Origin of the sequence: Streptomyces tendae (assembly GCF_014650435.1) — a bacterium.
GTDB classification, from domain to species: domain Bacteria; phylum Actinomycetota; class Actinomycetes; order Streptomycetales; family Streptomycetaceae; genus Streptomyces; species Streptomyces tendae.
In genome coordinates this window covers 56,110-110,604 of sequence record NZ_BMUY01000020.1, presented here as the reverse complement: position 1 = coordinate 110,604, position 54,495 = coordinate 56,110, and the positions used below count along the sequence as shown (strand labels likewise).

Annotated in this window: 57 protein-coding genes (2 of these 57 cut by a window edge); 32 read left to right on the top strand and 25 right to left on the bottom strand. The window is 73.5% G+C overall.

Going from position 1 to position 54,495, the window contains the following annotated elements; translation table 11 throughout:
• The 5 genes from IE258_RS36765 to IE258_RS36745 all read left to right on the top strand — a co-directional run.
• On the top strand, positions 1-96 hold the 3' end of the coding sequence (locus IE258_RS36765; protein WP_189750162.1) for an anti-sigma regulatory factor. 345 nt of this gene lie to the left of the window's left edge; only the last 96 of its 441 coding nucleotides appear in the window; its start codon lies off the left edge, out of view; the stop codon is at positions 94-96.
• Positions 96-1,157: an ATP-binding SpoIIE family protein phosphatase gene (locus IE258_RS36760; protein WP_189750161.1), complete on the top strand. Its 1,062-nt coding sequence runs from the start codon at positions 96-98 to the stop codon at positions 1,155-1,157. Before IE258_RS36765 ends, IE258_RS36760 begins: the two co-directional genes overlap by 1 nt.
• A complete protein-coding gene (locus IE258_RS36755) occupies positions 1,154-2,887 on the top strand; it encodes a PP2C family protein-serine/threonine phosphatase (protein ID WP_189750160.1) in 1,734 nt (577 codons plus the stop codon). The genes IE258_RS36760 and IE258_RS36755 overlap by 4 nt, the downstream gene beginning before the upstream one ends.
• Before the next feature lie 202 nt (positions 2,888-3,089).
• On the top strand, positions 3,090-4,466 hold the full coding sequence (locus tag IE258_RS36750) for an NAD(P)/FAD-dependent oxidoreductase (RefSeq protein WP_189750159.1): 1,377 nt from the start codon (positions 3,090-3,092) through the stop codon (positions 4,464-4,466).
• Positions 4,467-4,609: 143 nt separating this feature from the next.
• Complete coding sequence (locus IE258_RS36745; protein ID WP_189750158.1) at positions 4,610-6,859, top strand: FUSC family protein; 2,250 nt, start codon at positions 4,610-4,612, stop codon at positions 6,857-6,859.
• 22 nt (positions 6,860-6,881) lie between these two features.
• Here IE258_RS36745 and IE258_RS36740 read toward each other — a convergent pair whose 3' ends face one another.
• From IE258_RS36740 to IE258_RS36720, 5 genes are all read right to left on the bottom strand, one after another.
• A complete protein-coding gene (locus IE258_RS36740; protein ID WP_189750157.1) occupies positions 6,882-7,316 on the bottom strand; it encodes a hypothetical protein in 435 nt (144 codons plus the stop codon).
• A gap of 28 nt (positions 7,317-7,344) precedes the next feature.
• Positions 7,345-8,178, bottom strand: a complete 834-nt coding sequence (locus IE258_RS36735; RefSeq protein WP_189750156.1) for a DUF1206 domain-containing protein — start codon at positions 8,176-8,178, stop codon at positions 7,345-7,347.
• 135 nt (positions 8,179-8,313) lie between these two features.
• Entirely contained in the window at positions 8,314-8,571 is a 258-nt protein-coding gene (locus IE258_RS36730) for a DUF5133 domain-containing protein (protein ID WP_164460997.1), read from the bottom strand.
• Between the two features lie 65 nt (positions 8,572-8,636).
• On the bottom strand, positions 8,637-9,509 hold the full coding sequence (locus IE258_RS36725; RefSeq protein WP_189750155.1) for a SigB/SigF/SigG family RNA polymerase sigma factor: 873 nt from the start codon (positions 9,507-9,509) through the stop codon (positions 8,637-8,639).
• Between the two features lie 184 nt (positions 9,510-9,693).
• On the bottom strand, positions 9,694-10,152 hold the full coding sequence (locus IE258_RS36720; protein ID WP_189750154.1) for an ATP-binding protein: 459 nt from the start codon (positions 10,150-10,152) through the stop codon (positions 9,694-9,696).
• Between the two features lie 155 nt (positions 10,153-10,307).
• Between IE258_RS36720 and IE258_RS36715 the strand changes: the two genes are divergently transcribed.
• The 3 genes from IE258_RS36715 to IE258_RS36705 all read left to right on the top strand — a co-directional run bounded on the left by IE258_RS36715 (position 10,308) and on the right by IE258_RS36705 (position 12,800).
• Entirely contained in the window at positions 10,308-10,523 is a 216-nt protein-coding gene (locus IE258_RS36715; RefSeq protein WP_159326416.1) for a hypothetical protein, read from the top strand.
• A 48-nt stretch (positions 10,524-10,571) separates the two neighbouring features.
• Positions 10,572-12,050, top strand: a complete 1,479-nt coding sequence (locus IE258_RS36710) for an aminotransferase class I/II-fold pyridoxal phosphate-dependent enzyme (RefSeq protein WP_189750153.1) — start codon at positions 10,572-10,574, stop codon at positions 12,048-12,050.
• A gap of 294 nt (positions 12,051-12,344) precedes the next feature.
• Positions 12,345-12,800, top strand: a complete 456-nt coding sequence (locus tag IE258_RS36705) for a cyclic nucleotide-binding domain-containing protein (RefSeq protein WP_189750152.1) — start codon at positions 12,345-12,347, stop codon at positions 12,798-12,800.
• Between the two features lie 7 nt (positions 12,801-12,807).
• On the opposite strand, the gene IE258_RS36700 is transcribed toward IE258_RS36705, so the two are convergent.
• A complete protein-coding gene (locus tag IE258_RS36700; protein ID WP_229892656.1) occupies positions 12,808-14,118 on the bottom strand; it encodes an MFS transporter in 1,311 nt (436 codons plus the stop codon).
• A gap of 94 nt (positions 14,119-14,212) precedes the next feature.
• Positions 14,213-14,827, bottom strand: coding sequence for a LysE/ArgO family amino acid transporter (locus IE258_RS36695; protein ID WP_161378070.1), 615 nt, complete (start codon positions 14,825-14,827; stop codon positions 14,213-14,215).
• A 79-nt stretch (positions 14,828-14,906) separates the two neighbouring features.
• Between IE258_RS36695 and IE258_RS36690 the strand changes: the two genes are divergently transcribed.
• Together IE258_RS36690 and IE258_RS36685 are read left to right on the top strand one after the other, a co-directional pair.
• Entirely contained in the window at positions 14,907-15,809 is a 903-nt protein-coding gene (locus tag IE258_RS36690) for a LysR family transcriptional regulator ArgP (RefSeq protein ID WP_189750150.1), read from the top strand.
• Between the two features lie 122 nt (positions 15,810-15,931).
• Complete coding sequence (locus IE258_RS36685) at positions 15,932-16,183, top strand: WhiB family transcriptional regulator (RefSeq protein ID WP_159326411.1); 252 nt, start codon at positions 15,932-15,934, stop codon at positions 16,181-16,183.
• A gap of 85 nt (positions 16,184-16,268) precedes the next feature.
• Here the strand turns inward: IE258_RS36685 and IE258_RS36680 are convergent, their stop codons facing one another.
• On the bottom strand, positions 16,269-17,942 hold the full coding sequence (locus tag IE258_RS36680; protein ID WP_189750149.1) for an FAD-binding dehydrogenase: 1,674 nt from the start codon (positions 17,940-17,942) through the stop codon (positions 16,269-16,271).
• 38 nt (positions 17,943-17,980) lie between these two features.
• Positions 17,981-18,604 (bottom strand): TetR/AcrR family transcriptional regulator, encoded by a 624-nt coding sequence (locus IE258_RS36675; protein WP_189750148.1) that lies wholly within the window; start codon positions 18,602-18,604, stop codon positions 17,981-17,983.
• Between the two features lie 176 nt (positions 18,605-18,780).
• Between IE258_RS36675 and IE258_RS36670 the strand changes: the two genes are divergently transcribed.
• From IE258_RS36670 to IE258_RS36660, 3 genes are all read left to right on the top strand, one after another.
• Complete coding sequence (locus IE258_RS36670) at positions 18,781-19,410, top strand: alpha-ketoglutarate-dependent dioxygenase AlkB (RefSeq protein WP_159326409.1); 630 nt, start codon at positions 18,781-18,783, stop codon at positions 19,408-19,410.
• 79 nt (positions 19,411-19,489) lie between these two features.
• Positions 19,490-20,236 carry an MBL fold metallo-hydrolase gene (locus IE258_RS36665; RefSeq protein ID WP_189750147.1) on the top strand — a complete coding sequence of 249 codons (747 nt, stop codon included), beginning with the start codon at positions 19,490-19,492 and terminating at the stop codon, positions 20,234-20,236.
• 9 nt (positions 20,237-20,245) lie between these two features.
• Positions 20,246-21,478, top strand: a complete 1,233-nt coding sequence (locus IE258_RS36660) for a DUF4032 domain-containing protein (protein ID WP_189750146.1) — start codon at positions 20,246-20,248, stop codon at positions 21,476-21,478.
• Between the two features lie 16 nt (positions 21,479-21,494).
• On the opposite strand, the gene IE258_RS36655 is transcribed toward IE258_RS36660, so the two are convergent.
• Complete coding sequence (locus IE258_RS36655; protein ID WP_189750145.1) at positions 21,495-22,367, bottom strand: universal stress protein; 873 nt, start codon at positions 22,365-22,367, stop codon at positions 21,495-21,497.
• A gap of 211 nt (positions 22,368-22,578) precedes the next feature.
• Between IE258_RS36655 and IE258_RS36650 the strand changes: the two genes are divergently transcribed.
• From IE258_RS36650 to IE258_RS36605, 10 genes are all read left to right on the top strand, one after another.
• Positions 22,579-24,255, top strand: coding sequence for an NAD(P)/FAD-dependent oxidoreductase (locus IE258_RS36650; RefSeq protein ID WP_189750144.1), 1,677 nt, complete (start codon positions 22,579-22,581; stop codon positions 24,253-24,255).
• An 11-nt stretch (positions 24,256-24,266) separates the two neighbouring features.
• Positions 24,267-25,742 carry an ATP-binding protein gene (locus tag IE258_RS36645; RefSeq protein WP_373309976.1) on the top strand — a complete coding sequence of 492 codons (1,476 nt, stop codon included), beginning with the start codon at positions 24,267-24,269 and terminating at the stop codon, positions 25,740-25,742.
• Positions 25,739-26,092, top strand: a complete 354-nt coding sequence (locus IE258_RS36640; protein WP_087811155.1) for a UBP-type zinc finger domain-containing protein — start codon at positions 25,739-25,741, stop codon at positions 26,090-26,092. Before IE258_RS36645 ends, IE258_RS36640 begins: the two co-directional genes overlap by 4 nt.
• A 66-nt stretch (positions 26,093-26,158) precedes the next feature.
• The gene (locus IE258_RS36635; RefSeq protein ID WP_189750142.1) at positions 26,159-29,128 is read left to right on the top strand and encodes an ATP-binding protein; all 2,970 of its coding nucleotides are present in this window, start codon (positions 26,159-26,161) and stop codon (positions 29,126-29,128) included.
• An 85-nt stretch (positions 29,129-29,213) separates the two neighbouring features.
• A complete protein-coding gene (locus IE258_RS36630) occupies positions 29,214-30,518 on the top strand; it encodes a CAP domain-containing protein (RefSeq protein ID WP_189750141.1) in 1,305 nt (434 codons plus the stop codon).
• An 11-nt stretch (positions 30,519-30,529) separates the two neighbouring features.
• On the top strand, positions 30,530-31,207 hold the full coding sequence (locus IE258_RS36625; protein ID WP_159326400.1) for an AIM24 family protein: 678 nt from the start codon (positions 30,530-30,532) through the stop codon (positions 31,205-31,207).
• A 115-nt stretch (positions 31,208-31,322) separates the two neighbouring features.
• On the top strand, positions 31,323-32,282 hold the full coding sequence (locus tag IE258_RS36620) for a threonine/serine dehydratase family protein (RefSeq protein ID WP_189750140.1): 960 nt from the start codon (positions 31,323-31,325) through the stop codon (positions 32,280-32,282).
• 176 nt (positions 32,283-32,458) lie between these two features.
• Positions 32,459-34,066: a serine/threonine protein kinase gene (locus IE258_RS36615; RefSeq protein WP_189750139.1), complete on the top strand. Its 1,608-nt coding sequence runs from the start codon at positions 32,459-32,461 to the stop codon at positions 34,064-34,066.
• 68 nt (positions 34,067-34,134) lie between these two features.
• Positions 34,135-35,112 (top strand): LLM class F420-dependent oxidoreductase, encoded by a 978-nt coding sequence (locus IE258_RS36610; RefSeq protein WP_189750138.1) that lies wholly within the window; start codon positions 34,135-34,137, stop codon positions 35,110-35,112.
• Positions 35,113-35,206: 94 nt separating this feature from the next.
• Complete coding sequence (locus IE258_RS36605; RefSeq protein WP_161380717.1) at positions 35,207-35,635, top strand: SsgA family sporulation/cell division regulator; 429 nt, start codon at positions 35,207-35,209, stop codon at positions 35,633-35,635.
• A gap of 66 nt (positions 35,636-35,701) precedes the next feature.
• Here the strand turns inward: IE258_RS36605 and IE258_RS36600 are convergent, their stop codons facing one another.
• On the bottom strand, positions 35,702-36,127 hold the full coding sequence (locus tag IE258_RS36600; protein WP_167308744.1) for a DUF6328 family protein: 426 nt from the start codon (positions 36,125-36,127) through the stop codon (positions 35,702-35,704).
• A gap of 232 nt (positions 36,128-36,359) precedes the next feature.
• Here IE258_RS36600 and IE258_RS36595 point away from each other — a divergent pair, with 232 nt between their 5' ends.
• Positions 36,360-36,710 (top strand): hypothetical protein, encoded by a 351-nt coding sequence (locus IE258_RS36595; RefSeq protein ID WP_189750137.1) that lies wholly within the window; start codon positions 36,360-36,362, stop codon positions 36,708-36,710.
• Positions 36,711-36,737: 27 nt separating this feature from the next.
• Here IE258_RS36595 and IE258_RS36590 read toward each other — a convergent pair whose 3' ends face one another.
• The 5 genes from IE258_RS36590 to IE258_RS36570 form a co-directional block, all read right to left on the bottom strand.
• Positions 36,738-37,721, bottom strand: coding sequence for an aldo/keto reductase (locus IE258_RS36590; protein WP_189750136.1), 984 nt, complete (start codon positions 37,719-37,721; stop codon positions 36,738-36,740).
• A 12-nt stretch (positions 37,722-37,733) separates the two neighbouring features.
• Entirely contained in the window at positions 37,734-38,993 is a 1,260-nt protein-coding gene (locus tag IE258_RS36585) for an FAD-dependent monooxygenase (RefSeq protein ID WP_189750135.1), read from the bottom strand.
• A 115-nt stretch (positions 38,994-39,108) separates the two neighbouring features.
• Positions 39,109-39,810 (bottom strand): ribonuclease H family protein, encoded by a 702-nt coding sequence (locus IE258_RS36580; RefSeq protein WP_142198061.1) that lies wholly within the window; start codon positions 39,808-39,810, stop codon positions 39,109-39,111.
• 31 nt (positions 39,811-39,841) lie between these two features.
• Positions 39,842-40,639, bottom strand: coding sequence for a VOC family protein (locus tag IE258_RS36575; RefSeq protein ID WP_189750134.1), 798 nt, complete (start codon positions 40,637-40,639; stop codon positions 39,842-39,844).
• Between the two features lie 124 nt (positions 40,640-40,763).
• Positions 40,764-41,246 carry a VOC family protein gene (locus tag IE258_RS36570; RefSeq protein WP_159326390.1) on the bottom strand — a complete coding sequence of 161 codons (483 nt, stop codon included), beginning with the start codon at positions 41,244-41,246 and terminating at the stop codon, positions 40,764-40,766.
• Between the two features lie 200 nt (positions 41,247-41,446).
• Here IE258_RS36570 and IE258_RS36565 point away from each other — a divergent pair, with 200 nt between their 5' ends.
• Both IE258_RS36565 and IE258_RS36560 read left to right on the top strand, forming a co-directional pair.
• Positions 41,447-42,100 (top strand): ATP-dependent Clp protease proteolytic subunit, encoded by a 654-nt coding sequence (locus IE258_RS36565; RefSeq protein WP_159326389.1) that lies wholly within the window; start codon positions 41,447-41,449, stop codon positions 42,098-42,100.
• Position 42,101: 1 nt separating this feature from the next.
• Entirely contained in the window at positions 42,102-42,704 is a 603-nt protein-coding gene (locus IE258_RS36560; RefSeq protein ID WP_159326388.1) for a ClpP family protease, read from the top strand.
• A gap of 51 nt (positions 42,705-42,755) precedes the next feature.
• On the opposite strand, the gene IE258_RS36555 is transcribed toward IE258_RS36560, so the two are convergent.
• Positions 42,756-43,199, bottom strand: a complete 444-nt coding sequence (locus IE258_RS36555) for a helix-turn-helix domain-containing protein (RefSeq protein WP_189750133.1) — start codon at positions 43,197-43,199, stop codon at positions 42,756-42,758.
• A 255-nt stretch (positions 43,200-43,454) separates the two neighbouring features.
• On the opposite strand from IE258_RS36555, the gene IE258_RS36550 reads away from it, so the two are divergent.
• Positions 43,455-44,309, top strand: coding sequence for an RNA polymerase sigma factor SigF (locus IE258_RS36550; RefSeq protein ID WP_189750181.1), 855 nt, complete (start codon positions 43,455-43,457; stop codon positions 44,307-44,309).
• A gap of 55 nt (positions 44,310-44,364) precedes the next feature.
• Here IE258_RS36550 and IE258_RS36545 read toward each other — a convergent pair whose 3' ends face one another.
• A complete protein-coding gene (locus tag IE258_RS36545; RefSeq protein ID WP_127896618.1) occupies positions 44,365-44,820 on the bottom strand; it encodes an ATP-binding protein in 456 nt (151 codons plus the stop codon).
• A gap of 167 nt (positions 44,821-44,987) precedes the next feature.
• On the opposite strand from IE258_RS36545, the gene IE258_RS36540 reads away from it, so the two are divergent.
• From IE258_RS36540 to IE258_RS36530, 3 genes are all read left to right on the top strand, one after another.
• Entirely contained in the window at positions 44,988-45,572 is a 585-nt protein-coding gene (locus tag IE258_RS36540; RefSeq protein ID WP_189750132.1) for a PRC-barrel domain-containing protein, read from the top strand.
• Positions 45,569-45,985, top strand: coding sequence for a hypothetical protein (locus tag IE258_RS36535; RefSeq protein ID WP_189750131.1), 417 nt, complete (start codon positions 45,569-45,571; stop codon positions 45,983-45,985). Before IE258_RS36540 ends, IE258_RS36535 begins: the two co-directional genes overlap by 4 nt.
• A gap of 134 nt (positions 45,986-46,119) precedes the next feature.
• Positions 46,120-47,397 (top strand): streptophobe family protein, encoded by a 1,278-nt coding sequence (locus tag IE258_RS36530; RefSeq protein WP_189750130.1) that lies wholly within the window; start codon positions 46,120-46,122, stop codon positions 47,395-47,397.
• A 42-nt stretch (positions 47,398-47,439) separates the two neighbouring features.
• On the opposite strand, the gene IE258_RS36525 is transcribed toward IE258_RS36530, so the two are convergent.
• Together IE258_RS36525 and mgrA are read right to left on the bottom strand one after the other, a co-directional pair.
• Positions 47,440-47,850: a hypothetical protein gene (locus IE258_RS36525; protein WP_076973003.1), complete on the bottom strand. Its 411-nt coding sequence runs from the start codon at positions 47,848-47,850 to the stop codon at positions 47,440-47,442.
• A gap of 318 nt (positions 47,851-48,168) precedes the next feature.
• Positions 48,169-49,161, bottom strand: a complete 993-nt coding sequence (gene mgrA / locus IE258_RS36520; RefSeq protein ID WP_189750129.1) for an L-glyceraldehyde 3-phosphate reductase — start codon at positions 49,159-49,161, stop codon at positions 48,169-48,171.
• Between the two features lie 128 nt (positions 49,162-49,289).
• Between mgrA and IE258_RS36515 the strand changes: the two genes are divergently transcribed.
• Positions 49,290-50,174 (top strand): LysR family transcriptional regulator, encoded by an 885-nt coding sequence (locus tag IE258_RS36515; RefSeq protein WP_189750128.1) that lies wholly within the window; start codon positions 49,290-49,292, stop codon positions 50,172-50,174.
• 56 nt (positions 50,175-50,230) lie between these two features.
• Positions 50,231-50,746: a mycothiol transferase gene (locus tag IE258_RS36510; protein WP_189750127.1), complete on the top strand. Its 516-nt coding sequence runs from the start codon at positions 50,231-50,233 to the stop codon at positions 50,744-50,746.
• On the opposite strand, the gene IE258_RS36505 is transcribed toward IE258_RS36510, so the two are convergent.
• The 5 genes from IE258_RS36505 to ssuE all read right to left on the bottom strand — a co-directional run.
• A complete protein-coding gene (locus IE258_RS36505; RefSeq protein WP_189750126.1) occupies positions 50,728-51,807 on the bottom strand; it encodes an adenosine deaminase in 1,080 nt (359 codons plus the stop codon). The two genes, IE258_RS36510 and IE258_RS36505, sit on opposite strands and share 19 nt — an antisense overlap.
• A gap of 47 nt (positions 51,808-51,854) precedes the next feature.
• The gene (locus IE258_RS36500) at positions 51,855-52,250 is read right to left on the bottom strand and encodes a VOC family protein (RefSeq protein WP_189750125.1); all 396 of its coding nucleotides are present in this window, start codon (positions 52,248-52,250) and stop codon (positions 51,855-51,857) included.
• Positions 52,251-52,349: 99 nt separating this feature from the next.
• Positions 52,350-53,249, bottom strand: coding sequence for an aldo/keto reductase (locus IE258_RS36495; RefSeq protein ID WP_189750124.1), 900 nt, complete (start codon positions 53,247-53,249; stop codon positions 52,350-52,352).
• Positions 53,250-53,277: 28 nt separating this feature from the next.
• Positions 53,278-54,168 (bottom strand): glycoside hydrolase family 19 protein, encoded by an 891-nt coding sequence (locus IE258_RS36490; RefSeq protein ID WP_189750123.1) that lies wholly within the window; start codon positions 54,166-54,168, stop codon positions 53,278-53,280.
• Positions 54,169-54,387: 219 nt separating this feature from the next.
• On the bottom strand, positions 54,388-54,495 hold the end of the coding sequence (gene ssuE, locus IE258_RS36485; RefSeq protein ID WP_189750122.1) for an NADPH-dependent FMN reductase. It continues 468 nt past the right edge of the window; the window shows 108 of its 576 coding nt (coding positions 469-576); its start codon lies beyond the right edge, outside the window; its stop codon occupies positions 54,388-54,390.

Genomic DNA, 54,495 nt, shown 5'->3' with positions numbered 1-54,495 from the left:
CACGAGTTCGGGATCGAGAGTGCCCCGGGCTCCGGGACGACCGTGCGGGTGACGTCCTGGGTGGGCCGGCCGCCGCGGCCGCGGGAGGAGTCCTGATGCCCCGCGTGTGGGACGTCCCGGTGCACGACTCCACCCGGGTGCGCGACGCCAGGGTGGCCGCGGAGCACGCGGCGGCCCTCGCCGGTCTCGACGAGCAGCGGACCTCGACGGCGGCGCTGGTGGCGACCGAGCTGGCCACCAACCTGCTCAAGCACGCCGGAGGTGGCCGGGTCGTCGTCGACGTGGTCGCCCCGCCCGTCCTGACGGGCGGGGCGCAGGGGTCTCCTCGGGTGCAGATCGTCACGGTCGACCACGGGCCCGGTATCGCCGACGTGTCCGCCGCGCTGCGCGACGGCTTCACCACCACGGGCTCGCTCGGTGCGGGTCTGGGCACCTGTGCGCGCCTCGCCGAGGACTTCGACCTGCACAGCGTCCCCGGCCGGGGCACGGTGGTGGTCGCCCGGGTCGGCCTGCCAGGGGCCCGTGCCACCGACACCGGTCCGGCGGGCCGGTTGCGGGCCGGTGCGGTGAACGTCCCGTTCGGCGGTGCGGAGTACTCGGGTGACGCCTGGGCCTGGGTCCGGGACGGCGACCTGGTCACGCTGATGCTGGCCGACGGTCTCGGCCACGGGCCCGAGGCCGCCCGTGCCTCGGGCGCCGCCGTGGAGGCGTTGCGCGCGGCCGCCCACCTGCCGCCGGCCGAGGCGGTACGGCGGCTCGACCGTGCGCTGTCCGGCACCCGCGGCGCGGCCGTGGCGGTGGCCCAGGTCGACACGCGGGCCGCGGTGCTCCGCTTCACCGGCGTCGGCAACATCGGGGCGCGGCTGTGCGCGGACGGCACCTGGCGGCACCTGGTGTCGCGGCCCGGCATCGTCGGCACCCACCGGCCCACCACGCTGCGCGAGGAGCAGGCGCCGTGGGCGGACGACCGGGTGCTGGTCCTGCACAGCGACGGCCTGCCGAGCAGGTGGTCGCCGACGTCCGACACGTGCCGCACCGCGGCCGACCCGGCGGTGACCGCCGCCGTCACGATCCGCGACGCCAGCAGCCCGGCCCGTCCCGTACGGGACGACACCGCCGTCGCCGTGCTGGCCCCGATCCCGCCGGACGGCCCATGACCCGAACCTGGCAGATCACCGATGTCACCGACGCGGCGCGGGCGCGCATCGGCACCGCGCGCCTGGCGGCGGCGTTCGGTGTGCCGCCGGTGGAGCGCGCGCGGCTGACGGCCTCCCTGGGCGCGCAGTTGCGGCTGTGCCTGGCCAAGGGCGGCACCTGGCGGCTCACCCTGGAGACGGGCACGGTCTCGCGCACCGTGCCGGGAGCCCGGGAGAGCGTGCTGCACGCCGTGGTGACGCCGTCGCCCCGGGCCGCTGCCGCCGGGCAGCCGCCGTGGCGGGTCACGGTGCCGTGCCCCGAGGCGGCGGCGGACGTGGACGTCGGCGCCGTGGCCGACGACCCGGTGCTGCTGGCCGAGGCATTGCTGGGCACCGACGAGGACACCGCGCTGGTGCTGGAGCGGCTCACCGAGCAGGAGGGTCTGGTCGAGTTCCACCGGGAGGAGCTCCAGCAGACGAACCAGGGCGTGGTGGCGCTGCACGCCGAACTGGACGCCGCCGGACGGGCCCAGCGCGAGGCGTTCGCGGCCGAGCGCAAGGCGCGTACGGAGGCGGAGAACGCCCGGCGCAGGCTGACGTTCCTGGCGGACGCGAGCGCGGTGCTGACCGCGTCGCTGGACCACCACGAGATCGTGCGCCGACTGCCGGAGCTGCTGGTGCCCGAGTACGCGGCGAGCGTCGACATCTGGCTGTTCGACCAGGACGGCGACCGGCCGGGGCCCGCCCACGCGGCCGCCGCGGTGGTCGCCGCCCGCACCGGACGCCCGCAGTACGCGGCCGCGCACCCGGGGGGCCTGCCCGGCGTCGACGACCAGCCGCCCTCGGCGCTGGCACCCGACCGGCCCCTGCTGTGCATCCCGCTGCCGACCCGGCAGGCGCCCCTGGGGGTGGTGACCCTGTCCCCGCCCGGGGAACGCTGGGACGCGGACGACGCCGTGATGCTGGTCGAGCTGACCCGGCGAGCCAGCATCGCGATCGACCACGCCCAGCGCTACCAGCACAACCGGGACATCGCCGAGACCCTCCAGCGTGCCCTGCTGACGGAGTTGCCGGCGCCGCCCGGGCTGGCCCTGGCCGCGCGCTACCTCCCGGCCACCCATGGACTGAACATCGGCGGCGACTGGTACGACGCGTTCCGGCAGCCCGACGGCGGTGTCATCGCCGTGGTCGGGGACGTCACCGGGCACGGGCTGCGCGCGGCGGTGATGATGAGTCAGCTGCGCACCGCCCTGCGCGCCTACGCGGTCGACGGCGGCAGCCCCGGGCAGTTGCTGACCCGGCTGCACATCTTCCTGCACCACCTGCAGCCCGACCTGTTCGCCACCGCGGTCATCGCGCGCTTCCACCCCGACGACCCGACGGTGACGTGGGCGGCCGCCGGTCACCCGCCGCCGGTGCTGCGTACCCCGGACGGGCGGGTGCGCACGCTGGACGCCAAACCCGGTGCCATGCTCGGCATCCCGCTGCGGCAGGAGATCGCGGACCACACGGTGCCCATGGCGCCCGGTTCGACGCTCGCCCTGTACACGGACGGTCTGGTGGAGCGCCGCGCCCGCGGCATAGACCCGGGTATCGAGCGGCTGGCGGACGCGCTCGGGTCGTTCGGTCCGGCGGAGCTGGACGCGGACCTGGAGGGTTCGGCGGACGGGATCCTGCGTCCGATGCTCAGCGACTCCGAACGCGACGACGACGTGTGCCTGCTGCTGTGCCACCTGCGCGGCACGGACTGACCCGGCGGTTTCACGCGGTTCGCTCCCGCCCGGTGCGTTCCGGGCCCGGGCGGGGCATGGTGGTGATCCCAGGCGTCGCCTGCCTGCCGCACCCGGCTGGCCGGGTGGGATCGGGCGCGGTGGGATGGGCGAGGTGCGAAGCGGCGATCCTCGGGCAGGCGAATGGCGTTCGCGGCAGTCCGCCCGGGAGCCGCAGAAAGGGATGAACACCGTGACACGACCCAGGATCCTGGTGGTCGGCGCAGGTTTCGCCGGCGTGGAGTGCGTCCGTCGTCTGGAGCGGAGGCTCTCCCCCGACGAGGCCGACGTCACCCTGGTGACGCCGTTCTCCTACCAGCTCTATCTGCCGTTGCTCCCGCACGTCGCCGCGGGGGTGCTCACCCCCCAGTCGATCGCCCTCTCCCTGCGTCGCAGCAGCCGCTACCGGACCCGGATCATCCCGGGCGGCGCCATCGGGGTGGACCTCGAGGCGAAGGTCTGCGTGGTGCGCACCATCACCGACCGGATCGTCAACGAGCCCTACGACTACATCGTGCTGGCACCGGGCAGCATCACCCGCACCTTCGACATCCCGGGGCTCACCGACAACGCGTTCGGCATGAAGACGTTGGCGGAGGCCGCGTACATCCGCGACCACGTCATCTCCCAGCTGGACCTGGCCGACGCCAGCCAGGACCCCGTGGAGCGGGCCTCCCGGCTGCAGTTCGTGGTGGTGGGCGGCGGCTACGCCGGCACCGAGACCGCGGCCTGCCTGCAGCGGCTGACCCATGCCGCCGTCAAGCGCTACACCCGGCTGGACCCGGCCCTGATCAAGTGGCATCTGATCGACATCGCGCCGAAGCTGATGCCGGAGCTGGGCGAGAAGCTCGGCCGCGACGCGCAGCAGATCCTGACGCGCCGCGGCATCGACATCTCGCTGGGCGTCTCCATCGCCAAGGCCGCGCCGGAGGAGGTCACCTTCACGGACGGCCGGGTGGTGCCCACCCGGACGCTGATCTGGACGGCGGGCGTGGTCGCCAGCCCCCTGATCGCCACGTTGGGGGCGGAGACGGTCAAGGGCCGTCTCGCGGTCACCGCGGAGATGTGCCTGCCGGACCACGACGGGGTGTTCGCGCTCGGCGACTCCGCGGCCGTGCCCGACCTCGCCAAGGGCCAGGAGGGCGCCGTCTGCCCGCCGACCGCCCAGCACGCGATGCGGCAGGGCCGGCACGTCGCCGAGAACCTCATCGCCACCCTGCGCAACCAGCCGATGCGGCCGTACGTCCACAAGGACCTGGGGCTCGTCGTCGACCTCGGCGGCACCGACGCGGTCTCCAAGCCGCTCGGGGTGGAACTGACGGGCCTGCCCGCGCAGGCGGTGGCCCGCGGCTACCACTGGTCGGCGCTGCGCACGGGCGTGGCCAAGGCCCGGGTGGCGGCGAACTGGGCGCTCAACGCGGTCGCCGGCGACGATTTCGTCCGCACCGGTTTCCAGGCCCGCAAGCCCGCCAAGCTGAAGGACTTCGAGTACACCGACGCCTATCTGACGCCGGAGCAGGTGCGGGAGCGGGTCGCGGAGGCGGACCGGGCGAAGCCCTGATCGCCCTGATCTCCGTCCGCCCCCACGTCCCGTGACGGACCGGGGCATGACATGCTGAGAAGTGGATCTCGGCGTGAACCGGCCGGGACATGGCTGGAACCGGCCGTGAGGGCCGGCTGTGAATCGGGAGAGTGTACGGCGGCGTGAAGGCAGCGGGACGCTCGGCGCGGACACGGCTGCGGGACCGCGTCGCCGCGTCCGATCCGGGGCTGTTGCGGCTGACGGCGGGTTTGCGGACGGTGGGCGCCATCGCGCTGACGCTGGGCGTGCTCGCCCTGTTCGGCGTGGACGTCAAGCATCTGGTGGCGGGCGCCATGGCGGCGATGGTGGCGACCTTCGCCATCCGGGAGAAGGAACCCGGCCCGCAGGCGGTCACGCTGGCGCTGGGGCTGCCCGTCGCCCTGGCCTCGGTCTCGCTGAGCACGCTGCTCGCTTCGTGGGTCGTCGTCGGCGACGCCTTCTTCGTCGTCCTGATCTTCTCGGCGGTCTTCGTCCGCCGGTTCGGCGACCGGGGCACCGCGCTCGGGCTGATCGGCTTCCAGGTCTACTTCGTGTCGCTGTTCGTCGGCGGCAAGGTGTCCGGGCTGCCCGGGCTGTGGGCCGCCGTCGCCGTGGCGTTCGCGTCCAGCGCGGTGGTCCGCTTCGGGGTGGTCCCGGCGACGCCCGCGCGCATCCTCGGTCTGCTGCGGCAGGCCTTCCGGGCCCGGCTGGCCCAGCTGATCGCCACGCAGCTCGATCTGCTGGACGCCGGTCCCGACGACATCGACAAGACGCTGGAGCGCCTGCGGGACGGCACCGCGCGCCTGCACGAGACCGCCCTGATGATCCAGTCCCGGCTGGACGAGGGCACGCCCGACGCGTCCACGGCGCGCCTGGTGCAGCGGCGCATCGCGGACGCCGAGATCGCCGCCGAGCGCCTGGGTCTGCTGCTGCTGACCGCGCGCAGCGCCGAACGGGCCGACACCCTGACGCTGCACCTGCCGGGCGCTCCGGCCCCCGCGGTGGGCCACTCCCCCGCACCCGGCGAGGCCACGGAGATACTGCGCCGCGATCTCACGGCGCTGCGCACCCTGGTGCTGCGCCCGCCCGCGGAGGCGCGCGGGACGGCCCTGTCCCACCTGCGCAACCGGCTGCTGGGCTACCGCGACGAGGAGAACCTGCCCGAGGCGACCGCGGCCGTCCAGGACGTGTTCCGCGGCATCGGTGAGACGGCGCGCGCGGTCATGGGCCTCAGGATCGCGCTGGACGGGCCGCAGGACGAGTCCGACGACTCACCGGCCACCGCCCGCTCCCGGGAGGAGCTGGACGCCGAGGACGCGGCCATCGACGCCGGTGAGGAGGCGGCCGAGGAGGAGGAGCAGACCGGGCTGCGGCGGCCCACCACGCGCGCCGCGGTGCAGGTGGCCGTGGGGTCCTCGCTGGCGATCGTGGGCGGGGAGTTCCTGTCCTCGCAGCGCTGGTACTGGGCGGTGCTCACCTGCTGGATCGTCTTCATCAACACCGCCTCCACCGGCGAGATCCTGGTCAAGGGCTACCGCAGGCTGCTCGGTACGGTGCTGGGAGTGGTGGCGGGCATCGTGCTGGCCGGGCTGGTGGGCAACCACACCTGGACGGCGTTCGGGCTGGTCCTGGTGCTGATCTTCGCCATGTTCTACACGGCGCCGCTCTCCTACACGCTGATGTCGTTCTTCGTCACCGCGATGCTCGGACTGCTGTACACGCTGCTGCACACGTACAGCATGTCGGTGCTGCTGCTGCGGGTGGAGGAGACGGCGCTCGGCGCGGCCTGCGGGATCGTGGCGGCGGCGCTGGTGCTGCCCATACGCACCGACCGGCGTACGAACGAACTCCTCGGCACGGTCCTCGAGCGGCTCACCGATGTGACGGAGGGCGCCGTCGACCAGCTCAGCGGCGGGCCGGAGGCCGACCTGCTGGACACCGCGCGGGAGCTGGACCAGGCGCTGGGCGATCTGCGCGCCGCCACCCAGCCGCTCACCCATCCGATCACGCCGTTGCGGGCCCGGCGCGACACGGCCCAGTACGTGGTGGCGCTGCTGGAGACCTGTGCCTATCACGCGCGGTCGCTGGCGGCGACGGCCGAGCTGCTGCCCACCCATCCGTCGATCGCGGCCGACCCGCGGCTGCGCGGCGCGGTGCGGCGCACGGTGCGCAACATCGAGGCGATCGCCGCCCACGTCGCGGACGACAGCGCCGCGACGCAGGTGGAGACAGGGCCGAGCATCGCCTCGCTGCTTGAGCCGGACACCGCGGCGGGCATTCCCCGGTACGGCCGCATCACGGGCCGGGTGCTGCGGCATCTGGAGCGGCTGGACGAGGCGGTGGTCGGCCTCGCCCGGCCGCTGGGCGTGTCCGTCGGGGCGCCGCAGCGCTGACGGGGCCACCGGGTGGTGGGGATCAGAAGTCGCTGGGCAGGCCGCTCGCCTCGGCGATGCCGCGCAGTTCCTCGTTCTGGATGTGGCGTTCCTTGAGGTAGTCGGCTATCTCGCCGAGGCGCTCGGGGTCGGAGGCGGTGGCCGCGTCGGTGACGACCCGGACCGGGCCGGTCTCGTCGGTGCTGATCTCGACGACCTCGTTGTCGAGACGTCCGGTGACGGCGGTGGCGATGACGAGGGCTGCCTCGTCCCTGATCTCCTGGGGCAGTGCCTCGGTGCTGTCCCCGTCCAGCGAGAAGTCGATGGTCGGCATCTGCTGCTCGTCGATCGCCTGGAGGACCGGTTCCACCACGCTGAGCAGCAGCTGGTAGTCGTCGCTGGCCATGCGTACGCGCAGGAGGTCGAGGTAGACGTCCACGGGACGTCCGTCCGGCGGAGGAATCTCGTGTTCGTTCATTCGCCCCGTGTTCCCCGTGCCGGATGTCTCAGACCCTCCGCCAGCGTGCGAGGGCGAAGGAGAAGACGCCGAACAGCACCAGGCCCGCGGCGACACCGGCCAGCAGCCAGGGGCCGAGGGAGGTGTCGGCGAAGGAGCGGAGGGTGTCGTCCAGCCCCTTCGCCCGGTCGGGCGCGTAGTCGACGGCGGCCCGTACGGCGAAGGCCCCCGCCGCGGCGAACACGATGCCGCGGGCCGTGCCGCCGCCGACGCCGGTGACGTCGACCAGCAGCCGGGCCCGGTGGTCCATCCCGCCGAGCTTCATCTTCTTGCGATAGGTGCGGCGCAGCGCCTGGACGCCCATCACCACGCCGGCGACGACGATCGCTGCCCCGGCCGCGCCCACGAGCCACCGGCCGGCGGGCATCTCCATCGCCCGGGCCGTGACGTCCCGGGACTGCCGGTCGCTGGAGCCGCTGCCGCCCGCTCCGGCGGCGAAGGCCAGTACGGAGTAGGCGACGAACGCGTAGAAGACGCAGCGGGCGGCGGCGGGCAGGCGCTTCCTCGCCGTACGGCCGTCCTTGCCGGTGACTCCGAAGAGCGCCTCGGACAGCCGCCACAGGGCCATTCCGGCGAGTCCGGCGCCCAGCGCCCACAGCAGTACCGCGCCGAAGGGCCGGTCCGACAGCTCGGCCAGGGCGCCGCCCCGGTCCGCCTGCCGGTCCCCGCTGCCGAAGGCGATCCGCAGGGCCAGGATGCCGACCAGCAGGTAGATGACGCCGCGCGCGGTGAGCCCCGCCCGGGCGGCCCCCTCGGCCGCCGATCCGTTCGCGGCCCGCCGGGCGCGGCCCCGTCCGGCGCGTGCCAGGACACGTGTGTTCATGTGTTCTCCCCTCCCGGACTCCGGATGCCCCGGCTTCGTCGGCGCACACCGCGGTGGCCGTGGACGGACGACCGCCCGTACACCGACGGGTGGTGTACGGGCGGTCGTCCGTCGTGCCCCTGGCCGTCCCCGGCGTCAGTCCGCCACGCCCGCGGGCGCGCCGGCGGCCACGGGCGCCGGTGGCGTCGCCGGTGCCGGCGCGTCCGCGAGGTGGCGCCGGGCGGTCTCCAGGGCCCGGCGCACGTCACGGGTACCGGTGGACACGCACAGCGTGTACGCCAGGTCCCGGGTCCGCGGGCCCGGTCGGCCCGTCGCATCGACGGGCTCGTCGGCCGCGGCCGCCTCGTACTCCGCCAGGAGTCCGCGCAGCACCGCGGGGTGTGGCATCAGCATCCGTTCCGTCCCTCCCTGTGTGTCCGGTGTCGCCGTTGTGTCAGGCTCGTCGCCCCCTCGGCCCATCAGGTCCGCGCCGGGTGTCCGGGGCGGGCCGTGTGCCGGCCCAGCGCCTCGTCGCGCACGCGGGCGCAGCTGCGGCTGATGAGCCGCGAGACGTGCATCTGCGAGATGCCCAGGGAGTCGGCGATCCGGCTCTGTGTCATGTCCTCGAAGAAGCGCATGTAGAGAATGGCGCGCTCCCGTTCGGGCAGCCTGCGCAGGCCCTCCTTGGCGGACTCGCGGTCGATCACGGTGTCGTACGAGGCGTCGGCCGCGCCGAGGGTGTCCGCGAGGCTGTAGCCGTCGTCGCCGGCCGACAGCTCGGCGTCCAGCGACAGGGTGCTGAAGCTCTCCAGCGCCTCCATCCCGGCGCCGACCTCGTCCTCGGTCAGTCCGGTGTGGGCGGCGAGGGCGGCCACCGAGGGTTCGGGACTGCCCGGGCTCTGGGCGAGTTCCCGGCGGGCCACGCGCACCTTGTTGCGCAGTTCCTGGACCCGGCGGGGCACCCGCAGGGCCCACATCCGGTCGCGGAAGTGGCGCTTGACCTCGCCGGTGATGGTGGGCACGGCGTAACTTTCGAAGGCCCCGCGCTCCGGGTCGAAGCGGTCGATGGCCTTGACCAGGCCGAGCGCCGCGACCTGGCGGAGGTCCTCGATGGATTCCCCGCGGTCCCGGAACCGACCGGCGATCCGGTGGGCCATGGGCAGCCAGGCCGTGACCAGTTCGTCGCGGACGGCGTCGCGTTCGGGTCCGTCCGCGAGCCCCGCCAGGCGGCCGAAGAGGGCCATGGTGTCGGGAGCGTCGTCGTGCCGGCGGCGGGCCGGGGCGTTCGAGGGGTCGGCGGGCCGGGTGGTCTCGGGGGTACCGGGAGGGACGGTGGGCGTTTCTATGAGCATGCGGATCCGCTCCTGAACGGTGGTCTCAGGGGACTTTCCGCGGGAACGGCGCTGTCCGGGGCGCCCGGGCACACCCGGGGCACCGAAGCAGCCGTACCGCTCCCGCTGCTGCGCCTCCGGTCCGAAGCACGAATCTGCGACTGCCCCTGCGCCGGTGGAACAAACTCCGCTTTTCGAAAAGTCATCAGGACAGCGGAACGACCACGGTGATGCACTTGCCTCCGGAGGGAAGATCTGCCACCCGTACTTCGCGCGCCAGCCGGCAGACGATCGGCCAGCCCCGGCCACCGAGGCGCCGGCGGCCCCGGTCGTCCGTGGCGGGCACGGCCACCGGCAGGTCGTGGCTGCGGTCGCACACCGACAGCCGCACTCCCGGTCGCGCCCCGGGGTCCACCACGTCGACCCGGAAGTCGGTGATGCCGCCGCCGTGCAGGATGGCGTTGGTGGTCAGTTCGGAGGCGACGAGCACGGCGTCCGACAGGGCGCCCGGGTCGCACGGCGCGCGGCCGGGGGCGCCGCGGCCTTCGGTGACGGCGCGTTCGACCGCCCTGCGGGCGTCGGCGGGCCTGCACGGCGGGCACCGGCGGCAGGCGTCCGTGCCGCGTTGTTCGACGACGGGTTGAGTCGTGTCCCTGTCACGCATCCGTCAGCTCCCTGTTCGTGGGACGGTCCGGTTCGGCCGTGTGCGCGCCGTGCGGCCTCGTCACTGTCGGCTGACCTCTGCGGGTACGGGCAAACCTCCGGTCCTCCGTGCGGCCCAAGGGCCATCCGGGCGCCCAGCGGGGGTACGCGGGATGCATGACGGATGTTGTGGACTCGGACGAACTGCTGCGCCGGATGCACCGCGCGAGGAGCCGCGCGCTGGAGGAGGGGCGGCACTGGCGGGCGCGCAGCGAGGAGCTGCGTTCGACCGACCCGGAGGCATCCCGGGAGGCGGCCGTGCGGACGGTGGCGTACGAGGCCGTCCTGCGGGTGCTCGACGAGGTGCTGACCCCGGGGCGGAACGCGCGGTGAGGCGCGGCGGGACGGATTGACGCGGCGCCGGGCGGGAAACCGGTCGGCATGAGCGCCGATCACAGCCGAGCACCGGTCCTGGAAGCCCTGGTCGAGTACCGCCGCGAGGGACGGCTGTCGTTCACGCCGCCCGGACACAAGCAGGCGCGCGGGGCGGACCCGGCGGTGCGCGAGGTGCTCGGTGACGCGGTGTTCCACGGCGACGTGCTGGCGACGGCCGGACTCGACGACCGGCTCACCCGGGGCCGGGTGCTGCAACGCGCCCAGGAGCTGATGGCGGACGCCGTGCACGCCGATCACGCGTTCTTCTCGACGTGCGGGAGTTCCCTGTCGGTGAAGGCGGCGATGCTGGCGGTGGCGGGGCCGCACGAGAAGCTGCTGATCGGCCGGGATGCCCACAAGTCCGTGGTCTCGGGGCTGATCCTGTCCGGCATCGAGCCGGTGTGGGTGGAACCGCGCTGGGACGCGGAGCGGCATCTGGCCCATCCGCCCGCCGCCGAGGCGTTCGAGGATGCCTTCGCCGCCCATCCCGACGCCAAGGGTGCCCTGGTCACCAGCCCGACGCCGTACGGCGTGAGCGCCGATCTGCGGGCCGTCGCCCAGGTCTGCCACCGGCGTTCGGTGCCGCTGATCGTCGACGAGGCGTGGGGCGCGCACCTGCCCTTCCACCCCGATCTGCCCTCCTGGGCGATGGACGCGGGCGCCGACATCTGCGTGACCAGCATCCACAAGATGGGCAGCGGTCTGGAGCAGGGCTCGGTGTTCCATCTGCGCGGCGACCTGGTGCAGCCCAAGCTCCTCGGCATGCGCGCCGACCTGCTGAGCACCACCAGCCCGTCGGTACTGATCTTCGCCGGTCTGGACGGCTGGCGGCGGCAGATGGCGCTTCGCGGGCACGAGCTGATGGGCGGCGCCCTGGAGCTGGCGGCTGGCGTCCGGGCGGCCGTCGAGCAGATCGACGGCATGCACGTCAACGACCGGGACGACTTCTGCGGACCCGGTGCGGGCCACGGCTTCGATCCGCTGCCGGTCGTCATCGACCTCGACGGGCTCGGCATCTCGGGCTTCAGGGCGGCGGACTGGCTGCGGGAGCACCGCGGCGTGATCGCCCACATCACCGACCACCGCCGCATCGGCGCGCAGATCACCCACGGCGACGACCGGGAGACCGCGGACGAGCTGCTCACCGCGCTCAAGGACCTCGCCCGTGCCGCTCCCGGCCTGCGCCCCGCACCGCGCGTCGAGGTGCCCTCGCCGGCCGAGCTGCGGATGCCGCAGGTGTGCCTGCCCCGGGACGCGTTCTTCGGCGCCACCGAGGACGTGCCCCTGGACCGGGCCGCCGGCCGGGTGGCGGCGGAGATGATCACGCCGTACCCGCCCGGCATCCCGGCCGTGCTGCCCGGTGAGCGGCTGGCCGAGCCGGTCCTGCGCTATCTGCGCAGCGGCCTGGAGGCGGGGATGTACCTGCCCGACCCGACCGATCCGGCGCTGGAGACGATCAGGGTCGTCGCGGCGCGGGGCGAGTGAAACGGATCACCTGTCGGGGTGTCGGTTTCGCCGAACGCCCAGAGATGGTTTAGCGTTCATCCATACGTGGCGACGGAGTCGACCGAAATGTCCTCCGCGGTCACCGCTTACGGCCCTGGCCGGCCTCCCCCGTCCGGCCAGGGCTTTTTCATGCCCTCGCGCCGCCGCCCCCGGTTCGGGCACGGAATCCGTACGGAATCCCGCCGTCCGCCGAGGTGCCCGGATGGGCGACAGCGACTGAAATGGGCATAGGGAAAGCCCCGGAACCGAATCGCCGGCGAGGAGCCCCGTGCCATGACCAAAGCGATCAAACTCCTGACCGCCCTCCCCCTCCCCCAGCGCGCGCGGCTGATGGAACTGGCCCAGGAGGTCTCCTTCCCGGAGGACGACCGGATCTTCGAGGCGGGGGGCAGGGCGGACCGCTTCTGGGTCGTGCGCTCCGGCGCGGTCTCCCTGACCCAGCAGGTGACGTCGGTGCAGCGGGTCACGGTCGCCAGTCTCGGCGTGGGCGACCTGCTCGGCTGGTCCTGGCTGTTCCCGCCCTACGAGTGGGACTTCGGCGCCGAGGCGTTCAGCCCGGTGCGCGCCTACGAGTTCGACGCGGCCTCGGTGCTCGACCTGTGCGAGCGCGACCCGCAGCTGGGCATCGTGCTGGTGCGGTCGGTCGCGGAGATCCTCGCCCACCGGCTGGAGTCCACCCGGGGCCGGCTCATGGAGCACTACGCGCTGCACGGACGCGGCTCGCTGTGAGCCGCCGTCAGACCCGGTAGCGGCGCAGCGCCGGCATCGCGACGGCCAGGGCCAGCATCACCGCCACGACGAGCAGCCCGCCGCCTGCCACGGCCTCCCGCGCGCCGAAGGCGGACCCGGCGCCGCCGTGCAGGACGTCGGCCAGCCGCGGGCCGCCCGCCACCACGACGGTGAACACGCCCTGCATGCGCCCGCGCATCTCGTCGGTGGCCGCGGACAGCAGGATCGCCCCGCGGAACACCATGGAGACCATGTCGGCCACACCGGCCACGGCCAGGAACGCCACCGCGAGCCACAGGCTGCCGCTCAGCCCGAACCCGGCGATGGCGGCGCCCCAGACGACGACCGCGCCGATCACCATCCAGCCGTGCCGGCGGGCCCGCGAGAAGGTGCCGGAGAACAGGCCGCCGGCCACCGCACCTATGGGAATCGCGGCGAACAGCAGGCCGAGCGCGAGCCCCTCGCCGTAGGGGGCGTACGTCTCGGCGGCGAGTTGCGGGAACAGGGCTCGGGGCATGCCGAGGACCATGGCGACGATGTCGGCCAGGAAGGACAGCAGCAGCACCTTGTGCCCGGCGATGTAGCGGAAGCCGGCCACGACCTCGCGCATGCCCGCACGCCGGACCCCGGTGCCCGCCAGCGGCGGCAGCGCGGGCAGCCGGTAGACCGCCCACACGGTGACGCACAGGGCCAGGGCGTCGATCAGGTACAGCTCCGGCAGTCCGATCAGCGGGATCAGCGCACCGGCCAGCAGCGGGCCGACCACCTGCCCGGTCTGCATGACGGTCGACCCGAGCGCGTTGGCTGCGGGCAGCTCGCCCTCGGGCACCAGACGGGCGATGGAGGCGTTGCGTGCCGGGGCGTTCAGGCCCCAGAAGGCCTGTTGCAGCGCGAGCAGCAGCATCAGCGCGGCCACCGACTCCATGCCGGTGACCGCCTGTATCCAGAAGAGCAGCGAGGTCACCGCGATGCCGGTGTTGGTGATCAGGAGCAGCTTGCGGCGGTCCATCGTGTCGGCCACCGCGCCGCCCCACAGCGCGAACACGATGAGCGGCAGAAGACCGGCGAGGCTCGCGGCGCCGACCCAGGCCGAGGAGCCGGTGATGTCGTAGATCTGCTTGGGCACGGCGACCGCGGTGAGCTGGCTGCCGACGGCCGTGACGATGGTCGAGGACCACAGTCTGCGGTAGGCCGGGCGGCGCAGGGGGCGGGTGTCCATGGCCCAGCGGCGCCACCCCCGCTGCCGCTCCCCGTCCGGCGCCGGGGCCTTCGCCCCGGTTTCGGTGCCGCTCTCGCCACTGCTCTCGCTGGTGTCCACGCGCTTCCTACATGCTCGGTACATCTTTCGTCTGCGGGGATCACTATCGCAGGTCCGTTCGAGCCCGCCGGGCCGCGCGTGGCCGGATCCGGGCTCAGGCTCCGGCTACGAGGGAGAGACCCAGGACGATCATGGTGGCGGCCACCAGACCGTCGAGGACCCGCCAGGCCGCGGGCCGGGCCAGGAAACGGCCGAGGTAGCGGGCGCCGAAACCGAGCGCGGCGAACCAGACCAGGCTGGCGACCGCGGCCCCGAGACCGAAGGTCCAGCGCAGCGGCCCCCGGTCGGCGGCGACGGACCCCAGCAGGAAGACGGTGTCGAGGTAGACGTGCGGGTTGAGCCAGGTCAGGGCCAGGCAGGTGAGCACGGCCCGGCGGCGCGAGCCCGCGGCGTCGCCGTCCGCCCGCAGCGCACCGGAGGGACGGAACACCCGCCGGGCGGCCAGGGCGCCGTAGCAGAGCAGGAACGCACCGCCGATCCAGCCGACGGCGGTCAGCGCACCCGGCCAGGCCACCACGACGGCGCCGACCCCGCCGACGCCCAGGGCGATGAGCACGGCGTCGGACAGCGCGCAGATCCCGACCACGGCGAGGACCGCGTCGCGGCGGACCCCCTGACGCAGGACGAAGGCGTTCTGGGCGCCGATGGCGACGATGAGCGAGAGGCCGGTGCCGAAACCGGCGGCGGCTGCCGTAAGGGCGTTGTTCATGCACTCGACGCTAAGCGGGCGATCACCGCACGTACAGCTAAAGATTCTTACGTATCCTTAGCAGGTATCATCATCCGGCATGACGACGACCTTCGCGGATCTGCCGCTGGACCAGGTGCGCACCCTGCTGGCCGTGGTGGACGAGGGCACGTTCGACGCGGCTGCCGCCGCCCTGCACGTGACCCCGTCCGCGGTCAGTCAGCGGGTGAAGGCGCTGGAGCAGCGCACCGGCCGGGTGCTGCTGCTGCGCACCAAGCCGGTGCGGGCGACCGAGTCCGGTGCCGTGCTGGTACGGCTGGCCCGCCAGGTGGCGCGGCTGGAGCGGGACGCCTCGGCCGAGCTGGGCCTGAGGGGGGAGGGCGAGCCGACCCGGGTGTCGGTGGCGGTGAACGCGGACTCGCTGGCGACCTGGTTCCTGCCCGCCCTGACCCGCCTCCCGAAGGAGCCCGCCCTCTGCTTCGAACTGCGCCGCGAGGACGAGGGCCACACGGCGACGCTGCTGCGGGAGGGCGTGGTGATGGCGGCGGTGACGTCCTCGCCCGAACCGGTGCCGGGCTGCACCGTCCGGGCCCTGGGCCGGATGCGCTATCTCCCGTGCGCCACCGCGGACTTCGCCGCGCACCGTCTGGCGGGCCCGCCGCACGAGGTCGTCGCCGGGGCTCCGGTGGTGGTCTTCGACCGGCGGGACGACTTCCAGGACGCCTTCGCGCGGCGGCTCGGTCACGACGGCGCGAGCGCCGCACGGCACTACGTGCCGACCTCGGAGGGTTTCGTCGAGGCCGTCGCCGCCGGTCTCGGCTGGGGCATGGTGCCCCAGCCGCAGGCGGACCCCCTGCTGCGCACCGGCAGGCTCGTCTGCTTCGCCCCGGACCTGGCGGTGGACATCACGCTGTACTGGCAGCAGTGGAAGCTCGACTCCCCGGCGCTGGCCGCGGTGGCGGACGCGGTGGTGGTGGCGGCCGCCCGGGCGCTGCGCCGCTAGGCGCCCGGCACCGTGGGCGGCACAACGGGCGTCCGCCCGGTTTCGCACCGCTGTCGACAGGTCACCCGCATCGGAGTAAGCCATGCACGAGGGCGCAACGATACCGATCGCAGGTGACTTTGATGGACGACTGGCGAGAGCACGCCGCATGCCGGACGGAGGACCCCGACCTCTTCTTCCCGATCGGCACCACCGGCCCGGCCGCATTGCAGACCGAGCAGGCGAAGGCGGTCTGCCGGACCTGCCCGGTCCAGGAGCAGTGTCTGCGCTGGGCACTCGACACCGGGCAGACCCTCGGCGTCTGGGGCGGCACCAGCGAACTGGAACGCCGGGCGCTCAAGCGGCGCGAGGCCGCGCGCCGCAGGTCCGGCTGACCGCGTGGCCGGGGCCGGACCTGAGGCCGTCGCGGTCCCTGGGCCGCTCCCCGCGGCCAAGTCCCCCGCGGGAGCCGCGCGTCGATCAGGCGGTCTCCCGTGCCGCGGCCCGGCCCGCCGCCCGTCCGGAGAACAGGCAGCCGCCGAGGAAGGTGCCCTCCAGCGCGTTGTACCCGTGCACCCCTCCCCCGCCGAAGCCGGCCACCTCGCCGGCCGCGTACAGGCCCTCGACCGGGGTGCCGTCGGCCCCCAGGGCGCGGGAGTCGAGGTCGGTCTGGATGCCGCCGAGGGTCTTGCGGGTGAGGATGTGCAGCTTGACGCCGATCAGCGGGCCGGCCGCCGGGTCTAGGATGCGGTGCGGGGTGGCGACCCGGCCGAGGCGGTCGCCGATGTAGCGGCGGGCGTTGCGGATGCCCTGCACCTGGGCGTCCTTGGCGTACGGGTTGGCCAGTTGCAGGTCGCGGGCCTCGATCTGACGCCGGAGTGCGGTGGCGTCCAGGAGCGGCTCGTCGGTCAACCGGTTCATCTTCTCCACCAGTTGCTCCAGGTTCGGCGCGGTCACGAAGTCCGCGCCGTGGCGCAGGAACGCGTCCACCGGGCCCGGTGCTCCCTTGCCCAGCACGCGTTCGCGCAGGAAGCCGGCGCGGTCCTTGGCCGTGATGTCGGGGTTCTGCTCGGAGCCGGAGAGCGCGAACTCCTTCTCGACGATCTTCTGAGTGAGGACGAACCAGGAGTGGTCGTGTTCCGCGAGGCCCTCGGCCGTGCGCAGGTGGCGCAGGGTGCCGAGGGTGTCGTAGCCGGGCAGGTACGGCTCGGGCAGCCGGCGGCCGAGCGCGTCGAACCACATCGAGGACGGTCCGGGCAGGATGCGGATGCCGTGGCCGGGCCAGATCGGGTCCCAGTTGCGCACGCCCTCGGTGTAGTGCCACATCCGGTCCCGGTTGACCAGGCGGGCGCCCGCCTCGGCGCTGATGTCGAGCATCCGGCCGTCGACGTAGGCGGGAACGCCGGTGACCATCCGGGCGGGCGGGGTGCCCAGGCGCTCGGGCCAGTGGCGGCGGACGATGTCGTGGTCGGCGCCGATGCCGCCGGAGGTGACGATCACGGCTCGGGCGGTGAGTTCGAACTCCCCGGCCGCCTCGCGGTTGGAGGCGACTCCGCGCGGTGAGTCGTCCGGGGCGAGGGCCGTGCCGCGCACCCCGCGCGCGCTGCCGCCCTCGACGACCAGGTGGTCGACGCGGTGGCGGTGGTGGAAGGTGAGCAGCCCGTCGCGCGCGGCCTGCTTCGCGTACCGCACGAAGGGCTCGACGACCCCCGTGCCGGTGCCCCAGGCGATGTGGAAGCGGGGCACGGAGTTGCCGTGCCCGCCCGCCCTCAGGTCGCCGCGCTCGGCCCAGCCGACGGTGGGCAGGAAGGTGATGCCGTGCCCGGCCAGCCAGGACCGCTTCTCCCCCGCCGCCCACTCGACGTAGGCCCGCGCCCAGCGCACGGCCCAGGAGTCCTGGTCCTCGGTGCGGTCGAATCCGGCGCTGCCCTGCCAGTCGTTCCAGGCCAGGTCGAGGGAGTCCTTGACGCCGAGCCGCCGCTGTTCCGGGGAGCCGACGAGGAAGAGGCCGCCGAAGGACCAGAATGCCTGCCCGCCGAGGTTGGCCGCGTTCTCCTGGTCGACCAGGGCGACCCTCCGGCCCCGGCTGGTCAGCTCGTGGGCCGCGACCAGGCCCGCCAGACCCGCTCCGACCACGATGACGTCGGCATCCATGGCGACCGTCCCTTCCTGTTGTGTCGGTGACCCCGTGGTCAGTGACGCGTGCTGCCGTCGGTGAGCAGCGCGGTGAGCAGTTGCCCCAGCCAGACCCGGGCGCGGACGACGTCCCGGTCCAGGAGCAGTTGGGTGGTGACCCCGTCGTACGCGGCGACCACGGCGTGCGCGGCTTCCTCGGCGTCGCCGAGCACCGCGGGCAGTGCGGTGTGTCCGCGGGCCCGGGCGAGCCGGTCGGCGATCGCCCGCCTGAGCCGGGCGCGGTGCTCCAGCAGGGTCCGGGCGACCTCCGGGTCGCGGGCGGCGTGCACCAGGAAGTCCGTCTTGACCAGGAGCCAGTCCCGGTCCAGGAGCAGCACCTCGCTGACGCGCTCCACGGCGGCGGGCACGTCCAGATCGGGGCCGTCGGCCGCGAGGGCGGCGGACACCTGCTCGGCGATCAGGTCGGCCCGTTGCTCGTAGAGGGCGAAGAACAGTTCGTCGAGACTGTCGAAGTTGGAGTAGAAGGCGCCCCGGCTGTACCCGGCCGCCTCGCAGACCTCCTCGATCGACACCCGGCCGAAGCCCTTGGCGGCGAACACCGCGAACGCGGCGTCCAGGAGGTTCGCACGGGTGCGCACGCGCCGCCTGGTCACCCGCCCGGTGACCGCCTTCGGGACCATGCCCGGCTCCTTCGCTCGATTCGATGCGCGAATGTATCGGATACACCGACGTATCGAAAGAGGCCGGCCACGGAAAGGCCCGCCACGGAAAGGGGGACGAAGAGGCGGCGACGGGTGACGACGGGTGATGACCACGCTCTTAGAACGTATTTTCGAATCTGGAGTACGCTGGTCCCATGACCAGGCATCTCCAGGGCTCGCTCTTCGACCAGACCGACGAGGTCGGGCTGGGTCCGCTCGACGGACTGCGCCGCACCCACCTCGGCTCCGGGGCCTGGATCGACCTGCTCCCCGGGTGGCTGAGCGGCGCCGACGCGCTGTTCGAGCGGCTGGCCGCCGAGGTCCCCTGGCGCGCCGAGCGGCGTGAGATGTACGAACGCGTCGTCGACGTGCCCCGGCTGCTGGCCTTCTACGGCGCGGGCGACCCGCTGCCGGATCCCCTGCTGACGGAGGCACGCGACGCCCTGTCCGCGCACTACGCCGAGGAACTGGGCGAGCCGTTCACCACCGCGGGGCTGTGCCACTACCGCGACGGCCGGGACAGCGTCGCCTGGCACGGCGACCGGATCGGACGCGGCGCGCGCCAGGACACGATGGTCGCCATCCTCTCGGTGGGCGCACCCCGGGACCTGCTGCTCCGCCCCGCGGGCGGGGGCGGGCGGACCGTGCGCCGCCCGCTGGGCCACGGCGACCTGATCGTGATGGGCGGCTCCTGCCAGCGCACCTGGGAGCACTGCATCCCCAAGAGCACCCGCGCCGCCGGTCCCCGCATCAGCGTCCAGTTCCGCCCGCAGGGCGTGCGCTGAGGGCCGGTCAACCGCCCGCGCCCGGTTTCTGGTTGGCTGTCCCGCGCGGGGGCACCACCGACCTGGAACGCGGGAGACCATGAGCGCGGACGTACGGCAAGTGGCCGACGGCACCTACCTGGTGCACGGCGGCCACACCAACTGGGTCATCCTCACCGACGGCGACGCGGCGACCCTCGTCGACACCGGATACCCCGGCGACCGCCGGGCGCTGCTCGACTCCCTGGCCGCCGTCGGGAGTTCGCCCGAGGCGGTGGCGGCCGTGCTGGTCACCCACGCCCACAACGACCACCTGGGCTCGGCCGAGTACCTGCGCGCCGCCCACGGCACCCCGGTCCTGCTGCACGAGGCCGAGGTGCCGCACGCCCGGCGCGACTTCCTCCAGCAGGTGTCGGTCGGCACGGTGCTGCGCAACGCCTGGCGCCCCGGCGTACTGCCCTGGATGGTGCACGTGCTGCGCACCGGCGGCACCGAGCAGCACCCGGTGACCGCTCCCGCGCCCTTCCCGACGGACGGTGCCCTCGACCTGCCCGGCCGGCCGGTGCCGGTGCACACCCCGGGGCACACCGACGGCCACTGCGTCTACCACCTCCCCGACGCCGGGGTGGTGATCTCCGGCGACGCGCTGGTGAGCGGGCACGCCCTCTCCCGGACCGAGGGACCGCAGCTGCTGCCCGACCTGTTCCACCACGACCGGGCGGGCGCCCTCGCCTCGCTCGACGTCGTCGCCGCTCTGGAGGGCGACGTCCTGCTGCCGGGCCATGGTCCGGTCCACCGGGGGCCGGTGAAGGACGCCGCGGACCTGGCCCGGGAACGGGCGTTCTAGAGTCGGGGCATGGCCTTGCAGATCAGTGCCACCAATCCGGAGCACCCCGCGCTCCTGCTCGAACTGCCCTGGCAGCTGCCGCTGGAGCGGTGGCCCGAGGAGTACCTCGTGCCACTGCCGCGCGGCATCTCCCGGCACGTGGTCCGCTACGCGCGCGCCGGGGACGAGGTGATCGCCGTCAAGGAGCTGGCCGAACGGCCCGCGCTGCGCGAGTACCAGCTGCTGCGCGACCTGGACCGGCTCGCGATCCCGGCGGTGGACGCGCTGGCCGTGGTCACCGGCCGCTCCGACGCCGCCGGTGAGGCGCTGGAACCGGTGCTGGTCACCCGGCACCTGGGCGGCTCGCAACCCTACCGGTCGATGTTCGAGACGACGCTGCGCCCGGCGACCATGCACCGGCTGATGGACGCTCTCGCGGTGCTGCTGGTCCGGCTGCACCTGGCCGGGTTCGCGTGGGGGGACTGCTCGCTGTCCAACACGCTCTTCCGGCGCGACGCGGGCGCCTACGCCGCCTACCTGGTCGACGCCGAGACCGGGGAGCTGCACCCGCGGCTCAGCGAGGGCCAGCGCGACTACGACCTCGACCTCGCCCGGGTGAACATCAGCGGGGAGCTGCTCGACCTGGAGGCATCGGGGGCGCTGCACCCCTCCGTCGACCCGGTCGAGTTCGGCACCGAGATCTGCGCCCGCTACCGGAGCCTGTGGCAGGAGCTGACCCGCACCTCCGTCTATCCGGCGGGCAAGTACCACTACATCGAGCGCCGGATCCGGCGGCTCAACGACCTCGGCTTCGACGTGGCCGAGATGCAGATCGAGCACGCCTCCAACGGCGACACCGTCACCTTCGTGCCCAAGGTCGTCGACGCCGGTCACCACCAGCGCCAGCTGCTGCGCCTGACCGGACTGGACGCCGAGGAGAACCAGGCCAGGCGGCTGCTGAACGACCTGGAGAGCTGGATGGCCACCCAGGACGACTACGCCCCGGGCGATCCCCTCGGCGCCCGCCCGGAGGTCCTCGCCCACCGCTGGGTGCGCGAGGTCTTCCGGCCCACCGTGCGCGCCGTGCCGGTGGAGCTGCGCGGCGCGATGGACCCGGCGGAGATCTACCACGAGCTGCTGGAGCACCGCTGGTACCTCTCGGAGCGGGCGCAGCACGACATCGGCCTGGACACGGCCGTCGAGGACTACATCGTCAACATCCTGCCCAAGGTCAGGGCAAGCCTGCAGCCCACGGCGGACTGAGCGGCACGCCCCGGGCTCAGGTGTGCGGGACCACCGCCACCGGGCACTCCGCGTGGTGCAGCACGCCGTGCGCCACCGAGCCGATCCGGGCGCCGACGGCCGTACGCCGGGCCCGGCGGCCGACCACCACGAGCTGGGCGTTCGCGGACACCGACAGCAGCACCTGGCCCGCGCTGCCCATCTCCACGTGCTCCACCACGGGGACGTCGGGGAAGCGCTCGCGCCACGGGGCGAGCGCCTCGCCGAGCGCCTTGCGCTCGTACTGCTCCAGGCCCCCGGCCTCGTCGGCGAGCGCCATCGAGCCGGGGCTGTAGGTGAAGACGGTCGGCAGGGCCCAGGCCCGCACCGCGCGCACGGTGGCGCCCCGGGCGGCAGCCGCCTCGAACGCGAACCCGATGACGTCGGCGCTGTCCTCCGGCTCGCCCTGCTGGCCCACGACGACCTCGCGGCCCGCCGCCTCGGCGGCGGCCTCGTCACCGGCCCGCACGAGGACGACCGGCCGGGTGGCCTCGGCGATCACCTGCTGCCCGACCGAGCCGAGCAGGAAGCCGACGACCGCGCCGTGCCCGCGCGAGCCGAGCACCAGTGTCTCGGCGTCGGCCGCGGCACCGAGCAGCGCCGCGACGGCGTCGCCCTCGTGGACGTCGGTGGTCACCGTGAGGCCGGGGTGGCGTTCGGCGACCGTCCCGACCGCCCGGGCCAGGGCGTCGCGCGCCCAGCCCTCCTGCGTCTCCCGGTCCACCGAGCCGGCCACGCCCTGGCCCTGGAACCGCCAGGCGTGCACGACGTGCAGCGGGGCGCGGCGGCGGACCGCCTCCCTCGCCGCCCAGGCCAGTGCGGCCAGGCTCTCCTCCGAGCCGTCCGAGCCTGCCGTGATCGGGCGCGTCATGCGGATCCCTCCCTGGGTTGCGGGAACGTCGTTCTCGGAGCCCAGTCTTCCCCAAGCCGCCCGCACGGCCGCGCGGGGGGAGCGTACGGGCGGCGGCCGCCCCGCTCCCGCCGCCCGCGCGAGGACCCGCGATCGAACATACGATGGGCGAAGGCCGGTGCGGTGACGGGGACGCCGTGCCGTGAATCCGGCCGCTCGACGTGGGGGACGTATGGCACAGGCCGACGGGGAGACACGGACCGTCATCATGACCGTGGACGACGATCCGGGGGTGTCCCGCGCCGTCGCCCGCGACCTGCGGCGGCGCTACGGCGCGACGTACCGGATCGTGCGCGCGGAGTCCGGCGAGTCGGCGCTCGACGCACTGCGCGAACTGAAACTGCGCGGCGACCTGGTGGCCGTGATCCTGGCCGACTACCGGATGCCGCAGATGAACGGCATCGAGTTCCTCGAACAGGCCCTGGACGTGTACCCGGGCGCCCGGCGGGTGCTGCTGACCGCGTACGCGGACACCAACGCGGCGATCGACGCGATCAACGTCGTCGACCTGGACCACTACCTGCTCAAGCCCTGGGACCCGCCCGAGGAGAAGCTCTACCCGGTCCTGGACGACCTGCTCCAGGCCTGGCGCACCGGCGACCACCGCCCGGTGCCCAGCACCAAGGTCGTCGGGCACCGCTGGTCGGCGCGGTCCTCGGAGGTCCGGGAGTTCCTGGCCCGCAACCAGGTGCCCTACCGCTGGTACTCCTCGGACGAGCCGGAGGGGCGGCGGCTGCTGTCGGCGGCCGGGCAGGACGGGCAGCGGCTGCCGGTGGTGGTCACGCCGGACGGGACCCCGCTGGTGGAGCCGGAGGCGCCCGAGCTGGCCGCGCGGGTGGGCCTGGCGACCACGCCGACGGCCGACTTCTACGACCTGGTGGTGATCGGCGGCGGCCCGGCGGGGCTGGGCGCGGCCGTGTACGGCGCCTCGGAGGGGCTGCGCACGGTGCTGGTGGAGCGGTCGGCGACCGGGGGCCAGGCCGGGCAGAGCTCGCGCATCGAGAACTACCTGGGCTTCCCCGACGGCGTCTCCGGCGGCCAGCTCACCGAGCGGGCCCGGCGGCAGGCGGCGAAGTTCGGCGCCGAGATCCTCACCGCGCGCGAGGTGACCGGCCTGGAGGCGAACGGCGCGGCGCGGGTGGTCCGGTTCTCGGACGGCTCGGCGATCGCCGCGCACAGCGTCATCCTGGCGACCGGCGTGTCCTACCGGCAGCTGACCGCGCCGGGCACCGAGGACCTGGCCGGCTGCGGGGTGTTCTACGGCTCGGCGCTGACCGAGGCGGCGTCCTGCCAGGGCCACGACGTGTACATCGTGGGCGGCGCCAACTCGGCCGGGCAGGCGGCGATGTACCTGGCCCGGGGCGCCAAGTCGGTGACCCTGCTGGTGCGCGGCGGCTCCCTGGCGGCGTCGATGTCGTACTACCTGATCCAGCAGATCGAGGAGACGCCCAACATCCGGGTGCGCTGCGGCACTGTCGTCGAGGGCGCGCACGGGGACGGCCACCTGGAGCGGCTCACCCTGCGCGACGCGGTCAGCGGCGCCACCGAACTCGTCGACGCGCAGTGGCTGTTCGTGTTCATCGGCGCGGCCCCGCTGACCGACTGGCTGGACGGCACGGTGCTGCGGGACGAGCGCGGCTTCATCCTCGCCGGGCCCGATCTCACCCCCGACGGGCGGCCGCCGGCCGACTGGGAGCTGGACCGGCCGCCGTACCACCTGGAGACCAGCGTCCCGGGCGTGTTCGTGGCGGGCGACGCCCGCGCGGAGTCCGCCAAGCGGGTCGCGTCCGCCGTCGGAGAGGGAGCCATGGCCGTGATGCTCGTCCACCGGTACCTGGAGCAGTCGTGAGCGGGCGGCCGATGCCGTGCAGCCCGGAGGAGATCGGGAAGCTGTTCCTGTTCGAGAAGCTGACGCCGGAGCAGCTGGGCCGGTTGTGCGCCGAAGGCCGAGTGGAGCTGTTCGACCCGGGCCCGGTGTACGCGGAGGGCGAGGACGCCACCTGCTTCTACGTGATGCTGGCGGGGACGGTCGTGCTGACCCGCCGGGTCGGCGGAGACGAGGTGGAGACCAACCGCACCTCGCAGCCCGGGGTGTACGCGGGCGCGATGCAGGCGTACGTCGGCGACCGGGTGCCGCAGGTCTACAACAACTCGATGCGGGTCACCGAGCCGACGCGGTTCTTCGTGCTCCCGGCGGACACCTTCGCGGCCGTCATGCGGGAGTGGTTCCCCATGGCGGTGCACCTGCTGGAGGGACTGTTCTTCGGGTCCAAGAACACCCAGCGCGCCATCGGTCAGCGCGAGCGGCTGCTGGCGCTGGGCTCGCTGTCCGCGGGTCTCACCCACGAGCTGAACAACCCGGCGGCGGCCGCGGTGCGGGCCACCGAGACGCTGCGGGAGCGGGTGGCGAAGATGCGGCACAAGCTCGCGGTGATCGCCGAGGGCCCGTTCTCCCGCGACGCGCTCGCCGGGCTCATCGACATCCAGGAGCGTACGGCGGAGCGGGTGGCCAAGGCGCCCTCGCTCAGCCCGCTGGAGGCGGCCGACCGCGAGGACGTCCTCGGCGACTGGCTGGAGGACCACGGGATCGGGCAGGGCTGGCAGCTCGCGCCGACCTTCGTGCAGGCCGGTCTCGACACCGAGTGGCTGGAGCAGGTCGCGGCGGCCGTGGACGCGGAGATCCTGCCGGGAGCGATCGGCTGGCTCAACTACACGGTCGAGACCGAGCTGCTGATGAACGAGATCGCGGACTCCACCGCCCGCATCTCCCACCTGGTGGACGCGGCCAAGCAGTACGCGCAGCTGGACCGGGCGCCCCACCGGACGGTCGACGTCCACGAACTCCTCGACAGCACCCTGCTGATGCTCTCCGGGAAGATCGGTCCGCGGATCGAGGTCGTCAAGGAGTACGACCGTACGGTGCCCCGGGTCCCGGCGTACCCGGCGGAGCTGAACCAGGTGTGGACCAACCTGATCGACAACGCGGTCGCCGCGGTGAACGGCGCGGGCGGCGAGGGGACGCTGACCGTGCGGACGGCGCTCCACCACGACCGGCTGCTGGTGGAGTTCCGGGACACCGGCACCGGGATCGCCCCGGAGATCCGGGAGCGCATCTTCGACCCGTTCTTCACCACCAAGCCGGTGGGCGAGGGCACCGGGCTCGGGCTGGACATCTCCTGGCGGATCGTGGTCAACAAGCACCACGGCAGCCTCCAGGTCGAGTCCGTTCCGGGGGACACCCGTTTCCAGGTGCTGCTGCCGCTCACCGCCACGGAAACCGATCAGACGAACACCGATCAGACGGATACCGCCGATCCGAGCGAGGAGCCGGTATGACCAGCGACACCGGAATCGACCCCACCGTCCCGCCGAGCGGCACCGGCTGCGCCGAGTGCGACGCGGCCGGCGGCTGGTGGTTCCACCTGCGGCGCTGCGCGAGCTGCGGCCACGTCGGCTGCTGCGACAGCTCACCGGGACAGCACGCGACCGGCCACTACCGGTCCACCGGGCATCCGGTGGTGCAGAGCTTCGAGCCGGGCGAGGAGTGGTACTGGGACTACGCGACCAACGAGGTGCGCGAGTCGGGCCCGGACCTGGCCCCGCCCGGCAGCCATCCGGCCGACCAGCCGTCCCCGGGCCCGGCGGGCCGGGTCCCGGCCGACTGGGCGAGCACGCTCCACCGCTGACCCGGCCGCCGGGCGGACCGCCGGGCCGGGAAAGGGGGAGGCCCGCTGTCGGACCCGCGTGTCAGGATGGGCGGCGTGCCGCAGACCTCACTCACCAGCCCGCTCGTCGGCCGCGAGGACGAACTCGCGCGTCTCACCGGCGTGCTGGAGCGCGCCCGCGCCGGTGAGGCCCGCGCGGTCCTCGTGGCCGGGGACGCCGGGGTCGGCAAGACCCGGACCCTGGACGAGGTCGCCGGGCGCGCCGCCGCGGCCGGGACGACGGTGCTCACCGGTCACTGCGTGGACCTGGGCGACGTGGGCCTGCCGTATCTGCCGTTCACCGAGATCCTGGGCCTGCTCGCCGCCGACGAGCGGTTCGCCTCCGTACTCGCCGGGCACCCGGTGGCCGACCGGCTGCTCGGCGGCGGCCCGGACGCCGGAACCGACGCCGCGCCCTCGCGCCTCAGGCTCTTCGAGGGCGTGGCCGCCCTCCTGACCGACCTGGCGGACGTCGCACCGCTGCTGCTGGTCCTGGAGGACCTGCACTGGGCCGACCAGTCCTCCCGGGACCTGCTGAGGTTCCTGCTCGGGCGGGGGGTCCTGCAGCGTCCGGCGGGCGGGGCGCCCGGCCACCGGCTCGCGCTGTTCGCCTCGTACCGGGCGGACGACCTGCACCGCCGCCACCCGCTGCGCCCGCTGCTGGCCGAGCTGGTGCGCCTGCCCGGCGTGGAGCGGCTGGAGCTGCGCCCGTTGCCGGACGCGGACGTGGCCCGGCTGGTGCGCTCGCTGCGCCGGCGGCGGCTGCCGGACACGACCGTACGCCGGATCGTCGAACGGGCCGAGGGCAACGCCTTCTACGCCGAGGAGCTGGTCGCGGCCACGGACGCGCCGGCCGGGGGCGTCCCCAGCGGGCTGGCCGACGTCCTGCTCATCCGGTTCGAGCAGCTGTCCGAGACCGCCCAGCAGGTGCTGCGCACCGCCGCCGTGGCGGGCCGCCGGGTGGGCCACGGCCTGCTCCGGGACGCCGTCGGGCTGCCCGAGGAAGAGCTGGAGTCGGCGCTGCGCGAGGCGGTGGAGCGGCAGTTGCTGGTCTCCGGCGACGGGGACACCTACTCCTTCCGGCACGCCCTCGCCCGGGAAGCCGTCTACGCGGACCTGCTGCCAGGTGAACGGGCCCGGCTGCACGGCGCCTTCGCCCGGCTGCTCGCGGGCCCGCAGCGCCGGTCGGACCACGCGGCCGAGCGCGCGCACCACTACCGCGAGAGCCACGACCTGCCCGAGGCGCTCGCCACGTCCCTGGAGGCCGCCGACCACGCCCAGCGCATCGGCGCGCCCGCCGAGGAGCTGCGGCACGTCGAGGCGGCGCTGGACCTGTGGACGGCGGTCGACGCCGCCGCCCGGCCCGCCGGACCCGACGCGGTGACGCTCACGCTGCGTGCCTCCGCGGCCGCCGTGCACGCCGGTGAACTGCACCGCGCGGTCTCCCTCACCCGCTCCGCGCTGGCCGGCCTCGGCCAGGACGCGGACCTGGAGCTGGCCGCCCGCGTCCGCTACACCCTGGCCGGCAATCTGCTGAGCGTCGACAACCTGGAGTCCGCGTACGCCTACAGCAGCGAGGCGCTGGGTCTGATCCCCGCCGAACCGCCCTCGTCGACGTGGGTGTGGGCGGCGGCGACGCATGTGACGGCGGCCCGCCAGGTCGGGGAGAACGAGACGGCGCTCGGGGTGGCCCGCCGGGCGCTGCGAGCCGCCGAAGAGCTGGAGGTCACCGACGCCCGCGCCGATCTGCTGATCTCGCTGACGAGCCTGGAGGGCCACAGTCGCGCCACCCCTGAGGGCCGGGAGCGGCTCCTGGAGGCACGCGAGCTGGCGCGGCGGGCGGGCAACGCCCCCGTGGAGCTGCGCGCGCTGTTCAACCTCGCCATCGGCTGCTTCGAGTCCGGCGACCTGGAGGAGTGCCTGCCCTGGGCTTCGGAGGGCCTGGACCGGGCCCGCCGCTCCGGGCTGCTGTCCTCGCCGTACCCGCGGGAGATGCGGTATCTGCGGCTGCTCGTGCAGTACACGCTGGGCCACTGGGACGAGGTGCTGCGCGAGTCCGCCGAGGACTCCGGGGAGCGGTCGGCCGTGGACGGTCACGCCCTCGGACCGGGGCTGTACGTGGCGCTGGCGCGCGGCGACGCGGGGGTGGCGGACCGGGCCCGGGCCCTGCTGAGGGGGCCGTTCGACTGGATGGCGCGGATGGTCGCGGGCGTCGTACTGACCGACGCGGCGGCACTGCGCGGGGACGCGGAGGACGCCGTGCGCTGGATGCGGTCCAGCGTCGAGACGCTCACCGAGGCGGGCACGCGCCCCACCGTGACCCTGCGCCTGGCCACCCTCGCGCTGTCCGCCGTCGCCGACACCGTGACCGAGCTGCGCCGGGCCGGGGACGACGCCGGGGTGGCCCGCTGGTCGGACACGGCGGCCGAACTGCTGGCCGACGCCCGCTGGTCCGCCGGGCACGGCTACGACGACGTGCCGCAGGGCCCGGAGGGGCAGGCGTGGCTGGCGCGTGCGGAGGCCGAGTGGTCCCGGGTCGCCGGCGCCGCGCCGGACCCGGCGGCCTGGGAGAAGGCGGTCGCCGCCTTCACGTACGGCGATGCCTACGAACGCGCGCGGTGCAGGCTGCGGCTGGCCGAGGCGCTGCTGGCCGCCGACCGGCGCGAGGAGGCGGCCGCCGAGGCGGACACCGTACGCCGGGAGGCCGACCGGCTCGGCGCGACGGTGCTGCGCGAGCGGCTCGACGACCTGGCCCGGCGCGGCCGGCTCACGGGCGGCCCCGCGGCGGCCGGGACGAGCAGCGCGGCGCTGACCGCCCGCGAGCAGGACGTCCTGCGACTGCTCGCGCTGGGGCACAGCAACCGCCGGATCGGCGAGGAGCTGTACATCAGCGCCAAGACGGCGAGCGTCCACGTGTCCAACATCCTCGCCAAGCTGAACGCGGCCAGCCGCACGGAGGCGGTCGCGGTCGCCCACCGGCAGGGTCTGGTCGCCCCGGAGCCGACGTCGCCGCACTGAGGCGGACCCCGGGAACCCCCGCCGCCCGGCGGACGTTGACCCGGCACCGGCTTCCGGAGCGCGCACCACGACACAGGACGGCACGATGAGCGACTTGGTCCCCGGGGGCAACGTCCCTCTGCCGGGCGGCCCCGTGAGCGTACGGGTGCCCGGCGGCTTCGACGTGTCGGCGCTCGTCACGGACGACGGCGGAAAGGTCGCCGGCGACGAGGACTTCGTCTTCTACAACCAGCCGGAGGCACCCGGCGCCGGCCTGCGGGACGACACGCTCACCGTCGATCCGGCGCGGCTGCGGCCGGGCGCCACCCGGGTGACGGTGGCGGTCAGCCCGTCGGACCCCGGCACCGTGCTGAGCGCGCTCCCCTCCCCCACGGTCCTGGTCGCCGACGCCCGCGGCCGGGCCGTCGCCCGGTTCACCCCCGTGCGTCCCGGGCAGGAGACCGTGCTGCTGCTCGTGGAGTTCTACCGGCGCGGGGCGGGCTGGAAGGTGCGTGCCCTGGGGCAGGGGTACGCCGACGGACTCGCCGGGCTCGCCCGGGACTTCGGCGTGGAGGTGACCGACGACGCGCCGTCCCGGCCCGCCGCGGCCCCGGAACCGGCCGGCCCCGAGGGCCCGTCCGACGAGTTGCTCGATCTGGTCAACTCCGCTCGTGCCGCTGCCGGTTCGCCCTCCGTACTGACCGACCCCCGCCTGCTCTCCGCGGCCCGCGCGCACGCCGCCGCCATGGCCGCCGCGGGCACGCTGAGCGTCGAGACGCGGGACGGTGTCTCGGTCCACCAGCGCGTCGTCTCGGCCGGGTTCGCCTATCTCACCGTCGGCGAGCACCTGGTCTCGGGCCCGCGCACGCCCGCCGAGTTCGTCGCCTACTGCCTGCGCACCGAGCGCACCCGGCGCACGCTGCACGACGGCCGCTTCACGCACGCCGGGTGGGCGCACGTCACGGGCGGGCCCTCGGGCGACACGTACTGGACGGCATTGTGGGCCGTGCCGCTCACCTCGGACGGCCTGGCCCGCACGACGACGGAGGTCGTCGACCTCACCAACCGGGAGCGGGCCGCGGCGGGGCTGCCCGCCCTGGCCGTCGACGCCCGGCTGACCACCGCGGCGCAGGCGCACAGCGCGGACATGGTGGCCCGCGACTTCTACTCGCACACCGATCCGGACGGCGGCAAGCCCTGGGACCGCGCCGCCGCCGCGGGCGCCGCCCGGCGCACGGTCGGCGAGAACATCGCCTGCGGCCAGCGCTCCCCCGCCGACGTGGTGGAGGGCTGGATGAACAGCCCGGGGCACCGGGCCAACATCCTCAAGTCCGACTTCACCCACATCGGTGTCGGCCTGGCCGGCGGCGGCCGGGCGGGCACCTACTGGACGCAACTCTTCGGCGGCTGAAGGATGAGGGCATGAAGGGTGACCTCTTTTCCAGCGAGCACATGGTGCAGCCCGCCACGGCGCCGGGCATGACCGTCGAGAACTCCAAGTGCATCCGTTACGCGGTGAACGGCGAGATGCTCGCCCGGCAGGGCGCGATGATCGCCTACCGGGGCAGTCTCCAGTTCGAGCGCAAGGGCCAGGGCGTGGGCGGCATGCTCAAGCGCGCGGTCACCGGGGAGGGTCTGCCGCTGATGGCGGTGCGCGGACAGGGCGAGGCCTGGTTCGCGAACGAGGCCCAGAACTGCTTCATCGTCGAGGTCGAGCCGGGTGACGAGTTCACCGTCAACGGCCGCAACGTCCTGTGCTTCGACGCGTCGTTGTCCTACCGCATCGCCACCGTCAAGGGCTCGGGCATCGCCGGCGGCGGTCTGTTCAACAGCGTCTTCACCGGGCACGGCAGGCTGGGCCTGGTCTGCGAGGGCAATCCGCTGGTCATCCCGGTCTCGCACCAGTACCCGGTCTACGTCGACACGGACGCGATCGTCGGCTGGTCCGCGGGGCTCGCGACCTCCCTGCACCGGTCGCAGTCGATCGGCTCGATGCTGCGCGGGGGTTCGGGCGAGGCCGTCCAGCTGCTGCTCCAGGGCGAGGGCTTCGTCGTCGTACGGCCGAGTGAGGCGACTCCGCAGAAGACGCAGCAGCACTGAGCCTCCTTCCTCCGCCCCCGGCCCCGGCCCCCAGGGTCCGTGTTGACCTTGGGGGCGTCGCGCGAAAGGGTGCGAAGGGGCGCGGATCAGCGCCCGCGCCGGAAGGAAGACTGCCTTGATCGGGATCACGGAGATCGAAGCCGCGGCCGAGCGGATCGCCGGACATGTCGTACGCACCCCGACCGTGCCCAGCCCGGGGCTGTCCGCGCTGCTCGGCGTCCCGGTCACCGCGAAGCTGGAGCTGCTGCAGCGCACCGGCTCGTTCAAGGCGCGCGGCGCCACGGCGAAGCTGCTCTCGCTGACCGGGGCCGAGCGGGCCGCCGGTGTCGTCGCCGTCAGCGGCGGCAACCACGGCATCGCGGTGGCGGTGATGGCGGCCGCCCTCGACGTGAAGGCCACGGTGGTCATGCCGCGCACGGCACCGGCGCGTTCCGTGGAGATCGCCGAGGAGGCGGGCGCGGTGGTGCGCCTCACCGACGGCATGGACAGCGCCTTCGCGCTCGTCGGCCGGCTCCGGGAGGAAGGGCTGACCCTGGTCCATCCCTTCGACGACCCCGTGGTGATCGCCGGACAGGGCACCGTGGGGCTGGAGTTCGCCGAGGACGCCGCCGACCTCACCGACGTGCTGGTGAGCATCGGGGGCGGCGGGCTGATCGCGGGCGTGGCGGCGGCGCTGCGGGCGCTGCGGCCCGGGGTGCGGATCTGGGGCGTGGAGACCGAGGGCGCCGAGGCCATGTCCCGGGCGCTCGCGGCGGGCGGGCCGCTCGCGGTGCCCCTGTCCTCGGTCGTCACCACGCTCAGCGCGCCGGCCGTCTCCCAGGTGACGTACGACCATGTGTCGGAGCTGGTCACCGAGGTGCTCGTGGTGTCGGACCGGGAGGCGGTCGAGGGGTCGCTCGCGCTCGCCGAGCACGCCAAGGTGTGGACCGAGCCCGCCGCCGGCTGTCTGCTCCCGGCGGCCCGGCAGGTGGTGGAGCGGGTCGGCGACGACGCCCGGATCGGGCTCGTGGTGTGCGGGGGCAATGCCACGGTGGCCGACATGGCGGTGTGGGCGGACCGCTTCGGACTGCGCTGACACCGGGCAGGGCGGGGCCGTGCGCGGGTGCCGTGCGCGGGTGCCGTGCGCGGGTGCCGTGCCCGCGGTTTTTGAAGAAGGGTCAGAAACCGGGCCGGTGGGCGCCTGCGCTGAACGCATCCCCGTCCCGGCGACGTACCTCTGGTCGAGCAGAGAGCCGGCGGTGCGAACGAGGGATGACCATGGGCAGGGCGCACGTCTCCACACACGAGCTGGTCGCCGGACGCTACCGCCTGTTCGAGGTCGTCCAGCGCGAGACGAACCGGGTCTGCTGGTCCGGGGAGGACGCCACGACGGGCCGCCCGTGCCTGGTCACGCAGATCGCGCTGCCGGAGGAACCGGCCGGTGAGGCCGTCCACCGGGCCCCGGGCCGGGTGATCCGCACCGGCGAGACCATGGCGTCGCTGTGCCCCGGGCGGATCGCCGTGGTGCTCGACGCGGCGCTGGTGGACGGCATGCTGTGGACGGTGACCGAATGGGTCGCCGGTGTTCCGCTCGGTGACGTCCTCGACCGCCGGGGCGCCTTCAACTACGCCCGGGCCGCGCGCGTCGGCCTGGAATTGCTGGCGGTGCTGGACGCGGCGCACACCCACGGCGTGACGCACGGCGAGCTGAGCCCGGGGCAGGTGTTCGTGCGCGAGGAGGGCTCCGTCGTCGTCACCGGCTTCGGACTGGCCGGCGCCACCCTCGCCCCGCGGCTGACGGCACCCGCGTACGCCTCGCCCGAGCAGGCCCGCGACGAGCGGATCGGGCCCGCGGCCGACCTGTGGACGCTGGGCGCGATCCTCTACACGATGGTCGAGGGCCGGCCGCCGTTCCGTGACCGGGGCCGGCCCGAGGCCACCCTGAAGGGGGTGGACCGGCTGCCGCTGCGCACGCCGGTGCGCGCCGGTCCACTCACCCAAGCCGTGCAGGGGCTGCTGCGCAAGAACTCCCGGGACCGGCTGACCCACCCGGTGGTGCGGGCGGCCCTCGCCCGGGCGCTGGCGGAGGAACCCGGCACCACCGCCGAGGTGACCACCCGGCCCGGGCTGCGCGGTGTGTACGCCGCCGCCCGGCAGGCGGGCCGCGACCGGTCGCGGCGGACCGTGGTGGCCGGGACCGCCCTGGCCCTCGCGACGGTCACGGTCGCCGTGCTCGCGGTCCTCGCCGCCACCGACGGGCGCCCCGGCGCCGGGGAGGGCGCCGCCACGGGCGCCCGGCCGCGCCCCTCGACGCCGTCCGCCCCGCCCACCGGCTCCGGACCCCCGGCCTCGCCCTCCGCCCCGGCCGGCGGTCCTGGCGCGAGCGCCTCGCCCTCGCGGCCGGGTGTCCCCGCTCCGGCCGGCTTCCGCCGCTACGACGCGCCGGAGGGCTTCTCCGTCGCCCTGCCCGGCGGCTGGCGCCGGCTGGACACCGCACGCGTGCCGGACGGCGCGTACCGGGTGGTGTTCGGGGCGTCCGGCGATCCGCGCACCCTCGCCGTCACCTACAGCAGGAGTGCGGGCGCGGACCCGGTGGCCGTCTGGCGCGACGACGTCGAGCCGGGGCTGGCGCGCTCGGACGGCTACCGGCGGATCGGCGAGATCCGCGCGACCACCTACCGGGGGCGCGCGGCGGCCGACATGGAGTGGCTGGCTGGGGACGACGGCTCCCGGGTCCGCACCTTCGGCCGGGGGTTCCTGCTCGGCGGCGGACGCAGCTTCTCGCTGCGCTGGACGACTCCGGCCGGCGACTGGGACGACCCCGCGAACGAGCGGGCGCTCGCCGCCTTCCTCGGTACCTTCCGGGAAGACCGGACCTGATACCTTCCACCCCGTTTCCCTCTGCTTTCCCCCTGTTTTCCCTCGGGCCGGGCGGGGACTCGGCCGCCATGGCACACATCGGATACACGATGATGACCGAGCAGGCCGGCCCGCGGGAACTCGTCGGCCATCTGGTGCGGGCCGAGGAGGTGGGGTTCGACTTCTCGGTGACCTCGGACCACTACTTCCCCTGGCTGCGCGCACAGGGCCACGCGCCCTACGCCTGGAGCGTGCTGGGCGCCGCGGCGCAGGCGACCTCCCGGATCCCGCTGATGACGTACGTGACGTGTCCGACGTTCCGGTACCACCCGGCGGTGGTGGCGCAGAAGGCGGCGACGCTGCAGTTGCTGTCCGAGGGCCGCTTCCGGCTGGGTCTCGGCTCGGGCGAGAACCTCAACGAGCACGTGGTGGGCGGCGGCTGGCCGTCCGTCGACGTACGGCACGAGATGCTCAAGGAGGCCGTGGAGATCATCCGGGCGCTGTTCGCGGGCGGCCACGTCAACCACCGCGGCACGCACTTCGACGTGGAGTCGGCCCGGCTCTGGGACCTGCCGGAGAGCGCACCCCCCATCGGTGTCGCCGTCTCCGGGGAGCGCTCCTGCGAGCTGGCGGGCGAGTTCGCCGACCTGGTGATCGCCACCGAGCCGAAGGCCGGGCTGCTGGAGTCCTTCGACCGGCACGGCGGCACGGGCAAGCCGCGCGTGGGCCAGCTGCCCGTCTCCTACGACCCCGACCGGGACACGGCGGTCAAGCGGGCCCACGCGCAGTTCCGCTGGTTCGGCAGCGGCTGGAAGGTCAACTCCGAACTGCCGCACCCGGACTCCTTCGAGGCGGCCACCCAGTTCGTGACACCCGACGACGTCGCCGAGTCCATCCCCTGCGGCGACGACCCGGACGCCTTCGTGGCGGCCGTACGCCCCTACGTCGAGGCCGGGTTCACCGAGATCGCCCTGGTGCAGATCGGCGGCGAGTCGCAACCCGCCTTCCTGGACTGGTCGGAGAAGACCCTGCTGCCCGCGCTGCGCGAGGAGTTCGGCCGCGACTGAAACCCCGGGGACGGGCGAATCACCCGGACGACTGAGCATCTCGCCGCTGTGCGGGGTACTAGAGGGCTCTACGTCCGTCCTCCTGGAGGCCCTCGTGAACACCGCCGTGCACAAGACCATGGTCGTGCAGCTCCAGGCGGGCGACACCGCCGACCGGTTCCCGGTGCTCGCCCACCTCGCGTACGACGCGGCGGACCCGTTCGCCCTCACGGTGCTCTTCAGCCACGACGGCCGGGTGCTCGCCCGCTGGACGCTGGACCGGGAGATGGTCGCCGAGGGGCTCACCCGCCCGGTGGGCGTGGGCGACGTGCGGCTGCGGCCGGAGTCGCGCGGCATGTGGGACGAACTGCGCATCGAACTGCTGGGTGACGACCGGGCCGACGGGGCCCGGCACCGTGCCGTGGTGTTCGTGTGGGCGGCGGCCGTCGAGGCCTTCCTGCGCGAGACGCACACGGTGGTCCGGCCGGGGCGGGAACGCGTGGGCGTCGACGACTTCCTCGCCGAGCTGACGGCGGAGGGCTGACGGCGGAGAGCTTGAGGCGAGGGCCGAGGGCCGGCCGCGGGGCCGCCGGCCGTCGGCCACCGGGTCTCAGCGGGCCGTGTGGCGGTGCCGGGTCCACAGCGGGATGCCGAACCAGCACAGCAGGTACCAGAGCACCACGCCGGTGACGAGGTAGGGCACGAAGCCGTCGTGGGTCGCGACGCGCAGGATCAGCAGCAGCGAGCAGGCCGTCGTGGCGAGCAGCAGCACCAGGCCGAGCACGGTCAGCCGGGACGCCCACCGCACCGCCTGGGGCTTCACCCGCCGTCCGGAGACGAGGCGGTGCAGGGACACCGGGCCGATCAGGGCGCCGGTGGTCACGGCGCCGAGGACGACCGTGATCAGGTAGATCGTCTGATCGGTGTCCGACAGGGTCTCGTACTTCGGCTGGAAGACGACCGTGAGCAGGAAGCCGAACAGGATCTGCACGCCCATCTGCGCGACGCGGACCTCCTGGATCAGCTCCGTCCACATCCGGTCCGCCCGCTCCTCCTCGGTCTCGTTGCGGCCCCTGCGCCGGCCCGAGCCCTCAGCCGCTTCCGAGTCCCTCACGTCGTCCTCCCGGTGACCGTCGCCTGCGTCCTCTTCCCTGTTCCCGGGATCCTCGGACTCAGGCGCCGGGCCGGGGCGGCGACCGGCGGTTTGGGTGATCGGGGGACGGTTACACGGCCCGGGACCGACGGACGCGCGGCAAGGAAGGCGAAGGATGTCCGACACTCAGCTCACCGTGACGCTCGACGGCGGCGGCATCGACGACGCGCGGGCGATCGTCCGCGCCCTGGAAGGCGTCTTCGGGGCTCCCGACGGCCCGCCCGCAGACGAGGGCGCGACGGTGCGCACCGCGACCTTCGACTCCCCTGAGACCCCGCAGGCCGCCCAGGCGCCCCCGCGGACAGCGGGTGACACGCTCTCCGCGCCGGTGACGGTGACCGTTCAGGGCACGCCGCAGGCCGTGGAGGCGGCGAGCGAGACGCTGTCCCGCGCCTTCACCGCGCGCGACGACGGAGCGGCCTCGGGCGACCAGGAGCGGGAACGGCAGTTGCTCCTGGTGCCGTGAGGCCGCCTCGCCCCGACCGCCGGCCGCCTACCAGCGGTTCTCGACCTGGTCCTTGACGCGCCGGTCGTAGAGGTCGCGGATCGCGGCGAGGGTGGCGTCGGACAGCTCCGGCAGCCGGGCGGCGTCGGTGTTGGCGCGGGCCTGCTCCGGCGAACGGGCGCCCGGGATCACCGTCGTCACGCCGGGCTGCTGGACGATCCAGCGCAGCGCCAGCTGGGCCGGGGTGTACCCCTCGGGCGCGAGCGCCGCGAACTCGGCGGCGGCCGACACCCCGGTGGCGAAGTCGACGCCGGAGAAGGTCTCGCCCTGGTCGAACGCCTCGCCGTGCCGGTTGAAGTTCCGGTGGTCGTTGGCCGCGAAGACGGTGTCCTCGGTGTACTTGCCGGTCAGCAGGCCGGACGCCAGCGGCACCCGGGCGATGATGCCGACGCCCGCCTCGCGGGCCGCGGGCAGGACCTCGCTCAGGGGCTTCATCCGGAACGGGTTGAGGATGATCTGGACGCTCGCCACGTTCGGCCGGGCGATCGCGGTCAGCGCCTCGGCGCAGGTCTCCACGCTGACGCCGTACGCGGCGACGCGCTCCTCCTCGACCAGGGTGTCCAGGGCGTCGAACACCTCGTCGCTGGAGTAGACGGGCGTCGGCGGGCAGTGCAGCTGCACCAGGTCCAGGCGGTCGACACCGAGGTTGCGGCGGGAGCGGTCGTTCCACTCCCGGAAGTTGTCCAGGACGTAGTTCTGCGGGATCTGGTCGACCCGCCGGCCCATCTTGGTGGCGACCAGCACGTGCAGGTCGGGCCTGCTCGCGAGGAACGTCGCGATGGTCTGTTCGCTGCGGCCGTCGCCGTAGACGTCCGCGGTGTCGAAGAAGGTCACCCCCGACTCGGCCGCCGCCTCCAGTACCGCGAGGGCTTCCTTGTCGTCCACGTCTCCCCAGTCGGCGCCCAGTTGCCAGGTGCCGAGGCCGACCACCGACGCGTGCTGATCCGACCTGCCGAAAGTGCGCTCGTCCATGGCGTCAGTCTGTCATCCGCGGTGCGCGGGCACCGCGTCGGGACGCCGGGAGCGGCCCGGTCCTTCGCCGGTGGCGAGCCTGCGCGCCTGGGCCGTGCGCGCGATCACGGGCCCCAGCCGGCGCTTGACCCTGCGCAGCGTCTCCAGCCGGCCGGCCGCCCGGTCGATTCGGTAGTACAGGCGGGGCGGGAGGTACGGCAGCAGCGGCGAGTGGCGCTGGCCGAGCAGGGCGAACATCTGCTGGGGCGGCAGGTGGATGTAGCGCGGCAGGTTCTCGTACCACTGGGCACTGAGCCGGGCCGCGCTCTGCATCGGCAGCAGGGCCGCCCGGCGTTCGCGTTCGTAGGCGGCGAGGGCGTCCGGGAGGGTGGCCCGCTCGTGCAGCGCCGCCGACAGCGCCATGGCGTCCTCCAGGGCGAGGGTGGTGCCCGCGCCGATGGAGTAGTGCGTGGTGTGGGCGGCGTCGCCGAGCAGCACCAGGCCGCCTCGGGACCAGGTGCGGTTGGTGAGGGTGCGGAAGGTGCGCCAGGTGGCGCCGGCCCGGCCGGAGGACCGCGCGGTGAGCGGGTGCCCGTCCAGCAGGTCCGCGAAGAGCTTCTCCAGCACGAGCAGTCCCTCGGTCTCGTCGGCCCGGTCCAGGCCCAGGCCGGTCCAGGTCGCGGGCGCGCACTCGACGACGCAGGTACTGCCCTCGGGGCCGAAGCCGTAGCCGTACGCCCAGATCCAGCCGTGGCCGGTCTCGACGAAGGCGAAGGTGAAGGCGTCGAAGACCTTGGTGGTGCCGAGCCACACGTAGTGGTTGCGGCCCGCGGTGATCTCGGTACCGAAGTGTTCGGCGTGCTGGGCTCGCAGGGCGCTGCCCGCCCCGTCGGCCGCCACCACCAGGTCGGCGGCGGGCGGGTTCGCGCCGGTGACCTGCCGCTCGTACTCCAGGCGTACGCCCAGCTCGCGGGCGCGGGCGGCGAGGATCGCGAGGAGCCGGTGGCGGCCGATGCCGAAGCCCTCGTCGCCGTGGTGCCGGGTGGCCAGGTCGCCCACCCGGGCGACGCCGTCCCGCCAGCGCACGGAGTGCTGCTCGACGGCGCGCGCGGAGGCGGGGTCGTGCTCCTGGAGCCGGTCGAGCAGTGGTCGCCAGTAGGTGACGCCCCAGCCGTAGGTGGAGCCCTCCGGGTCGCGTTCGTGGACGGTGACGTCGTGGTTCGGGTCCCGCAGCTTCAGCAGGATCGACAGATACAGTCCGGCGGGCCCACCGCCGACGCAGGCGACCTTCACACACACCCCTGGTATGCACTCATAACGGTCATTCGGGACCGCAGAGTAACAAGAGGGGGTGCGCGGGCCGGTGCCGCGCGGCCGTGGGCGGGTGCGGTGTGTCGGGCGGCGCGGTCTATCCGGCGGTCGCCGTGCGGCACTCCGGGTGGCCCCAGCCCCGGTCGTTCTTGGCGATGGGCTCCCCGGCCGCGTACGAGCGGCCGCACAGGCAGCGCCCGGCGAACTTGGCCTTGATGGTGCGCGCCGAGGAGCCGCCGCCCTTGCGGGCCGCCCCCGACGCCCGGCGCGGAGACTTACGGGTCGCCGGGGCGTCCGGTGCGGGCGGTGGCTCGGGCGAGCCGAGAGCGCTGCCCGCGGCTTCCTGGACGACGGCCGCCTGGCTGGCGGCGCGGTCGGCGAAGTCGTTGAGCCGGTCGCCGTCGACCTGGTGGGCGGGGACGTAACGGAACTCGACCGAGCGGCCGTCGAGCAGCTCGTCGATGCGCACGACCAGCTCCTGGTTGGCGACCGGCTTGCCGGCGGCGGTCTTCCAGCCGTTGCGCTTCCAGCCGGGCAGCCAGGTGGTGACGGCCTTCATGGCGTACTGCGAGTCCATGCGGACCTCGAGCGGGACGCCGGGGTCGGTCGACGCCAGCAGGCGCTCCAGCGCCGTGAGTTCGGCGACGTTGTTGGTGTTCCTGCCGAGCGGGCCTGCCTCCCAGCGGACCGGGTTCTCCGACGCGTCGGCCACCACCCAGGCCCAGCCGGCCGGACCCGGGTTTCCCTTCGAAGCCCCGTCGCACGCGGCCACCACACGTTCACGCATGCGCCCGATCATGCCATGGCCCGGCGGGGTGTCCGGACGGGGTCTACGAGACGTCCGTGAGCTTGGGCATCTCCCCCTCGGTGGTCGTGATGTCGATCACCGAGAAGCTCGCGCCCTGCGGATCGCTCAGTGCCGCGAACCGCCCGAACGGGGTCGTCATCGGGCCGAACCGCAGGATGCCGCCGAGCCTGGTGGCGCGGGCCACGGCGTCGTCGCAGTCGCCGACGGTGAAGTAGACGTTGATGTAGGGCGGGACCTCGGGCGGGAAGTCCTCCGTCATGGCCATCCGGCCCAGGACGGGTCGGTCGCCGAGGTCGAAGAGGCGGAAGTCCACCTGGTCGTCCTGCATCTGCTGGGCCCGGTAGGAGAAGACCGCCGGGAAGAAGGCGTCCGACTTCGCGGGCTCGCGGGTGAAGACCTCCGCCCAGCAGTACGCGCCGGGCACGGCCGTCGCCTCGAAGCCCTCGTGGGCGTCGCCCTGCCAGACGCCGAAGACGACGCCGCTCGGGTCCCGGGCCAGGCACATGGTGCCGAAATCGCCCACCCGCATCGGTTCGAGGAGCAGCTCCCCGCCGGCCCCACGGATCCGGCCGGCGGTCGCCGCCGCGTCCGGGGAGGCGAAGTAGAGGCACCACTGGGACTGGTCCTCGTGCCCGGGCGGGGGCGGGACCACGGCGGCCACCGCCTTGCCGTCCGCGTAGCACTGGGTGTAGTTGCCGAACTCCGACGACGACTCGCCGAAGGTCCAGCCGAGCACGTCGCCGTAGAAGCTCTTGGCTCCCTCGACGTCGGTGAACATCGCGTCGGCCCAGCAAGGGGCCCCTTCGGGTTGCACGGCCATGACTGCCGCCTCCTGTGCGGAGAAGTGGTGCGGACTGTGAGTCGGACCGAGGAACGGGGCGACCGGACACGGTCCGGTTCCTCACGCTAGCCATCCCGTCCCCGACCCGCGCGTCGGCGGCGCGTCACTGCCCGGCGTACGCCTGCTCGAGTGCGGCGATGTCGAGCTTGCGCATCGACATCATGGCCTTGTTGGCGCGCGCCACCTTGGCGGGATCGGGGTCGCGGAACATCTCCTCGAGCCGGCGCGGGACGACCTGCCAGGACACGCCGAACCGGTCCTTGAGCCAGCCGCAGGGCCCGTCCTCGCCGCCGCCCTCGGTGAGCCTGGTCCAGTAGTGGTCGACCTCGTCCTGGTCCTCGCAGGTGATCTGGAAGGAGATCGCCTCGTTGAACTTGAACTGCGGGCCGCCGTTGAGGCCCACGAACTTCTGGCCGTTGGCGGTGAACTCGACGGTGAGCACCGTCCCGGCGGGCAGCGGTGCCCCCTCGGGGTAGCGGGTGACGGCGCCGACGCCGGAGTTCTTGAAGACGGAGACGTAGAAGTGGGCGGCGTCCTCGGCATCGCCGTCGAACCACAGGCAGGTGGTGAATCCGTCGGTGCTCATGAGTACCTCCAGGGAGCGGAACACGGTCACCACTGTCGACCGGCGCTGGCCGCGGAACTCATCGCTCTGCCGGTGGCGAATCTGCCGCGGGCAGAGAAGTCCCCGCTGGGGGCCGTGGCGGCCGGAGAGTGGAGGGACCGCGGCGTCATCGGCCGCGGCCCGACCCTCTCCCACCGACCACGACTCGACAAGGAGCGCCGATGTCTCCACTCACCACCGGACCGGCCCCGGCCCTGACGCCCAGGGCCGAGGAGGGCGACACCCCCGCGACCCGGTTCGACGACCGGCTCGCCGAGCAGTTGCTCGACCAGCGGATCGTGCTGCTGGGCACCCAGGTCGACGAGGTCTCCGCGAACCGGGTCTGCGCGCAGCTGCTGATCCTGTCCGCGCAGGACCCGCGCACCGACATCAGCCTGTACATCAACAGCCCCGGCGGTTCGGTGCACGCGGGGCTCGCCATCTACGACACGATGCGGCTGATCCCCAACGAGGTCTCGACACTCGCCATGGGGTTCGCCGCCAGCATGGGGCAGTTCCTGCTGAGCGTCGGCACGGCGGGCAAGCGCTACGCCCTGCCGAACGCGCGGATCATGATGCACCAGCCGTCGGCGGGCATCGGCGGCACCACCGCGGACATCGAGATCCAGGCGGACAACCTGGAGTTCACCAAGCGGACCATCGAGCGGATCACCGCCGAGCACACCGGTCAGAGCCCGGAGGTCATCTCCCGGGACGGCGACCGCGACCGCTGGTTCACGGCCGAGGAGGCCAGGGAGTACGGAATGGTGGACCAGGTCGTGCAGTCCCTCGCGGACGTGCGCCCGGCCGCCGCCAAGCGACGGATGGGGCTGTGACATGGGGAGCTACACGATTCCGAACGTCGTCGAGCGGACCCCGCAGGGCGAGCGGTCCTACGACGTGTTCAGCCGGCTGCTGTCGGAGCGGATCATCTTCCTGGGGACCGAGATCGACGACGGTGTGGCCAACGTCGTGATCGCACAGCTCCTGCACCTGGAGTCGTCGGCCCCGGAGACCGAGATCGCGATCTACATCAACTCCCCCGGCGGCTCGTTCACGTCGCTGATGGCGATCTACGACACGATGACCTTCGTGCAGGCGCCGATCTCGACGTTCTGTGTCGGGCAGGCGGCGTCCACGGCGGCCGTGCTGCTTGCGGGCGGGGACCCGGGACGGCGGTTCGTGCTGGAGCACGCGCGGGTGCTGCTGGGGCAGCCGGCCAGCGGCGGCCGGCAGGGAACCGTCTCCGACCTGGCGCTGCAGGCCAAGGAGATGGTGCGGATCCGCTCCCAGGTGGAGGAGGTGCTGGCCCGCCACACCCACCACGACGTGGCGACGCTGCGCGCCGACATGGACCGCGACAAGGTGTTCACCGCGCGGGAGGCGGTGGCGTACGGGCTGGCCGACGAGGTGCTCGCCCGGCGCCTGGCGCGGGTCTGAGGGGCCGGGCCGGCGTCCCGCACGGTGCGGGGCGCCGGCCGGTGCGTGTCCTCAGGCGGCCAGGCACATCCCGTCGAACCGGGTGCCGGGCGTGCCGCGGCCCGCGCCCGCGCCGGTGTGCCGGGAGGTGAGGCGGACCAGCTCGCCCTGCGCGCGGGCCAGCAGGTCGCCCAGGCCCAGTCCGAGGGCGCCCGCGGCGGCGGCCAGCACTTCCGAGGACGCCTCCTTGCGGCCGCGCTCCACCTCCGAGAGGTAGGGCATGGAGATCCGGGCGGCCTCGGCGACCTCCTTCAGGGTGCGCTCCTGCTCGAGGCGTTCCCGCCGCAGGACGTCGCCGACCAGGTCGCGCCACAGGGGCTCCCGCACGGTGGGCGGCCTTCGCTCCGGGGGAACCGGCGAGACGGTGGGGCGCGAGGCTGTGGGGCGCGCCTCGGGGCGCTCGGCCCGTGGGCGCAGCGGAATGACGCGGGCTTCGTTCGGCACGTGGCTGGTCACCTCCTCAGCCTAGGGTTCCGGCCGCGTCACGGAAGGGGGCGGCGTTCCGCCCTCAGGGAAATCCCGGTGACCCGGGAGCATCCCGTGCACCGAGGACCCTCGGTAGTCCCGGTGCCCGGGAGCGTCCCCGGATGCCGGCGACCGTCCGCGGGACTACCCTGGGCAGAAACGGGGGCATGAGCCGTCGCGACCCGGGTACCCGCAAGCGCGAAAAGCCTAGGGAGACGTCGAACCGTGACTTTCGTGGGAGAGGCAATGGAGACCGCCGTGGTCCGGCCGGAAACGCAGGACGCCGTGGACACCCGCACCATGGACCCCCGCACCGTGGCCCCGCGCGACGCGCGGCAGTTGTCCCGCCAGTTCTTCCGGCGCCTGACGGAACTCGAAGAGGGCACGCACGAGTACCAGTACGCGCGCAACACGCTGATCGAGATGAACATGTCGCTCGTGCGGTTCGCGGCGGGCCGCTTCCGCGGTCGCGGGGACGACATGGAGGACATCGTCCAGACCGGCATGATCGGCCTGATCAAGGCCATCGACCGGTTCGAGCTGTCGCGCGAGGTCGAGTTCACGTCGTTCGCGCTGCCGTACATCGTCGGCGAGATCAAGCGCTTCTTCCGGGACACCACCTGGGCCGTGCACGTGCCGCGGCGGCTCCAGGAGCTGCGGGTGGAGCTGGCCCGGGCCCGCGAGGAGCTCGCCTCGCGCCTGGACCGCGAGCCCACCGTCGCCGAGCTCGCCACGCTGATGAACATCGGCGAGCGCGAGGTGATCGAGGGCCAGATCGCGTCCAACGGCTACAACTCCTCCTCGCTGGACGCCGCCCTGACCGGCGAAGGAGCCGAGAACGGCGAGTCGGTCCTGGCCGACTTCATCGGAGTGGAGGAGGACGGGCTGCGGCTCGTCGAGGACTTCCACTCGCTGGCCCCGCTGATGGCCGAGCTGAGCGAGCGGGACCGGCAGATCATTCACCTGCGGTTCGTGGAGGAGGCCACGCAGGCGGAGATCGGCGAACGGCTCGGCTGCTCCCAGATGCACGTGTCCCGGCTGATCAAGCGGATCATCACCGGGCTGCGCGAGGGCATGCTGGGCGAACTCGGCTGCGCCTGAACCCCGGCCCCACGGCGGACGGACGACGGGCGAACGGTGACGACGGTGGTGTCCTTCACTCCTCGGTGAGGGGCACCACGGCGCGTACGCGTTTGCCGACCGGGACGCGTTCGACGACGACCGTCTCGACCAGGGCGTGCACGATCTCCAGACCGTGCCGGCCGACCCGCTCGGGATCCCGGGGGAAGCGCTCCGGCACCGCGCCACTGCTGTCGTACACGGTCACCGTGACCGCGCTGCCCGTGCCCTCCAGCTCCAGGATGTACGGTCCCCTGCTGTGCCGGTCGGCGTTGGTGACCAGCTCGCTCACCACCAGCAGCACCGCGCCGTCGGCACGCGCGCCGATCGCGGCGCACCACTCGGTCCTCAGCTGTTCGAGGAAGAGCGAGGCGAAGGAACGCGCCTGCGCTATGCATCCCGGCTCACCGGAGTAGTGTGCCGCCCGCCTCAGCGGTTCCACGGGTACGTCGAAACCAGTCGGTATCACTGCCCCGTCCAGGTACTCGGTCATGCGTTTCTCTCTCGGAAGCCGGACTGGCCGGACGCTGCTGCATCTGTCCTCGTACCCCGAGCCGCGCATCGCAGTCCCCGTCTCTTCACAGTGCGGGCATCGTCACAGTCGTGCGGGGAACCCGTGGCTGTGTCAGGGGTGTGCGAGCGGGTGGGGAAGGGTGTGCGATGAACGAACTGATGGCCGCACGAAGCCTCACCACCCGGCCGGTGGTCACGCTCGGCGGCGATGCGGTCGCCCAGGTCAAGGACACCGTATGCGACGCAGCCGCGGCCCGGATCACCGGTTTCACCCTCACGGGACGCGGCCTGCTGTCCGGCCCGCTCAAGGAGGGCCTGCCCTGGTCGGCCGTGCACGCGCTGGGCCACGACGCGGTGATGATCCGGGACCGGCGGGGCCTGGTGGCCGCGGCGGCGATGACGGCCCACCAGCAGCACCTGCGGGCTCGGTTGCTGGGGGCGAGGGTGCTGACCGAGGCGGGGACGGAGATCGGCACGGTGCTGGACGTCGTGGTGGAGGGCGGCACCGGTGGGCGGGTCGTCGGCTTCCGGGTGGCGGCGAGCCGGCGGTTCGTGCCCGGCCACGCCCGTCACCGGCGCCGGGTGTACGTGCCGCGCGGCGGCACGCTCACGGTCACCGGCCGGGCCCTGGTGCTGCCCGAGGACGCGGTCCGGCACGTCGCGGACGACCTGCCCGGCTTCACCGCCCTGGTCGGTGGTGTGCCGGGGTGGTGGAGGGGCTCGCTGTCGTGATGCTGTTCACCGAGGTGCGCGGGCTGCCGGTGGTGCCGCCGGACGGGGCCGGTCCGCTCGGCACCGTGACCTCCCTGAGCGTCGACGTCGTCTCCGGGTGCGTCAGCCACGTCTGGTGGCGCGGCAGCCGGTTCGGCCGGGAGACGGCGCTGCCCTGGGACGCGGTGGGCGCGGTCGGACCGGGCGCCGTCCGGGTGGGTTCCGCGGCCGCCGACGAGTCGGCGCCGCCCCACCACGACCTGCTGGGCCACCGGATCCTCAGCGACACGGGTACCGGGCAGGGCACGGTGCTGGACGTCGCGTTCGACACCCGCACCGCCCGTCTCCTCGCACTCTTCACCACCCGCGGTGAGCTGCCGGCCGACCGCCTGCTGGGCCTCGGCGACTACGCCCTGGTCGTGCGGGCGGCCTGAACGCCGGCCGGTGCGGGCGGGAGCCGGACCGCGCCGTCCGACGCGTACGGCCCTGTCGGCGGGCGGGCCCGGCGGGGGCTGCTTAGCGTGGCCCCGTGAGTCCGCGAACCCCCGCAGAGCCTCCCGTACCCCCCATGCCAGCCGGTCCTCCCCCCTCAACCGCCGGCCGGGCGGTCGCCCGCCACGGCTGGGTGCAGGCCCTGGGCACGGTGCTGGCAGGGCTGGTCGCCATGGGGGCCGTGGCCGCGCTCGGGCTGTGGGCGGCCGGTGCCACGGACCTGCCGGACGACGCCTTCCCACGGGTCGTGGTGGCGACCGTCGTCAGCGCGGTGGGCGGCGCGTTGGAGATGTCGGGCGACGCGGGCGAGCTGGCGGCCACCGACGCGGGGCTGACCGTGATGCCGCTGTCCGTCACCCTGACCGGTGCGCTGGTGATCGCCCGGGGCTTCCTGCGTCCGCTGCGCCACCGGGCCGTGGCCGGCGTCCGGGAACTGGCCGGCTGGGCCGCGCGGATCGCCGTCCTGTGGTTGATCGCCCTCCTCGGGACGTCGTTCGCCGCGCGGCAGACCTTCGAGGTCTCGCTCGGGGAGGGCCTGCTGAACGACCTCGGCGACCTGTTCGGCGTCAGCCCGACGGTCGGTTTCACCACGGACGTGCCGCTCACCGTCCTCTTCGGCCTGCTGTGGCTGGCGGGGGTGCTCGTCCTCGCGCTGCTGGTCTCGCAGCGGGCGCCGCTGCCCGGGCGGCTGCTGCGGCTGCGGACGTCGGTACGGCCGGCCGCGTACGCGATGGTCGCGCTGCTGCTCGCGTACGTGGTCGTCGGCGTCGTCGTGGCCCTGGTCGTCGCCGGGACGCGGGGCAGTCCCGCGGACACCTTCGCGGTACTGCTGCTCGGGCTGCCGAACCTGGCCTGGCCCGCCCTCACGATCGGACTCGGGGCGACCTGGAACGGACGGGTGGAGGGGCCGTTCGGGCTCCCGATGCCGCGGGTGCTCGACGAGGTGCTGCGCACGCCGGACGTCTCGACGGTGAACGTGAGCACGCTCGCCGAACGCGACGGGCGGATGTGGTGGCTGCTGGTCGCCGCGGCGGTCCTGGTCCTGGCGGCCGGATTCCTGATGGCGTCCCGCTCCCCGGCCCGGATGCCGGTCTGGCTGCACGCCGTGCACATGGCCGTCGCCCTGGCCCTCACGGTCCTCATGATCGGCCTCGTCGGCCGGATCTCCGCCCATTACGGGTTGTCGGTACTCGGCATCGGCGACCTGGACGGTGGGCTGTCCGGGCAGTTGTTCCTGCGGCCGCGGCTGTGGGGTGCGGTGGGTCTCGCGCTGCTGTGGGGGCTGGTCGCCGGGTGCCTGGGTGCGCTGCTCGCACGGCGGGTGGGCGGGCGGTCCGGCAGGGTCCGGTCCTGAAGCGGGCCGGTGCGGCGGACCTGGAGGTCGGGCGCGGCCGGTTCAGGCGACGGGGACGACCAGGAGCGGCGCGGCCCGCTGCATGCGCAGCGCGTCCACGGACTCGGCCATCAGCTCGTACTCGGTGGTCTCGTCGCTGGTCGCGACGCGCACCAGGTGCCCCGCGGCCAACTCGTCGGCGACCAGCTCCTGTTGTACGTCGTCGGCGCACCAGGCGCGCAGCATGCGCGGCACGTCGGGCGCGTCGTCGGCGACGGGAGTCAGGGCGCCGCGCGGTAAGTGCGGGGTGTCGGGCTGCGGATCCAGCCGCTCGGCGATCCACGACGCCCGGTCCCGCAGCCACCACAGGGCCAGGGCGAGCGTGGGGGCCCGGTAGGTGCCCAGGGGAACACCGATGCGCCGGCCGTCACAGACACCGTAGGCGGTGACATGGCACAGGAACTCGTCGTGCACTGCTGCCCTCCCCGTCACGCCCGCCTGCCGGTCGGGCGGCGCGTCCGTGCGGCTCGTGTGCTGTGCGTGAGGGCACTGTCGCATGGTGTGAAAGGCCCTAGTGGTGAGTATGTTCACTACTGAACCACTGTCACCATGAATTTCCGGCCAGTCTCCTGGCATATTCGCGGCCGTGGTTGGCCGAAATGCCGCGCCGATGCCGCACCACGGCCGGGCACGAGCGCGGAGCGGGGCGCACACACGTGGATTCCGGAGGCGCGGTACGCCTCCGGAATCGCTGTGCACGCCCCGCCCGGGGACGGGCTCCAGGGCCGGTCCCTAGCCCTGGACGACCTTGTCGATGCGGGCCAGTTCGTCGGCGCCGAAGTCGAGGTTCCCGATGGCCGCGACGCTGTCCTCCAGCTGTCGCGGGCTGCTCGCGCCGACCAGGGCCGAGGTCACCCTGCCCTGCCGCAGCACCCAGGCCAGGGCCAGCTGGGCCAGTGACTGGCCGCGGGACCCGGCGATCTCGTTCAGGGCGCGCAGCTTGCCGACCAGTTCCTCGGTGACCGCGTCGGAGTTGAGGAAGGGGCTGTCGCTCGCTGCCCGCGAGTCCTCCGGGATGCCGTTGAGGTAGCGGCCGGTCAGCAGGCCCTGCTCCAGCGGGGAGTAGGCGATGGAGCCGACCTGCAGTTCGTCGAGGGCGTCCAGCAGTCCGCCGGTCTCGGGGCGGCGGTCGAGCATGGAGTAGCGCGGCTGGTGGATCAGCAGCGGGGTGCCCAGCTCGGCGAGGATACGGGCGGCCTCGCGGGTCTGCTCCGCCGAGTAGTTGGAGACGCCGACGTACAGTGCCTTGCCCTGCTGCACCGCCGTGTGCAGCGCGCCCATCGTCTCCTCCAGCGGAGTCTTCGGGTCGGGGCGGTGCGAGTAGAAGATGTCGACGTACTCCAGGCCCATCCGGGACAGGCTCTGGTCCAGGGACGACAGCAGGTACTTGCGCGAGCCCCACTCGCCGTACGGTCCGGGCCACATCAGGTAGCCCGCCTTGGTGGAGATCACCAGCTCGTCGCGGTACGGCGCGAAGTCGGCCTTCAGGGCCTCCCCGAGCGCGGACTCGGCGGAGCCGGGCGGCGGGCCGTAGTTGTTGGCGAGGTCGAAGTGGGTGACGCCGAGGTCGAAGGCGCGGCGCAGGATGGCGCGCTGGGTCTCGACGGGCCGGTCCGGGCCGAAGTTGTGCCACAGGCCGAGCGAGAGCGCGGGGAGCTTCAGACCGCTGCGTCCGGTGCGCCGGTAGGGCATCTCCGCGTAGCGGTCGGGGTGTGCGGTGTACAACGCGACTCCAGAGGGGTTGGCCCCCGAGGTACGGGGCTTGGGTGGAACCGTCCCCCACTCTCGCGTGACCTGCGTGCAGTGGTCCAACAGAAGAATCCGATGGGATTGCGCGGTTACGCTTCTCAATCATGGAACTGCGTCATCTCCAGCACTTCGTGGCGGTCGCCGAGGACCAGCACTTCACCCGCGCGGCGGAACGGCTGCTGGTGTCCCAGTCCGGCCTGTCGGCGTCGATCCGGGCCCTGGAGCGGGAGCTGCGGGCGCCGCTGTTCGTGCGCACGACCCGCCGGGTGACGCTGACGGAGGCGGGGCGGGCGCTGCTGGGCGAGGCCCAGCGCATCCTGGCCCAGGTGCGGTCGGCGCACGAGGCGGTCGCCGCGGTGCAGGGCGTGCTGCGCGGGACGCTGTCGCTGGGCGCCGAGCAGTGTATCGCCGGGGTGCCGGTGGCCGGGCTGCTGGCGGCGTTCCGGCGACGGCACCCGGACGTGGAGATCCGGCTGCGGCAGGCGGGCTCCGGGGAGCTGGCGGAGGAGGTCGCGGCGGGCCGGCTCGACCTGGCCTTCGCCTACCGCACCCAGGCGGACACGGACCAGCTGCGCTCGGTGTCGCTGGCCGGCGAGCCGATGACGGTGCTGTGCCACCCCGACCACCGGCTCGTGGCGGACGGCGCGGTGCTCACCCCGCACGACCTGGCCGACGAGGTCTTCGTCGACTTCCACCCGGACTGGGGTCCGCGCCGCGTGACCGACGCCGTCTTCGCCGCGGCGGGCGTGCGGCGGACCGTGCCGCTGGAGGTGAACGACGTGCACGGGCTGCTGGACCTGATCGACGAGAACCTCGGCATCGCGGTGGTGCCGCGGCACTTCCGCCACAAGCGCGCCGCTCTGACCTCGCTGCCCCTCAAGGACGCGGGCGGCACCGAGTACGAGACCATCGCGCTGCTCCCGCCCGCGCAGGCCACCAGTCCGGCGGCGCGGGCGCTGATGGGTCTGCTGGAGACAGGAAGCGGGTGAAGGGGAAGCGGGGTGAACGGGGGGCGCGGGCGGGCGGACTGAGCGATGGTGGACGTATGCATGCGAAGGACATCCTCATCGAGGGCTACGGCCGCATCCAGGAAGAAGTCCACGCCGCCGTCGAGGGCCTGGACCCCGACGGCCTGAACGCCCGCCCCGCCGCCGACGCCAACTCCGTGGCCTGGCTGGTCTGGCACCTCACCCGCGTCCAGGACGACCACGTCGCCGACGCCTTCGGGCTCGACCAGGTGTGGCTCACCGGGGAGTGGGAGAAACGCTTCGGCCTGGGGCTGCCCCGCCGCGACACCGGGTACGGCCACAGCCCGGCCCAGGTGGCGAAGGTGCGCGTCGACTCGGGCGACCTGCTGACCGGCTACTACGACGCCGTGCACGAGCAGACGCTCACCGCCCTGCGCTCCCTGGCGGCCAAGGACCTGGAGCGGGTCGTCGACGACAACTGGGACCCGCCGGTCACGCTCGCCGTACGACTGGTCAGCGTCCTGTCCGACGACCTCCAGCACGTCGGACAGGCCGCCTATGTGCGCGGGCTCGTTCAGAGCGCCAAGGCGTAGGCCGGCAGGACCACGTCCTCGATGAGGGCGTTGCGCTCGTCGAAGGGGACGAAGGCGCTCTTCAGGGCGTTCACCGTGACCGTGCGCAGGTCCTCGACGCTCCAGCCCGCCTGCTCGACCAGCAGGGACATCTCGCGGGTCATCGTCGTGCCGGACACGAGGCGGTTGTCGGTGTTGAGGGTGACGCGGAAGCCGAGGTCCTTGAGCGCCGTGATCGGGTGCTCGGCGATCGAGCCGGCGGCGCCGGTCTGGAGGTTCGAGGTCGGGCACATCTCCAGGGCGATCCGGCGGTCGCGCACCCAGGCGGCGAGCCGCCCGAGCTTGCCGGCCGCGAGGTCGGGGATGTCGTCGGTGATGCGCACGCCGTGCCCGATGCGCTGGGCGCCGCACACCTGGAGGGCCTGGTGGATGCTGGGCAGCCCGTGCGCCTCGCCGGCGTGGATGGTGAAGGGCACGTTCTCGCGGCGCAGGTGCTCGAAGGCGTCGAGGTGGTCGGCGGGCGGGAAGCCGTCCTCGGCGCCGGCGATGTCGAAGCCGACGACACCGGCGTCCCGGAAGGCGACCGCGAGGTCGGCGGCCTCGCGGACCCGGTCGAACATCCGCATGCCGCAGAGCAGGGTGCCGACCCGGACGGGTGTCCCGGCGGCGGCCGCCTTGGCCATGCCGGCGGCGAGCCCTTCCTGGACGGTCTCCACGACCTCCCGCATCGACAGCCCGCCCCTGGTGTTCAGCTCGGGGGCGTAGCGGACCTCGCCGTAGACCACGCCGTCGGCGGCGAGGTCCAGGACGTACTCCTCGGCGGTGCGCAGCAGCCCCTCGCGGTTCTGCATCACGGCGAGGGTGTGTTCGAAGGTGGCGATGTAGCGCACCAGGTCACCGGAGTTGGCGGCCTCGTAGTACCAGGCGGCCAGCTCTTCCGGGTCCGTGGTGGGCAGGGTGTGCCCGACGCTCTCGGCCAGCTCCACGACGGTCGCCGGGCGCAGCCCGCCGTCGAGGTGGTCGTGCAGGACAGCCTTGGGGAGGCGGCGGAGAGTTTCGGCGTCTATGCGCGTAGATGGCATGTGCGATGGTTCCTCGGCGGTTCTGGGGGCGGACGATCGGGGGACGGTCAGGGGACGACGGGCTGGAGCAGGTCCCAGCGGTTGCCGTACAGGTCCTGGAAGACGGCGACCGAGCCGTAGGGCTCGCGGCGGGGCTCCTCCAGGAAGGTCACACCCGCCGCGGTCATGCGGGCGTGGTCGCGGGCGAAGTCGTCGGTGTGCAGGAAGAACCCGACGCGCCCGCCCGTCTGGTCGCCGACCCGGGCACGCTGGGCATCCCCCTTGGCGCGGGCCAGCAGCAGGGCGGTGCCGCCGCCCGGCCCGCCGGGCTCGACGACGACCCAGCGGGAGCCGTCGGGCCGGGGCGTGTCCTCGGCGAGGCGGAAGCCGAGGGCCTCGGTGTAGAAGCGGATCGCCTCGTCGTAGTCGTCGACGACGAGGGCGACCAGGGCGATGCGTGTCATCGGCACCTTCCGGGACGGGCGATTGACGGGAGAGGTTATACGTAAAACTCACCGGACGCCAAGTCCCCGCCCCGGGGAACCGGCGCCGTGCGACGCGGGTCAGCCGGTGCGGGCGCCGTCCAGCCGTGCGAGTTCCTCGTCGGTGAGGCGCAACGCGCCCGCGGCGACGTTCTCGGCGAGGTGGTCGGGGTTGCCGGTGCCGGGGATGGCCAGGACGTTCGGGCCCTGGTGCAGGGTCCAGGCGATCCGTACCTGTGCGGGGCTCGCTCCGTGCGCCAGGGCCACGGCGCGCACCTCCTCCTCGTGTGCGGTGCCGGCGCCCCGCGGTCCGGCCTCGCCGGCGATGGCGTAGAACGGCACGAAGGCGACGCCCTGCGCGCGGCACTGGGCCAGGAGCGCGTCGGTGGCGGGGTCGTGGAAGCCGAGGCCGTACCGGTTCTGGACGCTCACCACCGGGGCGATGGCCTGGGCCTCGGCCAGGTGCCGTGGCTCCACGTCGGACAGGGCGAGGTGGCGGACCAGTCCCGCCGCGCGCAGCTCGGCCAGGGCGCCGAAGTGCTCGGCGATCGAGTCCTGGCGCATGCGGCGCAGGTAGACCACGTCGAGGTGGTCGCGGCCGAGCTGGCGCAGGTTCTCCTCGACGTGGCCGCGCAGGTCCTCGGGGCGGGCGGAGGTGCCCCACTCCCCCGACCAGTCGCGGTACGGGCCGACCTTGGTGGCGATGACCAGGTCGTCGGCGTAGGGCGCGAGCGCGCTGTTGATCAGTTCGTTGGCGGAGCGCAGGGAGGAGAAGTAGAAGGCGGCGGTGTCGATGTGGTTGACACCCAGTTCGACGGCCCGGCGCAGTACGGCGAGGGAGCGCTCGCGGTCGCTCGGGTCGCCGAGGTGGAAGGCGGCGCTGCCCGTCAGCCGCATCGCGCCGAAGCCGACGCGGCGGACGGGCAGGTCGCCGAGGTGCCAGGTACCCGCGGACTCCGCGGTGATCGTTTCCGAGGTCATCGGCGGAGTTTCGCACACCCGACAGGGGTCAGCAGTACAGGTTCCCGCCCGGCGAGACGCCGAGGATCTGGCTGAACTGCTGGTACTTGGTGACCCGGCTTTGGACCTGCGCGGGGTTCTTGCCGTCGCACTCCAGCGAGCCGTTGATGGAGCGGATGGTCTGGCCGAAGCCGGCGCCGTTGACGATGGCGTTGTGCGGGGTCATGGTGCCGGGCCCGGACTGGGTGTTCCAGTACCACAGGCCGGTCTTCCAGGCCACGGCCGCCTCGTTCTGCACCAGCCAGGGGTTGCCCAGCAGGTCGATGCCGAGCGCGTCGCCCGCGGCCTTGTAGTTGAAGTTCCAGCTGAGCTGGATCGGTCCGCGCCCGTAGTAGGCGGCCTGGCCGGCCGGGCAGCCGTAGGGCTGGTTCCAGTCGCAGTAGTGCGGGTAGTTGGCGGTGTTCTGCTCGACGATGTGCACGAGGCCGCCGGTCTCGTGACTGACGTTGGCGAGGAAGGCCGCCGCCTCCTGCTTCTTGGTGGTGTCGCTGCCGGTGTTGGCGAAGCCGGGGTAGGCGCTGAGCGCGGCGGTGAGGCCGCTGTAGGTGTAGAAGGAGTTCCGGCCCGGGAACATCTGGTTGAACTGGGCCTCGCTGACCACGAAGTTGCCGACCGGCGTCTGCGAACCGCCGTCACAGGCGTACGGCTCCCAGTACCAGGTGCTGATGAGCGGGTCGTAGCCCGGGTTGGCGTGCTCGGCGATGTACGCCTTGCCGTCGGTGTAGCGGACGACGTCGCCGGTGTTGTAGTTCGCGTCGGCCGACCATGCGGGGTAGCTCGAACACGCGGCGGCGGAAGCCTCGCCTGCGGGCATGAGCAACGGCACTGCGCCGGCGAGGGCGAGAGTGGTCACCAGTGCGGATATGCGGCGCCTCGACACAGGTTGTCTCCTTCTGCGGAGCACGGCCGCTCCCGTACAAGGGCAGGGTGGAGCGGAACCTTGTGCGCACGTGCCGGTCGGACCGGCCACGGCGTGGGGGCGGCCGTGGAGGGGGGTGTGAGGCATACTCAACCGCCTTGGTCTGTACCAGTCAAGGGTGTAGACCAATCCAATCCGCCTGTTCGGCCGAGGAGTTGACCCGCGACCGTGGCGGGTCGCTCAACTCGCCGCGGCCAGCGCGGCCGTCGGCACCGGGACGGCCGGCCGGGCGGTCAGGGCCGCCGCGAACTGGTCGACCACGTGGGCGAGGGCCTCCGCGGCGGCCGG

Bases quoted from the DNA above. Each gene is read 5' to 3' on its own strand.
- IE258_RS36595 (WP_189750137.1), top strand. From the start codon at position 36,360: ATGTCCGACACTCAGCTCACCGTGACGCTCGACGGCGGCGGCATCGAC.
- IE258_RS36685 (WP_159326411.1), top strand. From the start codon at position 15,932: ATGGACGACTGGCGAGAGCACGCCGCATGCCGGACGGAGGACCCCGAC.
- IE258_RS36640 (WP_087811155.1), top strand. From the start codon at position 25,739: ATGACCAGCGACACCGGAATCGACCCCACCGTCCCGCCGAGCGGCACC.
- IE258_RS36705 (WP_189750152.1), top strand. From the start codon at position 12,345: ATGACCAAAGCGATCAAACTCCTGACCGCCCTCCCCCTCCCCCAGCGC.
- IE258_RS36725 (WP_189750155.1), bottom strand. From the start codon at position 9,509: ATGCTCATAGAAACGCCCACCGTCCCTCCCGGTACCCCCGAGACCACC.
- IE258_RS36730 (WP_164460997.1), bottom strand. From the start codon at position 8,571: ATGCTGATGCCACACCCCGCGGTGCTGCGCGGACTCCTGGCGGAGTAC.
- IE258_RS36550 (WP_189750181.1), top strand. From the start codon at position 43,455: ATGGAGACCGCCGTGGTCCGGCCGGAAACGCAGGACGCCGTGGACACC.
- IE258_RS36625 (WP_159326400.1), top strand. From the start codon at position 30,530: ATGAAGGGTGACCTCTTTTCCAGCGAGCACATGGTGCAGCCCGCCACG.
- IE258_RS36600 (WP_167308744.1), bottom strand. From the start codon at position 36,127: ATGTGGACGGAGCTGATCCAGGAGGTCCGCGTCGCGCAGATGGGCGTG.
- IE258_RS36540 (WP_189750132.1), top strand. From the start codon at position 44,988: ATGAACGAACTGATGGCCGCACGAAGCCTCACCACCCGGCCGGTGGTC.
- IE258_RS36735 (WP_189750156.1), bottom strand. From the start codon at position 8,178: ATGAACACACGTGTCCTGGCACGCGCCGGACGGGGCCGCGCCCGGCGG.
- IE258_RS36750 (WP_189750159.1), top strand. From the start codon at position 3,090: ATGAACACCGTGACACGACCCAGGATCCTGGTGGTCGGCGCAGGTTTC.
- IE258_RS36760 (WP_189750161.1), top strand. From the start codon at position 96: ATGCCCCGCGTGTGGGACGTCCCGGTGCACGACTCCACCCGGGTGCGC.
- IE258_RS36495 (WP_189750124.1), bottom strand. From the start codon at position 53,249: ATGACCTCGGAAACGATCACCGCGGAGTCCGCGGGTACCTGGCACCTC.
- IE258_RS36695 (WP_161378070.1), bottom strand. From the start codon at position 14,827: ATGAACAACGCCCTTACGGCAGCCGCCGCCGGTTTCGGCACCGGCCTC.
- IE258_RS36740 (WP_189750157.1), bottom strand. From the start codon at position 7,316: ATGAACGAACACGAGATTCCTCCGCCGGACGGACGTCCCGTGGACGTC.
- IE258_RS36565 (WP_159326389.1), top strand. From the start codon at position 41,447: ATGTCTCCACTCACCACCGGACCGGCCCCGGCCCTGACGCCCAGGGCC.
- IE258_RS36505 (WP_189750126.1), bottom strand. From the start codon at position 51,807: ATGCCATCTACGCGCATAGACGCCGAAACTCTCCGCCGCCTCCCCAAG.
- IE258_RS36710 (WP_189750153.1), top strand. From the start codon at position 10,572: ATGAGCGCCGATCACAGCCGAGCACCGGTCCTGGAAGCCCTGGTCGAG.
- IE258_RS36530 (WP_189750130.1), top strand. From the start codon at position 46,120: ATGCCAGCCGGTCCTCCCCCCTCAACCGCCGGCCGGGCGGTCGCCCGC.
- IE258_RS36560 (WP_159326388.1), top strand. From the start codon at position 42,102: ATGGGGAGCTACACGATTCCGAACGTCGTCGAGCGGACCCCGCAGGGC.
- IE258_RS36650 (WP_189750144.1), top strand. From the start codon at position 22,579: ATGGCACAGGCCGACGGGGAGACACGGACCGTCATCATGACCGTGGAC.
- IE258_RS36670 (WP_159326409.1), top strand. From the start codon at position 18,781: ATGACCAGGCATCTCCAGGGCTCGCTCTTCGACCAGACCGACGAGGTC.
- IE258_RS36545 (WP_127896618.1), bottom strand. From the start codon at position 44,820: ATGACCGAGTACCTGGACGGGGCAGTGATACCGACTGGTTTCGACGTA.
- IE258_RS36675 (WP_189750148.1), bottom strand. From the start codon at position 18,604: ATGGTCCCGAAGGCGGTCACCGGGCGGGTGACCAGGCGGCGCGTGCGC.
- IE258_RS36655 (WP_189750145.1), bottom strand. From the start codon at position 22,367: ATGACGCGCCCGATCACGGCAGGCTCGGACGGCTCGGAGGAGAGCCTG.
- IE258_RS36510 (WP_189750127.1), top strand. From the start codon at position 50,231: ATGCATGCGAAGGACATCCTCATCGAGGGCTACGGCCGCATCCAGGAA.
- IE258_RS36580 (WP_142198061.1), bottom strand. From the start codon at position 39,810: ATGATCGGGCGCATGCGTGAACGTGTGGTGGCCGCGTGCGACGGGGCT.
- IE258_RS36570 (WP_159326390.1), bottom strand. From the start codon at position 41,246: ATGAGCACCGACGGATTCACCACCTGCCTGTGGTTCGACGGCGATGCC.
- IE258_RS36680 (WP_189750149.1), bottom strand. From the start codon at position 17,942: ATGGATGCCGACGTCATCGTGGTCGGAGCGGGTCTGGCGGGCCTGGTC.
- IE258_RS36660 (WP_189750146.1), top strand. From the start codon at position 20,246: ATGGCCTTGCAGATCAGTGCCACCAATCCGGAGCACCCCGCGCTCCTG.
- IE258_RS36665 (WP_189750147.1), top strand. From the start codon at position 19,490: ATGAGCGCGGACGTACGGCAAGTGGCCGACGGCACCTACCTGGTGCAC.
- IE258_RS36575 (WP_189750134.1), bottom strand. From the start codon at position 40,639: ATGGCCGTGCAACCCGAAGGGGCCCCTTGCTGGGCCGACGCGATGTTC.
- IE258_RS36635 (WP_189750142.1), top strand. From the start codon at position 26,159: ATGGGCGGCGTGCCGCAGACCTCACTCACCAGCCCGCTCGTCGGCCGC.
- IE258_RS36615 (WP_189750139.1), top strand. From the start codon at position 32,459: ATGACCATGGGCAGGGCGCACGTCTCCACACACGAGCTGGTCGCCGGA.
- IE258_RS36515 (WP_189750128.1), top strand. From the start codon at position 49,290: ATGGAACTGCGTCATCTCCAGCACTTCGTGGCGGTCGCCGAGGACCAG.
- IE258_RS36720 (WP_189750154.1), bottom strand. From the start codon at position 10,152: ATGCGTGACAGGGACACGACTCAACCCGTCGTCGAACAACGCGGCACG.
- IE258_RS36610 (WP_189750138.1), top strand. From the start codon at position 34,135: ATGGCACACATCGGATACACGATGATGACCGAGCAGGCCGGCCCGCGG.
- IE258_RS36715 (WP_159326416.1), top strand. From the start codon at position 10,308: ATGACGGATGTTGTGGACTCGGACGAACTGCTGCGCCGGATGCACCGC.
- IE258_RS36500 (WP_189750125.1), bottom strand. From the start codon at position 52,250: ATGACACGCATCGCCCTGGTCGCCCTCGTCGTCGACGACTACGACGAG.
- IE258_RS36755 (WP_189750160.1), top strand. From the start codon at position 1,154: ATGACCCGAACCTGGCAGATCACCGATGTCACCGACGCGGCGCGGGCG.
- IE258_RS36630 (WP_189750141.1), top strand. From the start codon at position 29,214: ATGAGCGACTTGGTCCCCGGGGGCAACGTCCCTCTGCCGGGCGGCCCC.
- IE258_RS36645 (WP_373309976.1), top strand. From the start codon at position 24,267: ATGCCGTGCAGCCCGGAGGAGATCGGGAAGCTGTTCCTGTTCGAGAAG.
- IE258_RS36690 (WP_189750150.1), top strand. From the start codon at position 14,907: ATGACGACGACCTTCGCGGATCTGCCGCTGGACCAGGTGCGCACCCTG.
- IE258_RS36590 (WP_189750136.1), bottom strand. From the start codon at position 37,721: ATGGACGAGCGCACTTTCGGCAGGTCGGATCAGCACGCGTCGGTGGTC.